We start from the raw sequence: 57,671 nt of genomic DNA, 5'->3' as shown, positions 1-57,671 counted from the left end.
CCCGCAGTGTTCGAGAAATGCGTAACCCACCGCAGTGCTTCCCTCCTGTCGACGATCTGCCACTGCGCCGCCAGGGGCCCTGCTGCCGGGGCGACACAACGGATCCACCCCGCGTCCTCCAGGGCTCGGGAAACTAGGGAAATCTGCGGCACTGTCAGACCGGCCTGCTTCGCCCAGGAGCGGGAGCTGAGCGTGACGACGCGCCTGCCGCGGTGGATCGACACCTGGGCCAAGGACGCCAACGTGCGGTGGAAAACCGCTCCCGTCGCGCCGACCCATCCGGCACCGCGGTAGGCAATCTCCACTGCACTCAGGGCGATCTCGGTGGCCTCCTGGCGGCGCTGCGACGCCCCGGACGAGTCACCGTCGATCGCGCGAAGATGGTGGGCCGGAATGGAGGCGACGGCCTGCTGGAACTGGCGGATGGCGTGCGCTTCGGGACGGGTGCGGGGCCGGCGCTCATCGGAGCGCTTAGAGCGTTCGGTGCGGATGTGCTCGAGGCCGGGGGCCTTGTCGACCAGCGCGGCGTGGATGAACTCATCGACACTGCGGCGGGCGTAGACGAAGGCGCGAGCAATCGTGTGGGAGGTGCGTGAGGCGTCGTCGCCAGGAGCGCGAGCCAGTAGCTCAACTGCGAACGGTTGCAGCGTGCGGCGGGCGCCCAGGCCCGTGACGGGGCCGGCGATATGCGTCGGGGCGTCCGCGGAAAGTTCGGCGGAAATACGGTCGCTGGCGGCGTTGTCGACGACCGCAGGGGCCGTGCCCGGCATGGCGTCCGGCGTGAGCTCCTGGGCCACGAGCTGCTGGTGCGCGAGCCCGGCCAGCGCGTCCGCGAGGGCCTCGATTCGGGCGGCGTCGGAAGGGTTCGCGACTAGCGCTCGCAGAGCGTGCATCCCGGTCGGATGCTCGCCGTGGGGGCGGATTGTGGAGGCTCCACCGAAGCGGTGCGGGGATCCGGGGGCGCGAAGGCAACCGGTGTCGGGGTTGCGTAGCGGCGTCGGATCGAAGGTGCGGCACAGGGTCTTGGTGGCCAAGGCGATGCGGTCGACGATGACGGCAGAAGTGGGTTCGCAGTGCAGCCACACGTGTCGGCCGTCGCCGCTGCCGGAGGCGCATACGAGGTACGGCAGCTCGAGCTCGTCACACACCGAGGTCAGCAACGCCAGGTCGGTGGCGACGTCGGCGCCGCGGTGTCCGTCGTGGTCGTCGAGGTCGAAGCCGAGGAGCCGAAATTGTCGCTGACGGTCGGTCAGGTGAAGCGCCCACGGCGTCTGGGGGAAGTCGGTTGGGAGCGGAGCCGGCGTGTAGTTGTGCGTGCCGTCTCTGTCGAGCATGCAGGTGGTCCGGGGGCTCAGCGACAAGACCGATTTCAGGGTGCGTGGTATCGCGGATTCGCCCCGGGTCCTGTTAAGCTGGGACCCGACGCCGCGGACCTCTACGGCCCGCTGCATAACTCAAACTCCTTTCAACCCGTATTCCGGTCGTGTGGACATTCGGTAAGGAGCTGTGAAGTGTCGGGGTGGTGCCCGAACTTCACGAAGAGACTTCCTGGTCTCGATCGCGTTGGCGCGCGGTCGAGACCACTCTTCATTTGTGCCTTACCGGCATCGGAGGCAAAAAGGGAGAATCGTCCCTACAGTGATGCAGAGCCGTCACGAGGGACTGCCGTGCATGTTGTGCATGGTGTGACCGTGAGGCCGAACACCCTTCCTGTTCCCGATGCTGACGATCATAGTGGCATCGGATCGACATTGTGCGATCCCCCGCACTCGGTGAGTCGCGAAAGTGTGTGACCGGTGGCAGATATGACGTCATAGCGTCGTAGCGCTATAGCGTCATGCCGCCGTCGACGGCGGCCAGCGCCACCCGCGCGAGCTCGCGACCATCATCGTGGCGGCATGCCCTGCATGGACACTAGGTGCGCCCACCAGCCGCCCACCCGAAAGACGAGCCACCGTGGCCGACGACACCGCCTCCCGCCCCAAACAGGGCCAGTCAGCGCTGCTGACCGCAGTCGCGCTCATCCTGGCCGCCGCGGCACTGCCCGGCACCATGCTCGCCGCAGCCGGCGCCGTGATCGGCATCGAGTACCGCCGCGTACGCACCAGTCGGTGGCTCATGTGGGCCGCGGTGGCCCTGGTCATCGGCGTCATCGCCGCTGGGGTCAACACCAGCGTGTGGCTGGCCTGGTCGACCAGCTTCGCCGCCACCACCTGGGCATCCGGCCTGCTGTCGAGCTTCGACACCGGGGTGCTGGGCTGGGCGGCAGCCCACACGACGATGCCGATGTCGCAGGTGATCCTCACGCAGCTGGCGTTCGGCATCCCAACAGGCTTGGCCATCGGAGCGATCTACAGCGCCATCCGCTCCAGGTCCCGGCGCCTCGAGGGCACCGTCGAGGGCGAGGCCTACTCCAACATGCGGCCCGTGGGCTGGCTGGACCGCAGACACGAACGCAAGGTGCGAGAGCAGATCGCCGCTGGCGCTTACCTCCAGGAGGAACGGTCCTGATGTGGCCTTGGCAGAAACCTGACGACGGGCCGGCGGTGGCAATCGGCACCGGCCGATACGGTGACCCGGTACTGGTTCCGTGCTCGCAACTGAAGAAGGCCGTCGCGATCTTTGGCACCTCCCGCTCCGGTAAGACACGGCTGGCCACCTCGATCGCTGACCAGCAGTCCCGCCAGCTCGGCTGCGGACAGATCGTGCTCGACTTCAAGGGTGACCACGACCTGGTGCGACGCAAGGCCGAGCTGGCGCGCGAGCTCGGCCGCACCTTCCTGCACTTCGAGCTCGCACCCAAGGCCCGCACCACCTACCGGCCGGCTCACCCCTATGCACCTCCACGGCCCGCGCACTACGACCCGTTCACCCGAGGCAACGGCAAGTCCAAGGCGTCGATGCTGCTGAACTCGGTGCCCCGCCACGGTGATGCCGCGGTGTATCTGCGGCAGGCCAACGAGGCGGTGTCCCTGGCGTGGGACTTGGCCGCCCTCAAAGGCCTGGACCAGACCAAGAGGGGCGGCCAACCCCAGTCCGGGCTGCAGGTGCTGTCCAACGTCCTGGCCGCCGACTCGATCGTTCAGATCGGCAACTCCCTGACCGTCGACGACGTCATCCGCGCCAGTGGCGGAATCATCGGCGAACGCGACGCCCAGAACAGGGTAGGCGCAATCCAGCAGCGTATGGCCACCTTCTCCGACCAGCTGCGCCGCGCCAGCTCGACGCTGTCCGGGTCGATCTCCGACACCGCGTCGCTCATCGGCACCATCCTCAACGACTCCGCCCTGGACGGCCGCCTCACCCCAGGTGCGGCGCCGGCGATGCGGATCGACCTGGTGCGGGCCATCCTGCGGCGGGAAATCGTCGTGTTCTCGCTGCCGGCACAGGACTACCCCGACACCGCGGCCCTGGTGGGGACCACCGTGCTACTGGACCTGCAGAGCACCGTGGCGACCCTGCGGTCAAAGTACGACACCGTGGCCCGCTACGTCGGAGCCGACGTCGGCACCGTCGATGGAACCCCGTGGGCGCCGCTGGTGCTGCAGATGGAAGAGGTCGGATCGGCGAACACCCCGGAGGCGGCGAACGCGATGATCGGGCTGTTCAACAAGTCCGCCGACATGGGAATCCGGCCCATCCTGTCCTCGCAGTCCATCGCCGACGTCCTGGCGATCGACGACGGACAGGGAGTGGTGTGGAAGCGACTGCGAGCGCAGATGGATCACCTGCTGACCCTGAAACTGTCATCGTCGGAGGACGCGAAGCTGTTCGCCGCGGAATCGTCAGAGGTGCGCAAGATGTACGCCGTCGAAGAAGCGCAGGTCGAACGCAACCGTTTCCGATTCGGGCAGGGCGCTGGGGAAACCTCCAAGATCCGCAAGACCAGCGAGGACTCCACCCGCATCCCCGCTGACGCGGTGATGGGCCTGCGTGTGGACGCCGACAATGACCGGCGGGAGGTGCTGTTCATCAACGGTGCAGATGAGCACACTGCCGTGCACACCTGCGGCCCGGAGGGGCCCAACAACTGGTATGAGACGATCCGCATGGTGCCGGTGCTGGAGAAGCCGTACCGGTGGGACCCCTACGCCGATGACGACGTCGATGCCGACGAATCCCGCGCCCAGCTCGAGAAGGTGATGTCCGAGCAGTTGGCGGAGCTGCGCGACAACCGGCTCCTGGCGCAGATCCTCACCGGGCGTGATGAGGCCTTCGACGTCGACAGCCGGGCAGCCATCGACGTGCCGGACGCCTTGTTCCCTCGAGGCCGTCAGAGCTCCCCCTCCCAGCCGGCAGCGGGGCTCGACGAGTCGGTGCCGTTACCGGATGGCCCGGATCTGCCGGAGGAGGCCTCCATCCCGCACGGGCTGCCGCCGGACGATTCTGAGGGTGGCGACTTCGCTGGGTGGTCCGAGGACGACTTCGTTGAGGACTTCGAGGATCCCTTCGCTGCCCGCTGACCGAGCGCGCCGCCTGGCGGTGGAACCGCAACTGACACCGCTGCGGCGCGCGGGGCGTGCCTGGCGGGCCTGGGGCGTGCTCCGCGTCCCGGACGTGTCCAGATGAGTTGAGGGCCCCGCCCACGTTGGGATTTCGACCAGCACAAACGGCCCAGTTGGGACTTCGGGGCTCGACAAGATGGGACTGCGGGAGCAAGGCAACCCTCGCCTCCTTACTTTCAGCCGGGCATTGACCAGGCGTTTCGCGGGGCAGCCTTAGGCGGTCCCAACCTCTGGCGGCGAAATCGCCCGAAAGTCCCACAATCCCAACCGTCCGCCCGAAAATCCCAGCTTCCGCAGTGCGCGGCACGTCGACCGGCCCGCCCCGGCATGAGTGGGCTTTACGATCACCCCATCGGAGCAAACATTCGCCGGAAGGCGGTCAGGACACCTGGCCGACCTGGCGGAACAAGGAGGGGCTGGATGAGTACTGTGCACTGCGCCGCCTGGCGGGGAGTGGCCCAGTGAGTCGACTCGTCCTGCCCCCCGGCATGTTTCCCGCCCCCACCGGAGATGGGAAAACCGCGGTGTTCCCCAAGTCCGGGATCCCCGCGGACCTGCAGCCCGCCCCCACCGGGGCCGGCGACGATCCCACCGAAGTGATCGAGGCCCTGCGCTGCCTGGCCGGTGTACAAGTGTGGCCCGCCGCGGACACCAGCCCCGCCCCGGCCGCGACCGAGCCGCCCCCGCCAGCCGATCCGGACCCGGCGCCGGTCACCGCTCCCGTCGAGCCGGCACCGCAGCGCACTCCCGAGCCGTACTTCGAGATCGTCGCCGGGACCACCAGGTACCTGTACTCCACCGACGTCGAGGGCGGGACCGTGGCGACCACCGCCGACGGGCAGCTGCTGGCCCGCACGGACGAGCAGGGCAAACCGATCCTGGACGTCGACGGCAACGACGAACTGATCTGGGTCGACGCCGACGGCTACGAAGTCCCGCCCGAAGAGCCGAACGCCACGAAGCCCAAGGGCAAGAGCAAGGGCGAGGGCCGGCTGTCTCGCCTGTTCCACCTGGCCGGAACCCGCGGGCACTCCGACACCGACGACACGCCGGCCATCACCTACTACGACGAGCACGGCGTCCCCATCAGTGACTTCGACGTCACCCCGCCCGGGGCGCCGCCGGTGTCCAACACCAGGCAGCGAGGAAAGCGCCTGGTCTACGCCGCCGGGGCAGTGATGGCTCTGACCACCGTGACCGGTCTGCTGATGGGCATCGTCGTCGGCACCTCACGCATCCCCGCAGAAGGCGCGATCAGCCCCGAAGAGGCGGCTGCCTACAACCTCTCGACGTTCCCCGTCGACTCGGCGTCCGCGTTCGCGACCCGCTACCTGGAGACCTGCTTGACGCACGGCGACAGCGTGCAGCTGCAGCAACGGCAGGCACGACTGGAGTCGATGTCCGCCGGCACCGCGCCACGCGACTGCGGATGGCAGAACGACGGAGCGGAACAGGTCGTCGATTCGGTGATGTTCAACGGCTACGCCGACCCGGTACCCGGCTACGGGACCGGAGAAGCCGCCCACCTCGGCTTCGATGTGGTCCTCGACGGGGAACCGTTCGCGGTGAGCGTCCCAGTCTGGGTCGGCCCCACCGAGGGCGGCGGCATGGCCATGCAGGTGGTCGGAGCCATCGGCATGTCGCCGACCATCCCGGTGGCGCAGGCCCCGCTACCCGAGCAGCCCCGCAACGTTGACCAAGAGCTGGGCAGCGAACTGTCCAGCACCGTCATCGAGCCGTTCCTGACAGCGTGGGCCTCCAGCGACACCCGCCAGATGAACCTACTCATGGCGCGAGACGCCACCACGAACGTCCGCAACGGCCTCGGCGGGGCCCTGACCCAGCCGGACATCCGCACCGTCGTCGCCAAGCCCAACAAGTCGGTCAACACCGGCGAGACGGTGGTCTACGTCGACGGTGACTACGTGTTCGTCGACGTGACGGCCTCCTGGACCGTCACCGCCTCGGAAGCCACTCAGCAGGCCGGCTACCGGATGTCGCTGGTGCGCGAGGCTGACCGGTGGCTGGTGTACGACATCCAAAACGGGGTCATCGACACCTCCGGCAGCAACGTCGGACGCTCCAGCAGCTCGGGCAGACCCAGCGGCGCCAGCGGCAGCTCCGGCAACACCACCCGCAGTGGCGGGAACTCGACTTCCGGCGGCACGACCGGCGGAGACAGCGGCGGACTCGGGTCGGTGGACGACCTGCAGTCCGGCGACGGCACCTCACCCGGGGCGTCGGGAACCAGCTCGCCGGGCACTCCCTGACCGGCTGACTGAACACTCGCGGCTCCACCCAGGAGCCGTCCACCACTGCAAAGGAGCACCCAATGTCCCTCGTAGACATCCTGGCGAACCCCGACATGGCTCAGAACATCACCTACCTCGCCCAGCAGGCGCCGGCCCCCACCGACGGCGGCGGCGGCGGTGGCGGCGGACAGGGAGCGGAGGGCTTCTACGGTGTGCTGCGCCAGATCGGCGAGTTCGTCCGCAACGCCGGCCTGCTCATCCTGGCGATCTGCGTCGTGCTCGTCGGCATTGTCGTCGGCTGGAAGGCCGTGACCAGCAAGGAAGGCGGCGGCATCCGAGAGGCCCTGTCGTCGCTGTCCGGGCTGCTGATCGCCGGCCTGATCATCGGTGGCGGCGCCACGCTCGTCGGCTTCGCCATGCAGTTCGGTGGCGAGCTCGGTTAGTGACCTGGCCGCGGCAGAGCGTCACTATCTGCCGCAGCAATCAGCGCAGGACGCACGACGGAAAGGCCAGGCGAGATGAACGCACCGTACGCCACGGACTACACCGCGATCGTGCATCACCGGCGCCGGATGGCGACCGCCAACGACATTGATATGTCAGGCCTGCCCGGCGGGGGACTGGACTTGCCCGCGGCCGGATGGGGCGTGGCGGCCACCGCGGTAGTTGGGACACCCATCGTGCTCGGGTGGATGGCGCTGGTGCCGGTCTCGGCGTGGTTCTCGGCGCCGATCCTTCTGTGCATATGGGTGGCGGTGTACTGGGTCGCACAGCGTGACACCGAAGGCCGAGAGACCTTCATGCAGCGGATACAGCTGCTGGTCGTGCGGATCGCGAAGCAGCCCAAGCAGATCGCCGGCATGGCGGAGGACCGGGAGCCGACCCACTTCGCCTGGGTGGCGATCGTGGCCCGCCCCGCAGGAGCCAAAGGGCCAGCGCTGCCGGTGCGGCAGTACGAGCACTACGGCTTCACCGCGGACGCCCCGATCGAACCGGTCCAGGGCCGGATGTGGCCGGCCGCCTACGAGTCGATCGAGCAGTGGCAGCGACGGGTGTGGTGGGAATCCGGCGGAGAGCTACTGGACGAGATGTACGGACCTGAGGAGAGATAGTCATGTCGTTCCCCCTGCTCATTCTCGGCTTCGTCGCCGTCTTCGTGATCGGTGTCGTGCTGGTCGTCAAGGTGATCGCGCCGTGGCGGCATAAGCGAGGCAAGACCGTCGCCCCCAAGGGCTCATCCGTAGAGCACGACGGAGAGAGCACCGAGGAGATGATCAACCGCCTGGTCGATCAGCGCAAGACCCGCAAGCAGGAGAAACGCCTCAACTACTCCTACGCCGAGGACGACCCGTTCTTCTTCATCTCCGGCGGCGAGGTCTGGGTCGGGATCGTCCCCGAGTCGACCCAGGACTCCTTCCGCACGGCCAGTGAGCAGGTCGCCATCGTCGGCCACCTCAACGACCTCTACGCCGGCATCTTGCGGTTCATGCAGCAGCTGGGGGAGAAGGGCTTCACCGAGGTTCGCTGCCACGAGACCGTCCGATTCCAGCCGGCGAATGTCGCCCGCTGGGAGAAGCAGTACAGCGAGCAGGCGTGGAACCCGTCAGCCCTGTTCAGCGACCTGGTGAGCAGCGGAGTGGCGCCACACATCGCCGATTCCACCCCGGAGCGGCGACGCATGATCATGGTGCGCATCGGCGTGATCAAGGGACAGACCACGGTCGATCCGCTGTCTGCGCTGATGAACGACGGCATCGCCGACGAGCACTACGAAGCCCACGAACTGGCGTTCATCCGTAACCGCGCCCGGCAGTTCTACGACCGCATGTCCCAGTACGGGGCCCTGCCGATGGACCGGGCCGACCTGTCGTGGCTGGTACGCAAGACCGTGTCGGGGCACTTCCAGCCCGAAGCCGAGATCGGCTACTCGGCAACCCGCCCGTGGCGTGCCTCATGGTTCGACCGGTGGGCCGTACTGACGGGCCGGGTACTGCCCGACGCCGTTGAGGTGCTCGAGCCGGACCCGGCCAACGGGATCCCGCGGCGGTCGTACATCACCACCCTGACGGTGTCGAACGTTCCCGACGCCCACATGGAGTTCGGCGAATCTTCCGCCTGGGGCAAGGTGCTTCGAGACCTGCCCTACCCGGTCGAGGTGTCCTGGCGGTTCGCGCTGATGAGCGAGAAGGCGTGGCAGAAGTTCGCGAAGAAGAAGATCGAGGACCTGCGCGACGAGGCCGCCAACCGCAATCAGGCAGCCAACAACCCTGCCGACGCCCCCACCGGTGACCTTAAGTTCGACCGCACCTGGGATGCCGCCGAAGAGCTGCACGCCAAACTGCAACTCGAGCCCGAGCCGGTGATGATCGGACAGCTGCGTCTGGTCGTGGCCGCACCGACCCTGAACGCACTGTCCGATGCGGTGCGCGAGGTCAAGAACGCAGTCAGCACCATGACCCTGGAGCGCAAGCGCGGCGTTCAGCTGGCGCTGCTCGAGGAGCAGCTCCCCGGCCAGGTCAACGTCGAACGAATCGGCAAGAAGTACCTGTCCAAGCGGGCCGGCGGTCTCGACATCGGTGAACGCTGGTCGAGCCTGCAAGCTCTCGCCCTGCCCCGCCTGGATTCCACCCCGACAGTCGGCGACCGCGCCGAGTTCATCGGCGGCATGACCAAGGGCTGGCTGGGACACATGATCGGCTACAGCGCAGAGAACGGCGCCATCGTGCACTTCGACCCGCACGTGGCCATCGCCCGAAACAACGCCGGCGGTGTCGCCATCATCGGCGCCTCCGGATCCGGTAAGTCGTCGCTGGCCCTGATGCTGTTCTTCTGGCTATCGGAGTCCGGGGTGCAGACAGTCGTGGCAGACCCGAAGAACGACTTCGAGGCGTTCTGCCATTACATCGCCTTCGGCGACCAGGTGTCCGACCCGCAATTTGAGGAAGAGACCCAGGCCGTCGACTCCCCACTCGGCGGCCCGAACTCCAAGTTCACCGTCGTCAACCGCGACTTCTGGGACAACACCGACCTCATCGACCTGTGGCGAGGCAACGCCGGAATGCTCGATCCGTTCGTCCTGTGCGACGACGTGCGGCGGGGAGCGTCCCTGGCCCGAGAGGTTCTGCAGCAGCTGATCGTGGACCCGGCGGAGCGCAAGATCGTCGAGCGAGCACTGCAGCAGCTGCAGTCCGACTACGACCGGGCTGCCGCCGACGGGGTGGACTTCCCCATCGGTATGCGCCGCATCGCCGAGTACATCGGCGATGAGATCGAGAACCTCAACAGCGAGTTCCTCGGGCCTGATCAGGTCAAGGGCATGGCCGCCACCGAGCGACTGTCGATCGGGGACCGCATCAAGGATCTGCAGGCGGTCGCCGACCGGCTCAACCGTGCCGCCGAAGAGGACTACTCGAAACTGCTGTTCAGCACCGGTGACGAGGCCGGTGACGGCCGTCTGCGCACCCTGGATAAGCGGAGAACCGTGATCACCCTGCGCGGTGTCGAGCCGCCCAAGAAGGACGACCCGAACGAGTGGTCACCGCGGGAACGCAACGCCTCCGCGGCACTGTTCACCGCCCTCTACCGGATCTCCGATGTACTGCAGTCGGTGCGGCAGGTGGTCAAGCCGAACGGCCCGGCCGACGCCCCGCCGCAACGCCGCCCCCGCGCTCTGTTCGTGGACGAGGGCTACATGATCACCCGCATCCCCGCCGGCCGCGACCTGATTCAGGTTGCGCTGCGGCAGGGCCGCTCGTTCAACTTCGTGGTGGTGTTCATCTCGCAGCAGGCCTCGGACATCGCGGCGCTGCAGTCCAACACCGGTGAGGGAGACGAGGTGTCCACCAACCAGTTCCCGACGATCTTCGCGTTCTGGCAGGACTCCGACGCCGAAGCGATGGCCGCCCTGCGGCTGCTGCGCGGATCAGTCGCCGACGAAGACCCCGCGGTAGTGCGAGACCTGGCACGGAGACTGACCAAGGCCGAGGGGATCCTCGGCACCGGGCGCTGCGTGATGAAGGACGTCGACGGCCGGGTCGGCCCGATCCACACCGACATGCTCTTCAACGAGCTGTGGGCGGCGGTGGAGACCAACCCGAACGTGCGCTCCACCGTGCAGAACCGCCCCATCAGCCCGCAGGGCAAGGACTGGACCACCGACCCCTCCACCCGCGACATGCTCCGCACCGGCGTCGTCCGGGGCGTCCTCGCAGAGCACCGGGCCACAACCTCGGCCGTGTTCGAGATGGACGACTGGGACGACTACCTGGAAGCAGAACTCGCCTAACCGCATAGTCGCCCGCCGCAGAGTCCGGTGAGCGCTGCGCGGCATGCCCACATGGGACGATCTTCCCTATCGGAACAAACTGAGCCCCAGGGAGCGTCGAGCGTGGACTCCTGCGGGCGACGAGGAGGCACCACGTGGCCCGTACTGCTGCGGCCCTGATCGCCGGACCGGACCGCGCCCTGGCGTGGGTGGACCGGCACGCCCGGGCGATCTACCAGGCAATCCTGGCCGTCGGGGTTGCGGCGGTGCTGCTGTGGCACGCCCACGCTGTCGCCGGCACCGCGGGCCTGGTCGTGTTCGGTGTCGTGGCAGTCGCCATCGCCGGAACCGTCGTCGGCTACCGCACCGCGCCCCAGTTGACCGGCACGATCGCCTCCACCGTTGCGGCGACCAGCTTGGTGATGATCACCGCCACCGCGATGAACCCGGTGTGGATGCTCATCGGCGTCGACGAGCTCGCCCTGGTCTACCCGGCGGTGTTCCTCGCGGTGTCGGCGTGCGCCTGGCTCATGCCGTCCACGGGCGTGCACCGAGGATGGACAGCCACAGTCGGCCACAGCGTCATGCTGGCCACCCTGCCCTCGGCGGTGTGGTCCACCGGAACGAGCTGGCGCGGTGTCGTCGTCCTGGTCGGCATGGTGGCGGCCCTGACGGCGGTGGGGCTGCGGATCCGCAAGGTCGCACCGGAGGCCCGGCCGCGCGGGTGGCGCCGCGCGCTGCGAGCGGCGGCGGTGAGCCTCGTCGTCGGACTCATGGGACTGTCCCTGGCGCTGGTCAACCCCGGCACCGCCAACGGAAACGCGTTCACCAGGGCCGTCGGCGGAATGATGGACGACGTCACCTGTTCAATGTCGGCCCCGAACCTGTCCAACGAGCCGATCGGGACGGGTCCGGAGAACATGATCTCCAACATCAACTTCGGAGGTGCCGAGAAGCCCGGCCTGCCCGCGAATGAGCAACCCCCGCGGTACGCCGACGTGGCCACCAACTTCACCAAAGCGAGCAGCGCGACAAACTTCTCTCTCGAGGACTACACGCTGTACGAGATCGCCGGTCTACGCGGACTCAAATGGGTGAACTGGCAGAAAGACAACATGGGCGACTCCATGTGCAGCTTCCCCCAATGGGTGTCGGTGATGACCGGCAACATGCTGTTCAAGGTCACCGTCTACGGGCTGCAAACCACCCTGGCGTTCAAGGAATGGTCGCAGGTAGCGAACCCTCTAGAGATGCTGTACGACCGGGCCAACCCCCTGGTCGCCGAAGTGTTCTCGATGTTCTTCCTGCCCATGGCCGGCGTCATGTTCATGGTCGCCGGCCTGGCCATCGGCATCAGGGCCACCCGCGGCAACGAGGGACTGCGCCAAGGCCTCGGCGACGTCGCCGGATCACTGCTGGTGTGTGTCCTGGCGGGGTTCACCTACATGGGCGTCGCGGCAGCCAGCTGGGACAACCCCAACAGCAACGGCTTCTACATGACGGCCGAGTTCCTCGACACCACGGCCGGAGGGCTCAACAACGCCTTCGCTGAGGCGGTGTTCTCGATGGTCGACACCAACGAGGTGTCCATGTGCCAGCGGCCCACCTCCGCAGGCTCCGACGTCTCCCCGGTGGCGCCGGGGCAGCGGATCACCTCCTGCATCCTCGCCGAGTCCTTGGCGTACAAGCCATGGGCGATCGGACAGTTCGGGCTGGCCGGAGCAAACCCGATCCCGACCGCTACCGAAGCGACCAGGTTCTCCGACCCCCGAGTCGACGCAGAACCCGCCATGGACCAGGGCAGCGGCGGAAGCGAAGAAGCCGGACTGCCCTGCTACAACAACGTCCCCGACTTCAACGGCATCGGCTGTGGCGACATGCGGTCGTACCTGATCGCCCAGGCGGGAGGCCCCAGCATCGCGGCCAGGATGCAGGCATGCCTGGACGACGCCGGCGTCGACACCGGTGACGACGAGGTTGACTACGAGGTTCTCGCCCGCTGCGAGCCGTACCACGCGGTCGCCTCCGACCTGTACTACCAGGCCGAAAACGGCGGCGGCATGTACCCGAGCGAGGCCACCGACATCGTCGCCGCCTACCGCGGCCAGGGCTCTTTCCCCCACGTGGCGCAGGCCTTCTCGTCGATCATCGGTGTCGTCGTCACCGGAATCGGGCTGGGCAGCATGGGCGTGATCACCCTGATGTGGCACGCCTGGCTGTGGGCCCTGTTCGTCATGGGCCTGTTCCAGCTGCTGTGGGCGGTATACCCCGGCAAGGCGAAGGTCGCGCAGGAGTGGCTCGCGAACGTGCTGTCGACGTTCGCGCAACGGGTCCTGTACGGCTTCGCCATGACGCTGATGATCTGGGTCATCTCCATCGTGTTCGCGATGCAGATCAACACCGGCATCAAGATCCTGTGGACCATCTTGGTGCTGGTCGCCACGTGGATGCTGATCCAGAAGATCCAGAACTCGGCCGCAGACAAGGCCCCCAACGTGGCCCGCTACGGGCGGATCGCTGGCGCGGCGCCCGCGGCAGTGGTGGGCTACGCCGGCTACAAGGCCGGGTCCAAGGCCGGTGGGGCGGCGATGGGTGCCGCCGGATCGGCTGCCAGTTCGGTGGCTCGAAGCGGAGCGCGCGCGGGACGAGCAGCAACCATCGGCGGTGCGAAGGCGACCGGCCGCGCGGGCAGCTGGGCGGCGAGTCAGGGCCGGCAGGGCGCGGAGTGGGCGGCCCGCCCCGCTGTCGACAAGGCGACCGCGAAAACCGAAGCGGCACGCGCACGTATCAGTGACGGCACGGCGAGCGTGGGCGATAAGGCGCGGGTGGCCGCGGCAGGAACGGTCTCCGGCGCTCGAGAAGTCGGCGCAGTAACCGCCTACGGGGCTCGGCGCGCCGGGCATGGCATCACCAAGGTCACCGGCTCCGCTCGTGACGCGATGAGCATGTCGGCCCGCGACCAGATGCGGGGCATGAAGGGCGGCAACGATGCCGCGTTCCAGGCTGGCCGGGCCGACCGCGACGCAGAGAAGGACCTGGAGAAGCAGCGGCGGCAGGCCCGGGCGGCCGCTCGGGAGCAGATCCGCGCCGAGCGGGTCGCACGGCAAGCCCAGCGGGACGGGTTCAAGCATCAGGAGAGAACTGCTCGCCAGTTCGGATTGACCGGCCCAGTCAACAGGCCTCCCAGGGGCAACCAGTGACCATCACCGGCCCGAAGGCCTGGCTGACGCAACGACGTGAGGACCAACGATGACCAGTGACGACATGGTGGACCAGCCGGGCAATCCGACTGCTGGTGGTGAGGCTGGCCCCGGCAACGGTGTGGCCTCGGCGCCGCAGGCGCCCGTGTGGGCCAACGACGCCGCGAGCGTGGACATCCTGCTCGATGAGGACGACCCCCACGCGTCGGTCATGGAGCTGCTCGTCGGAGACCTGGAGGGCCGGCTGGGCACGGTGTACGTCGGGTTGGGCCCGATGGAAGTGCGGGCACTGCTGCGCCAGCTCGAGGACGTGCAGCTGGCGCAGCAGATCGCCGAGTGGGAGGCCGAAGGTAACGACATCGAGGACTTCCCCCTGGACGGGCGCCGAGGCGACTACGACGGATACGACGACGAAGACGACGACGGGAGCAACGCTGTCCCCGTCAACAGGGTGGGGCGCCTGACGGACCCGCTGGCGGTGAAGACCTGGATGGGCCAGGACTACCGCCTGTTCGGGATCCCGGTCCAGTTCCTGCTGGTCGGGATGGCCGTCGTCGTCGGCGTGATCATGGCCATCGCCGGGGTGATCCTGTGAGTGCCCGCTGCGGCGGCACCAGATCGCTGCTCGCCCTACCCGCGGTCCGGTGGCTCATCTGGGGCGCCCTGATCGTCCTGCTCGCCGGGTGGGAACCAGGCACGGAGCAAGTGCGGCACCTGCTGACGGCCGCGTCCCTGGTGATGATCGCGGCCCTGCTGTTGGACGTGGTCATGACGACGGTGATCGCTGCCGGTGGGCGCGCGAAGCACAACCTGGCAGATCGACGGAACCGGACCCATCAACCAGGGGCGACAACGGGAAGGGCGCGGCGATGAGGCGGCAAGCAGCATTGGTGGCCGCGACGGGCGCCGCAGTGATCGCGCTCGCCGGCTGCTCCGGTGGCGGCGCAGGCGATGAGGCCGAGGTCGGGACGACCACGGCGCAGCTGCAGACGTCGACGCAGGCTGCGCAGCCGTCCCCGGGCATGGACGGCACTCCCTTGCCTGAGCCGACACCGGTTCCGGGAGACGACCGCGAGGCCGTCGAGCTGGCGGTGGAGAAGTTCACGATCAACTGGGCGTGCTACCGCACCTTCGCGCAACAGCCGCAGCGGGAGTGGTTCGACTCGTGGTCTGGCTTGGCGACCGAGGAGTTCGTGCAGCAGCAGCGGATCGCGTTCACCGACTCCTGGTCGTGGGCGTGGAACACCGAGACCCAGGCGATCGGGTGCCAGCGGCGCGGAGACATGCAGGTCGCGGAGGTCAACGAGTCGACGTCCATCGCCCGAATCACGGTCGAGCGGCACCTGTATCACGCTGACGCGCGAGCGGACGAGGGCCGGGTGGAGAGCAAGACCTACGACGTAGCTGTCGAAACCGACGGGCGCCGAGTCCCGCTCGTGCTGGGAGCCCGGGAAGCCGACGCCAAGGCGCCGTTCCCTCCTCGTCTTTCTTCACTGTCCCCCTGAGGGGCTGACCGCGAAAGGTAGTAACTGGTGACTCGCCCCGGACGCCCCACACCCGGACCCGACCGTCGCGGTCGAGCGTCGGGTGCGGCGGCGTCGGCCGGGAGGAAGCAGGCGAAGCGGGCAGCGGAGGGTGCCGTCGCGGTATCGACCGGAGGTGTCGGCAAGGCCGCCTTGGCGCTGCTGCCGAGCCCGCTGGACTCCCCGGACGAGAAGGCCAAGAAGAAGCGCCGGCGCCGCATCATCTACGCGGCGATCGCGGCCTTCCTGGTCGCCCTGACCTTCGTGGCGTTCACCATCGTCAACGTCGTGTCCTCGGCCGTGCTCGGCGGAATCATCAGCTCCACCGCCCCGTTCAATGCAGGTCAGTGCGTTGAGGCGAACGCCCGTGGAGGCGGGGCCGACGCGCCGCGCCCCACCCGCGGCAACGGGCAGATGGGTTACCCGGTGGATCCCGACATCCCGGAGACATCACCGTTCGGGCCCCGCTGGGGATCCGTCCACGACGGGCTGGACTTCGGCGGACCCATCGGCACCCCCATCTACGCCGTGGCTGACGGCGTGGTGAAGGAATCCGGCCCGGCCTCGGGATACGGCAACTGGATCATCATCGAGCACGAGATCGACGGGGAGATCGTCGACAGTCTGTACGGGCACATGCAGTCGGATGGGCTGCACGTCCAGGCTGGCGACCAGGTTGAGGCCGGACAGCACATTGCCGACATCGGCAACGAAGGCTTCTCCACCGGGGCCCACCTGCACTTCGGCGTGTACCCGGGAGGGTGGGCCCAGGGGGCGGGAGTGGACCCGAAACCGTGGCTCGACCGGCTACGCGAGCAGGCCCCCGAACCGGAAGACCGGGACGATGAAGACGAGGGCTCCGAGACCAGGTCGCGGCAGGTGGCGAACCGTCAAGACCGTGGCGACGGCCAGCCCGCCGGCACCGTCACGGCCGCGGACTGGGACAAACTCGCGCAGTGCGAGTCGGGAGGCAACTGGTCAATCGACACCGGCAACGGGTACTCAGGCGGGCTACAGTTCGCCCTCGAGACCTGGACGGCGTTCGGTGGCACCGAGTACGCCCCCACGGCCGGTCAGGCGACCCGCGAACAGCAGATGGAGGTCGCCAACAAGGTTCTCGCCGAGCAGGGCTGGTCAGCGTGGCCTGCCTGCACCAGCGGAACCTACCCGGAACTGCGGGAGCTCAAGCCAGCACCGCCGGGCACCTTCGTGAGCGGCAGCGACGACGATAACCGTGGCCGTGAACTGCCCCCAACCCCTGCCGAGGTCGGGTCAGAGGACCAGCTCCAGGTAGACGCGGTACGCGGCATGCGCACGGTGGTCGCGCAGTTCCCAGAGGTCAAGACCATCGGCGGCTGGCGATCGAACGGCGGCGGCAGCACCGACCACCCTTCAGGCCGAGCCATTGACGCCATGGTTCCCATGGACAGCGGAGGCCGTGAGCTCGGTGACCGCATCGCTGACTACTTCATCGAGCACGCCGAGGACCTCAACGTCGTGTCGGTGATCTGGCAGCAGCGCTACTGGGAGGGCGGCCAGTGGTCTGACATGGCAGACGAGGGTGACCCGACGCAGAACCACATGGACCACGTCCACGTGTCGTTCCAAGGCAACGGCGCCCCCAACGCAGACACCAGCTACGAGTCGTTGGGGGACGGCCCAGAACGATCCGAGGACCGGAGTTCGGCGCGGCTCAGCGGCAGCGACGATGAGCTCCTGTCGATGGATCTGACCCCCGAGCAGCAGATCACCATCAAGGCGATCATCGTCAAGGCCAAGGAGTCGGATCTGGACAACCAGGCGCAGGCCGCAGTCCTGGCCGTGATGCTGTCCGGCCACCAGGCCAACTTCATCAACATGGACGCCGACGACAACGTCAACAAGGTCGGCATCTTCGCGCAGGCCCCGTTCGCGGGAACCTCGCAGCAGCAGCTGATGGACCCGATGCGGGCCGCGAAGACGTTCATGGACCGGCTCGAGGAGGTCGCAGCAGATCGGCCGGGATGGGCGGACGAGCCCGGCCAGGACGTCCTGATCGAGATGTACCCGGAGCGGGCCGCTCTGGAGCAGGAGCTCGAGCGGTGGGAGCCGCTGGCCGCGGGCATCGTCGATGAACTGTGGGACGACGAGAACGCGCAGGCCGGGCGCCGCCTGGAGCGACTGCCGAAGGAGCAGGCCGGCTGCGCAGTGGGTGCCGGGCAGGCGCTGAACGACGGGGCGGTGCCGCCCGAGTTCGTGAAGTGGATCGAGCTCGGTGCTCAGGTCTGCGATGCCATCGACGCGCCGTTGCTGGCGGCGCAGCTGGACGCCGAATCCGGTTTTAATCCCAGGGCTGAGAGCTGGGTCGGAGCGCAGGGCCCGGCCCAGTTCATGCCCTACACCTGGCCGCAGTGGGGCAGCCCCCGAGACGAGAACGGCAAGCCGACAGGGCCGGTGGGTACGGGCGACCCGTTCAAGATCAGTGACGCGGTCATGGCCCAAGCGGACTTCATGTGCGCACTCAGTGACCAGATCAGCGGGTGGATCGACGACGGCAGCGTCAAGGGCGACCTGATGGAGCTGACGATCGCTGCCTACAACGCCGGCCCCGGCGCAGTGCAGAACGCGGGAGGCATGCCCTCCGGCGGCGACTACACGACCCAGACCCAGCCGTACGTCGCGAAAATCATGGCCGGCCGGGAGAAGTTCGCGGGCACGGGCCAGGCAGGCTCGGGCAGGTCCAAGAAGCCCTCCGGCAGTCGTGCCGCCAGCCGCGGCGACATCGGGGCGATGGCACTGGAAGCCGCCCGCAAGTACGAGGGGGTGCCGTACGTGTGGGGAGGCAAGACCCCGGCCGGGCTCGATTGCAGCGGCCTCATTTCGATCGCGTTCCGCGACATCGGTTACATCGTTCCCCACGGCACAAAGGCGCAGCTAGAAGTCGGTCAAGAAGTTCCCGTGGACGAGGCCAGACCCGGTGACGTGGTGTTCTCCCGCTTCGAGGGCAACGGCCCCGAACACGTGGCGTTCGTCGCCGAGCCCGGGGTGTCCTACTACGAGGCGCAGATGGACGGAGTCCCCGTCGGAGAGTTCCAACGGTGGGCCGACGACTCCGTCGTGATGCGCTTCACCGCTGACGACCTCGAGCCCGCCCCCGAGGCCGCCTAGCGCACCACGGCGGCAACAACGAGGGAGACGATTGCCCGCATGAACCAGAAGAGCAGAATCAGCCTCCTCGGCGCGGTGGCGGCGGCGCTGGCACTTGCCGGGTGCGGCAGCCCCGACGAGCCCGAGGCGCCCCCATCGGCCCCGATCCTGTCCTCCAGTGGCCCGACGAGCTCACCCCAGCCACAGTGGCCGAGCCGCGAACCTGGCGCCGACCTGCCAGACGCGGCGAGCTCCGACGTGGACGACACCGACCCGGAGCAAGTCGCGTTGGAGACCATCCGCATCATTCACACCCGCGACACCACCGTCGAACCCCGATCTGGGGACTCGTTCGCCCGGGCCGCGGACCTGATGACCGGCAAGCTGCGCGACGCACTGATCGTCGACAGCAGCTCGGCACGTCCGTCCATGCAGTGGTCCGAATGGCTGGAGCGAGACGCGACGATCGCCGCAGAGGCGCACATCATGGTCGAGGAGCACCCGGAGGATGAGCCCGACAGGTGGCGTCGCGCCGTCGAGGTCGACGAATACGTCACCGCCGGGAACGGCTCGAAGATCGGCCAGTTCCGAGTGGTGCACTATCTCGATGTCCGCAAGGTGGACGGTGTGTGGCGCGTTGACGACATCCAGTTCGGTGAGCGACTTCCCGTCCGCCGCTGACACCTCGGCCCCAGGTCACGCCCACACCACACCGGCATAGGCGCCGCTTAAGGTGATCGCCATGACTACACCGGACATCCTCAGCACCCGCGGGGACAGCGCACGCGGGGACAAGCTCGCCGACGTCGCTGGCTCACTGCGCGGGATCCTGAGCGACCGCGATCGCTACGAACGCCTGCAGTCCATCCTCTACGGGGTGCTGTTCGTGGCGATCGCTGCGGTTGTCGCCATGGTGGTTCTGGTCGCGACGGGGCACTCCCTGGCCGCTGCTTGGGTCGGCGGCGGAGCTCTGCTGATCGCGGTAGTCGCTCGGTTCTACACGGCGACCCGGGGCGCGTCGGTCCTGCTCGGATCGGCGGCGGGCGCGGCGATCGCCACTACCGCGGTGGCGTTCCAGATCGACGTCACCTGGCTGGAGGCCCTCATCGCGGTCGCCGCGATTGGGGTGACTCTGACGCCGATCAACCGGCGCCGCACCCGCTTGCCGGTCGTTCCGGTCATGGCTGCCGGCCAGTGGACCACGGTCGCGCTGATGTTCTTGACGCAGTGGATCACGTTCGCGCCCCCGGTCCTGGCGCTGGTGCTGTGCTCTGTGCTGGCGTGGGCCGTCGCTGACCGTGCCGCGGACCAGCGGGTGATGCAAGCGAAGTCCCGGTCGCAGATCCAGACGGCGGCCATGCCCGTCGAGTCGATGTCTCTGGGGGTGCGCATCCCGCCGCCGATGTCGGTGCGCAACATCGAGGTCGGTATCGAAGCGGAGCAGGCGACGGCTGAGGAATTGTCCAAGCTGGGGGCGGAGTACATCGTCCTGCACTCCCGTCGCATCCCCGCCTCGAACGCCGACCTGGACCACATCGTGATCGGCCCACACGGGGTGGCGCTGGTGGACTCCAAGTACAGGACCGGGGAAATGACCTACCGGGAGTTGGATTTCGAGACCGTCGACGATTCCGTGGTGCCGTCGACGGATCCGACTCAGGTGCCTTTGCAGGAGGCGGCGGTGAAGGCGGCGGAGGCGGCTGACGATGCCGCGCCGCCGGACCATCCGGATGAGGCACTGTCTCCTGCGGCCCTGGAGGCCCGTCAGAGGGCCTACGAGGTGTTCCGTGTCTCCGAGTTCGCGGGCAAGCCCACGAGGGTCGGAGAGTGGTATCTCAACGGCTTCCCGGCCAGTGCCGCCCTGGCATCGTCGACGTCGTGGGAGGCGAGCCAGATCGAGAAGGCACTCAAGATGCCGGAGGGGACGACGATTCCGGTGCTGCTGTCGATCTACGGTGCGCGGATGGATCGGGAGTCGGCCACGATCCCGCTGTTCGACAAGGTCGGGCTGCACGAGCGTGACGCGATCGTGTGCCATGTTCGTGCTATCGCGGAGGAGATCCGTCAGCTGCCTCGGATCATCGCCGATCAAACGAAGATCGACGACCTGGCGGTTGTCGTCGACGACCTGTTCCCGCAGGCGTAGGGGCAGAGAATGGTCGAAGGCCCCGCACCAGTCTGGTGCGGGGCCTTCGTTGTGCGCAGATCAGTTCGGTGTCAGCCGAGAGCCCAGTGAGGCGCCGGCTGGGCGGCGACTGCCTGCGGGCTGGTCGTCGCCGCGTTGATCACACGGCCACCGGGCCGGGAGTCGACCGGCGTCGGCAGCTTGGGTATGTCGGAGGCAGCGGCGGCGTTGGCGATCACGGCGACACCGAGGCCAATTAGGAGCGGCCACAGGGTGCTGAGCTCGCCGGCGCCGGCGGGGTGGGCCAGCACTAGGAGGTACGAGGCCGCTGCCGTGATCGCCACCCCGAGGAGGGAGACCGCGGTGTTCTTCCGTCCGACGAGGCCGAGCGCCCCCATCGTGATGACACCGGCGATCACCATCGCGACGATGGTGAGGAGTGAGCTGAACATGGCGCGTCCTTTCTGATCTGCACTTGCTGCACCAGTATGCGCCCTGTGTATGCCGCTGTGAACCGGGTAAGGATAACCCTTACCCGAAACCCCTCTACCAGTGTTGATGCTGCAGAACTACCGGCGTTCGGTAAAGAGCGACAGCAGCATCATCATGCCGGTCGGGTCCGAGATCGCTGCCTTGGATGGGTCCCCGTCCTGACCGGGCGCCGGCCTGATCAACGACTGGAACTGCTGGTCGTCCCCGGCCTTCTCTGCCGAGCGGCGTAGCTCGCGCAAGCGCTGCCTGGCTGCGCCGGAGCGCCGCCGTCGGTTGGCTCGTCGGCTGGCGTACCCCGGCGGGGTCTGCTGCTTGTTGGAGAACGGCTTCGGCTCGGGATTGCCTTCTTCCGCCGCGGCTTGCCTGGCTCGCGCCTCGGCCCAGGAGGGGGAATCGACTTCTGGAGCCGGGGCGTTCGCATCGTCCTGGTTGGCCAGCTCGGGGGAGAGGTGAGGGCGTTCGCCGTTCTGGGCGTCGATGTAGTCGTTGAACACGTCCTCGAGGGGTTGCGGGGCGGTGGGGGTCGTGAAGTCCGCTGTCGCGTTGACGGCGGCACGTGCTTTGCTGCGCTCGGCGTCGGTCATGGCCGCCCAGGCGTTCGGGCCGTTGCTCTCGGCCGCTTGGAAGCGGGCCGCGGCGAGTTCTGCGCGGCGGGCGGCGTCGGCGTGGCGGTCACGCCAGGTGGCCCACACGTCGGGCTGTGAGCCGTTGACGTCCATCCGCACCTTGTAGCGAGCCATGTCCGCGCGGGCCTCGCCGAGTTCAAGCCACGCCTCTCGGGAGGCTGGCGAGCAGGAGGTGAGGTCAACTTCTGGCATGAGCTTCTGCTGCCGCAGTCGCTCGGCGTGAAGGAGTCGGCCGGTGGCCAGATCGCGGGATAGGTGGCGCAGGGCGGGGTCGTTGGGGTCCGCGGCGGCGACGGCGTCGATCTCGGCCTCGAGCTCCTTCTGCCGGGTGGGGGAGCTGTTGAGCTCGTTGTGGGCCAGGAGCAGTTGGTCGTCGTTGGCTTCCCGGTCTTTCACTGCGCGCTCGTAGGCGCGGGTGTTGGGGGAGGCGGCGGCGAGCCTCGCTTCTATACGGCGACGCGTGGCGACCAGGGCGGTGAGCTTTGTGCGCGTGTGCTTGGGGCAGCGCGGGCCGGGTTGGGCGCGGCACATACGTGTGGGGATCCTCTCGCCGACAAGGAGGGTGGCGGCCTCATTGTCGGGCATGCCCGTGCCGGCATTTTGCCGCAAATATGCGTGAGGCCCGAGCGTTGCTCGGGCCTCTCCACTTATCGGAAACAAACTGCCGGGGTTGCCTCGCAGCAACAGTCAGGCAGACGTGACGGTAGGAGTGCGAACCGCCACGATTGCAGGGTTCGGCTGAGCCGAACGTCACCATGGGCGACACAGATGACTATATGCCCTCCACACTGATTTTGCACGGACTGGCAGTGCGAGATTTGCTCACTGCTCGAGTTCGGGAGCGAGCTGAGCAGCGGGAATCCAGTCTGCTCCGAAGACGGCGGCAACCTGAGACAATGCTGACACGTCTCCATCTGTGCTGGTAGTGGACGCAATTAGCCGCGAGAGCATGATCAATCCGGCCTTTTCTTCGATCGTGCCGACCCCCGCGACGAGTGACCATTCGCACACCTGAAAATTGCGGTGACTGCGGCCCATTATTTGCTCTGCACGCAGTCCGCTGTACGACGCCTGGTGCATGAACCCTCGCCGCGGTGTGGACGTCGCGCGTGTGCCGTCCTCGAACTGCTCGCTCGCCTGCAGATTGATCGCCGTCGGAGTGTTGAACACAACCACCTTGGCCTCACCCCGCTGAAACCGCATCCGCTCCGCCTCGGCCTCCGGGTTGGAGCCATAGATGCGGGCCACGGAGACGCCGTGCTCCTCAAGCATCTCGGCGACCGGGTGCGCGGCGGTGGAGACCATTTCGGTAGCCACGAGCACCTGGAAGCCACGCTCCAGTTCGGCACGCACGGCATCGACCGTGTGCTCTACCCGGATCATCGACGCCTTCTGCCGCAATCTCACGATCGCTGCCAGCCCGCGGGCCACGTTGTTGCCTGAACGGGCCAGCTTCATCTCTCGCTGGAAGTCTCCCCACTCGAGCTCGTAGGCACGCCACTGGTCAGGCGTGAGGTCGATCAAGTCCACATCGAACGGCGCCGGCCCCCAGGGGGCCGCCCTGGTGAGCATGAGCGGCGGATCGTGCCGCGTCAGGGTGTCGCGCACCGAGCTGATCGCGTCCTGCTGGACCTGCAGGGATCGCTTCGCCTCCGGTGCCCAAGTCCACCTGCCGTAGGAGAGCTCCAGGGGCACTCCGAGGGAGGCGAGCTTCTTGCCGAACTCGGCCCATTCCGCCGGCGGATCCCCGTGAACCTGCGCATATAACGACGATAGAAATCCGAGCTCACCAGGGTGATGTCCCGGCGTGGCGGTGATTGTCAGAACGAAGGGCGCCTTCTCCGGTGGTGCATCCATCCGGGTCAAGCGACGCATGTAGCCGGTGCGCTTGGAGTCGTGACGAAACTGGTGAGCCTCGTCGATAACGGCCAGGTCAAAAGCCACTTTTGGTCTGCCATTGCGGCCGATGAGCTTGCCGAGACTGTCGGAGGACATGATCACCCACCGCAGGTCGTCGTCGCCCAGGGCCGCGATGGTGCGCCGCCATGACGGGATCGTGATCCGCGCGGGCCGATCCACAGTCACGAGCACCGTCTTGGCTCCCCGCATATGAGCGATCACCTTCATGGCCGCCACCGCGACGAGCGTCTTACCCGTGCCGACCTGGTTGCCAAGATGGCATTGACGCAGCCCGCGCGCCGCGACGTCGGCGATCGCTCGAACGTCGTCTCTCTGCTCGGGCCGCAACTGCATCGGGGACGAAGTCGCCCCAGGGCCCTTCGCGCCGTTGAGCTCGTCCTCCATCCACCGCAGATACGAGTACGGCTTGCTGGCGTAGGGAGCCAGCCTCTCCGGCAGCGACACGCCCACGTAAGCATGCGCGGTCAGCGCTTTGTAGTAGGTGACCCCAGCCGGTTTCCCGCCGTCCAGTCCCCCCCAGGGCAGCTCCAGCAGCCACACGCGCTGACCGGGCGGGATCGTCGGCAGCGCAGGCTTCGTCGTGGTCGACTTCTTCTTCGCCGGGGCGCTGCGCCGAGTCGAGCGGCGTATCCGGGTGGCCATCAGCTGGCGGCGCCCTGCGCCGCTTGGAGGCGAGAGTCGGCCTTGAGCATCATCTGCGTGTTCAGGTGCATGGCCAGGGTGAGTGCGGCATCACGAGCGGGTCGAGACTGGTCGGTGACCGGCTGCTCGGCCACGGCCCGCAAGAGTGCGGCGGTAGCGCGCGGACCGGCAGGGCTGGCGGCCAGGATCAGTCGCGCATTGGACTTCTGGACCGCCCCGCAGATCACGCCGCCAGACTCGTTGGTGATGAAAGTGCGCGGGGACTGGGAGACCTGCCAGCGGCCCTGGGTTCCCCTGTCTGCGCAGGTGTCGAGCATGTCGGCGACGGCGGTGAGGAACGCTGCGATGCTCTCGTCGGTGTAATCGGCGGCGGTGTCCACGATGTGCTCCTGGTCAGGTCCGTTGGTTGGGCCTCACCCTAAGTGCGGGCCGTGCCGCCGCCGCTCACGGGATGGGCGTGCACGCCACGGTGGTCGCCGAGGGTGCGGAGTCATCGACCGCCTGGCAGGCCCACGCGGTGGCGAACCGCTCAGCGAGTGCGGACTGGGTCTTGTCGATGGCATCGGTGTGGGCGTTGTCGCGCTTGGCGGCCAGTTCGTGCGACGTGCCCAGCACCGCGGCCCCGAGGAGGGCGCAGCACACGGCCGCGGCCGGAGCGACGAATACGTCGCGGAGCCGCACTGCTCGCTCCAGGGTGGGAATGGTGCGGTGAGCTGGAGAGCTGAGCACCGCCAGGGCGACGCCGAGGATGAGTGTGAGGACGATTCCGATGCCGGCCAGGATCAACCACAGGGGCGATACGGCGGCTGCGGTGGCCTGGTCGGTGGGGATGGTGGTGACGACAGAGGTGGGGTGGGTTCGCATGATGGCCTCGCTTTACGGGCCCGCCGAAGCGGACGTCGGGCAAGACGGAATAGGTGGGGTGGGTTCCGTGTGCGACGACCCTAACGCGCACCTACGACAAGTGGGGGAACCCGTTTGACCTGCGAAAAGTGCCTAGCTGTCGGGCGGGATTGCCGCGTAAATCGGGTTGGATCGGGCGGCCTCACGGGTGGCCACCCCGGACGCTTCCAGGTACTTCTGGGTGCTGGCCATGGAGCTGTGCCCGAGCAGCGCCATCAGCGCGTGCACCGGGACACCACTTTCCGCGAGCTGGATGGCGAAGGTGTGGCGCAGGCGGTGGGTGTTGGCCCCAGGCGTGGGCGTGATGCCGGCGCGGGCGTAGGCCCGCTTGACGCGGTATTGGATCGTGCCGCGGGTGATGCGCTGTCCGTCTGAGCCGACGAACAGGGGCTGTTCCGGGTCGAACCGTCGCCACGGGTTGCGCTTCTTGCGCCTCCCGTCCGGGACCGTGTCGGGGAGCCTCTTGGCCCTGCTGATGAGGTACTTCTCCAGGATTCGAGTCAGCTCCGGTTCGGCCGTGACGTGCCGGTACTTGGACCCCTTACCGAGCAGTTGGACCGTCATGGCGCCGGGCTCGTCGTGGCGGGGAGTGAAATCTCCGATGTTCAGGCTGATCATGTCGCCCGTACGTAGGCCCATCAGCAGGCCGGACAGGACGAGCGCGAGGTCGCGTTCGCGCCAAGTGTGGGGGTCGTCCTCGTTGGGCATCGCCAGCTGCGTGAGCAAGCGGAAGACATCCGGGCCCTCGATCGACTTCGGAGGAGGGGGAGGGGCGCCAGAGCTGCGCTTACGCACGGCCCGCATCGGGTTGGCCGGCAGGTAATCCTGGTTGACCATGAACTCGCACAATCCATTCCACGTCGACCAGGCTCGCTGGCGTGAGGACGCGGGCCGGTCCTTGAACTGGGAGCCGAACGCCGCCCACAGCACCGTCTTGTCGCGGAGGTGCTCGACGGTCAGATCGCCAGGTTCAATACCGAGATTGCGGGCGATGAGTCCGCGCAGATTCACGTAGTCGTTGCGGTAGGCCTTCGCGGTGGCCTCTGAGACGTCCGACTTGTAGGCCATGTATTCGTCGAACGCCGAATCAAGCGGAAGCGGTGCATCGTCGACGCGAGTCGAGTCCACGTCGGTATCCGGCGTGCGTGACATGCGGCTCCTCGAGGCGACCTACGGATTCTCAGATAACCGTAACCGGTGGACCCGCCGAGTGGCCCGGGCGTCGGGGCTCAGGCGACGGCGGCGTGGAAGCCGGCAACGCGGAGCGGCAACCGCGGCGGCGCGTAGTGCTCACGGACCCGAACCGCATACCCCCGGGGGGTATACGGTGTGTCGGTTCTCAAGCAGCTTGTCAGTGGGCTTCCAGTCCACCAGTACTTTGTCACCTGCCTGTCAGGCGTCAATTGTCACGAGATTGGCAGAATCCTAGCCACTGACAGCCGGTGACAATGAGGGGTGACGCAGAGTGGCCGCGTCTTTGCGACGGTCGCCCTTGTCGAAGCCGCCACCTGGACCGGGTTGCTCGTCGGCATGTTTCCTCAAATATGTCACTAGGACGACCGAGGTCGGCGTGAAGATCTTCGGGACGCTTCATGGCGTCGCCTTCCTCGCCGTGACGATCGTCGCCGCGGTCGTTCTGCGCTGGAAGTGTTGGATCGCTCTCCAGGCCGTCCTCGCGGCGATCCCGCCGCTGGTGTCCATCCCGCTAGAGCGCTGGCTCGCCCGCCACGACCACCTCGCCCGTTACCAACCGTGAGCGGCCGGCAATTGCCGCCGGTCCCACGGCGGCCTGAACTGCTCGCCGATCATCATCGATACGCTTGACGATCCACACGCGGCCGCCGGCATGGCCGGACACCGCGTCACACGTATCTTCCGCGAGCTGGGTCATGTCGTGCGCGAAGGCTTCCGCTGCGCCGAGACACCATTCGGCTGGATGCGGCAGAACACGGCAGGGCTAACCCGAATGGTCGGGCGCCGATCGGCGCTACGGAAACTGGCCGTTTGCGTGCGCTTATCGGCTGTGATGCCTATCACTCCGGCTCCTATGGTCTTTGTACGGCTACTGAGCAGGTCCGATTCAGATCGTGATCGTCGTTTGTCGCCGGGCCAATCGTCTAGATCCCGCGGTGTTCGCTGGGAACGACAAGGAGTATTTCATGACCAAGATCCCTACTGCTCGCGGTGACGAGATCGACTCCAGTGACCTAGGTTTCACGCTCGTCACTGAGTGTGTGATTGGGCCTCGAACGGCTGAGGTCGAGGCCAATTGGCCGCAGATGGGCTTCGCTTCCATTGCACGGGAGGAGCGCATCTCCGAAGCCGCGAAGCAGCTCGAGCACGCCAAATCTGCTGGCATCGACACGATCAGTGACCGCGTGATCCCCGGCGCCGGGCGTGATGTTCGATTGCTCAAGGAGATCGCGCAGAGGACCAGCGTCAATATCATCGTGCCTACCGGGTGGTACACGTGGACCGATGCCCCGCATCCATTCATGCTCATGGACATGCTGCCCGAGACAGCAGCAACGACATGGCCGTCCCTGGCTGACTTGTTCGTGAAAGACATCGAGGAAGGGATTCTCGACACTGGTGTGCGGGCAGGCACCATCAAGATCACCAGTGATCACCATGGCTTGATGGACGGTGTGAAGTTGGTGATGCGCCATGCTGCAGAAGCCCACCGTCGCACTGGCGTGCCCATCGTGACCCACACTGGTATCGGGCTGGGAATCCGCGTGGCCCAGGACCAGCAGGACTACCTCGAACAGCTCGACGTCGATGTCAGTCGTGTGAAATTCGGTCACGTCGACTGGACGGATCCGTCGGTTGAACTCGAGGAGTTCGAGGCCGTCGCGAAGAAGGGCTCGTTCCTGTCGTTCGACACTTCCGCGCTCGATTACCAATGGCCCGAGGACTACCGCAATGCGATCCAGAAGACGCGCGTCGAGCGCATTACTGGACTGATCGATCGTGGCTATCTCGAACAGATCCTCATTTCGCAGGATGACTCCACGTTCCATGATCTGGGCCCCATGCCGGAGCGGCAGCACCCGACGTACACAACCGTGCTGCGCCGCATCATTCCCCAGCTGCAGGAGGCCGGGGTGACCGATGACCAGATCCACCAGATTACGGTCGCGAATCCCCGCCGACTGTTCGAGACGCGGGACCGCGGTACGTACTGACTCCCAGCCTGCGGGCTTACCACCAGCCCGCTGTGCTCCACCCCACTCGACCGACCTGCAGGGTGCGGGTGAGCTGACGCTGGTCGTTCCCTGAGCGAGCGACTCGGCTCCGGCCCACCCGTACCCTGCCGGATTCGCCGAATTTGCAGGAGAAACCAGATGTATTCAGATCCACGCTCGCACACGGTCGACGGGTTGCTGCGCCGGACTGCATCGCGAAGCCCGGACGGCGAGGCGATCGAGTTCGAGGGTCAGGTGTGGACCTACCAGGAGTTTGACCGCGCCGTTGATGTTGTCACCTCACGCCTGCATCGGCTCGGTCTGAACCGGGGCGACCGAGTCGCGGCGTTCGGCGGCAACTCCGCGTTCTACGTCATGCTGTATCTGGCGTGCTCGCGGGCGGGAGTGGTGCATGTCCCTATCAACAACGCACTGACCGGCAGGGAACTCGAGTACTTGATCACCGATTCCGGTGCGGCAGCCATTGTCGCCGATCCGGATCTCACACCGCTCGTACGCTCTGTCATCGCCGATCGCGCCCTACAGGTGTTGGAATTCTCAGATCGCGAAAACGGGATACTGGACACCGAGGAACTTCAGCGCGGCTCAGCACCGCAGTGGCAGAGCCCCGCCTCCCCCGGTGATCTGGTCCAGCTGCTGTACACCTCGGGAACGACCTCACGTCCAAAAGGGGCGATGATGTCCCACCAGGCGCTGATCAGCGAGTACATCTCCACGATCACTGCGCTGGACTTCACCGAGCAGGATCGCCCGCTGGTGTGCATGCCGTTGTATCACTCGGCCGGGATGCATATCTTCACGGTCCCGTACCTGATGCTCGGAACGACAATCCGACTCCTCCGGAAGCCGGATATCGAGCTGATCCTCCGTCGCATCGAAGAGGATCAGATCACCTCCCTGTTCCTGGCGCCGACCGTGTGGGTGCCGCTCTCCCAGCACCCTGATCTTTCGCGCCGGGATCTCGGCGCACTGCGAAAGGCGCAGTACGGCGCATCGATCATGCCCACACCAGTGCTAGCGAAACTGCGGCGGGCACTGCCGAACGCTGGCTTCTACAACTGCTTCGGCCAAAGCGAGATCGGCCCGCTGGCCTCCGTGCTGCGTCCTGAGGAACACGACGCCCGGCCAGCATCGTGCGGACGATCGGTCCTGTTCGTCACCACTCGGGTCGTCGACGACTCCGGGAACGACGTCCAACCCGGGGAGCCCGGGGAGGTGCTCTACCAGTCGCCGCAGTTGTGCTTGGGCTACTGGAACAACCCTGAAGCCACCGAGCGAGCTTTCCGCGACGGATGGTTCCACTCCGGCGACCTGGTCACCAAAGATGCCGACGGGTACATCACTGTCGTCGATCGCCTCTCGGACGTCATCAACTCCGGCGGCGTGATGATTGCACCCCGCGAGGTCGAGGAGGCCCTCTACGAGCACCCCGCGGTCGCCGAGGTTGCGGTCGTTGGAATACCCGATGACCGCTGGATCGAAGCGGTCACCGCCTTCGTCGTGGTCCGGGACGACCAGCAGGTCAGCGACACCGAACTCACCGGGCACGCGAAGACCCTGCTGGCGCCGTTCAAGGTGCCCAAGTCGATCCACTTCGTCAATGCCCTACCCAGGAACCAGAGCGGGAAACTCCTCAAACGAGAACTCCGCGACCCCGTCTCTCCCACTACCTGAAGCGACCCACCGCCACACCTCTACTCGACTGCGCGCTACGAGGCGCAGTCGGGTGAGGCGTCCTGCGAAAAGGAAGAACGCCGTGACCACAGTAGCCATCGCCGGAGCCGGCCCCGTCGGGCTCATGCTCGCCCGGGAACTGCAGATGCAGGGAGTGCGCACAGTCGTGCTGGAAGCAGCAGCTGAACGCTCTCCCTATTCCAAGGCCCTCGGCATCCACGCCCGGACGATCGAGATCCTCACCATGCGCGGATTGGCCGACGACATGCTCGCTGGCGGCATCAGGCTGCCCCGGCACCACTACGCCATGCTGCCGAACAGCATCGACTACTCCAAACTGCCGAGCCCATACGCATTCGTGCTGGCCTACCCGCAGGTCGGCACCGAGAACACGCTCGAATCCGCAGCCCTTTCGGCCGGCGCGGAACTGCGTCGTGAGCACCGAGTCATCTCAGCCAGTCAGTCCGCCGATGAGGTGACGCTGGAGGTCGATGGCCCCGACGGGCACTACACCGAACAGGTCGAGTACCTGGTCGGCTGTGATGGCGGCCGAAGTGTGGTCCGCGAATCGGCCGGCATCGACTTTCCCGGCTCAGAGGTCACCTTTTGGTCCTTCCTCGGCGAGGTCTACCTCGACTCTCCGCCCGAGCGCGGCTTCGTTCGCCACGGTGAACACGGCGCCATCTTCGTCGCACCGGTTCCCGGTGGCTTCTATCGAGTGTCAGGCATCGACCTTGCCCGCCAAGATCCACAGGGCCCGCTCGAATTCGACGAGTTCCGAGAGACGGTGATCCGGACGGCCGGAGACGATTTCGGCATGCGTGACCCCGTCTGGTTGACCCGGTTCGGGGACGCGTCGCGGCTCGCGTCGCAGTACCGAAACGGGCGGGTTTTCGTGGCCGGCGACTCAGCGCACATTCACTACCCCGCTGGCGGAGTCGGACTCAACATCGGCCTGCAGGACGCGCTGAACCTTGGCTGGCGGCTCGGTCACGTCATCAACGGAACGGCCGACGAAGACCTCCTCGAGGGCTATCACGCAGATCGCCACCCTGTCGGGCAAGCACTGATGACCACCAGTCAGGCTCAGACCGCAGTAATCAAAGCCTTCGCCCCGGGCGATCAAGGTCTACGCACACTGACTAACGACCTCATTGGCTCGGTGACAGAGATGAACTACGAACTCGCCCTACGCTTGTCGGGGCTGGCAGTGCGCTACCTGGCGCCCGAGGGTTCTCTTCCCATCGTTGGCACCCGCGCTCCCGACGTGCAGCTCACCAGTCCTGCCGGACAGAGCCTCTTCGATCAGCTCGATCGTCCCCGCTTTGTGCTGCTTCATCGCGACGACCTCACACTCGAAGGTCTCGAGGATGTGCACACGGTAGCCGCTGATGCAGACGCAATCGATACAGCCGGCTGGACGGCAGTCACCGCGGCGCTCGTCCGCCCCGACGGCTACGTCGCCTGGGCCACTCACACCCAAGACTCCACCTGTGCGGGCGCCGAAGCAGCCGACGCGCTTTCTCATACACTGCGGCCGTCGGCGGCGCACGCGATAACGGCACCGGTCACGTGACCACGGGCCGGAAAAAGCGGCCGGCCCTCTAACCGAACTAAGCACACTCATCCACTACACGCGGTTCGCATTCTGCGGACCAATCCGTGGCAAGCCGCCACGGCAACGAAAGGAATCCCATGATCGGGGTTATCGGTTCCACAGGTCAGGTCGGCGCACCATTGATGGAGGTATTGACCGCGGCTAATGTCCCGGTGAAGGCCCTCGCGCACAGTCCCGAATCGGCACAGAAACTGAGCGGCGACAACGTGCAGGTCGTAATTGGCGACGTTCGTAACGACGAGGACGTCCGTGACTTCATGCAGGGAGTCACCAGCTTGTTCATGTTGACCCCGCCGGCCGAAGATCAGGTCGAAGTTCAGAACAAACTCGTCGACGCAGCCGTAGAGTCCGGTGTCGACAGCATTGTGAAGCTGTCGGTCTACACGGCCGCAGACGACTCGCCCTGCGGATTCAGCCGCTGGCACGTCGTCAACGACCGCTACATCGCCGCCAGCGGGCTGGACTACACCATCCTGCACCCACATTCGTTCATGCAGAGCATGGCCGTGCAGTTCGCCGGTCGCATCCGAGCGAACGGGATCATGGAGGCCGCCGTGCGGCCTGACGCCGGAATCACCATGATTGATGTTCGCGACGTCGGCGCAGTTGCCGCCCAGGTCCTGCTCGAGAACAACCACCAGAACGAGACCATCCTCATCACCGGTCCCGAGGAAGTCACCTACTCGGGGTGCGCCGCCCAGGTGGCCGAGGCGCTCGACACAAGCATTGAGTATCGCAAGGTCTCAGTTGATGAAGCGCGCGCCAATTTCGTTGCTGACGGCGTTCCCGGATGGGTCGCCGACTCATTGGTCGGACTGCATTTCATGTACGACACCGGCCTGTTGAACCCTCGCATTGATACGGTGCGACGCTTCACCGGACGACCGGCGCGAACCTTCTCCGACTACCTCGCCGACAATCTCGCCGACTGGCGTTGATACCAGCCTCTGGCGTGGCTGCCCCAGCGCAGCCACGCCAGAGCACCCAGTACATTCACCACCGTCGACCGCCCTGCGGTCACCAGCGCAGAACAGAGACATCTTGATGCCCACAACCGACGTCGTCGTCATCGGTGCAGGCCACCAGGGCCTTGTCGCTGCCATCACGCTCGCCGATGCGGGTTTGAAGGTCGTTGTGGTGGAGGCGGCTGACGAGATCGGCGGCGCGGTCCGCAGCAGTGAACTAGTGCGCCCCGGTCTCGTGCACGACCGCTACGCCATGAACATGAACCTCTTCCTCGGTTCACCGTTTTATGCCACTTACGGTGATGAGCTGTCCTCGGCCGGTCTCGAGTTCTCACACTGTCGCCACGCGTATGCCTCGGCGTTTCCCAACGCACCCAGTATCCGGATCTCCGACGACGCCGACGAGAACCAGCGCATGTGGGAGGAGCACGATCCAGGGGATGCCAAGGGCTGGCGTCGCCTGAGCGAGGTATTCGCCGACGTTGCCAGCAGTTACGGCCCGCTATCCAGCAACGTCTTCCCGTCGCGCAGCACCGCGTCAGTGATCCGTTCGGTGCTCTTCAAACGGCAGCACACCAGCGTGTCCGAACTCCTGCAGGTCATGACCTCCACTACCCGCTCGCTGGGCGAGAGATACTTCGCATCTCCAGAGGCCCGATCAATGGCCGCAGCATGGGGCATGCACGTCGATTTCGCTCCCGATGTCGCGGCCGGGGCGATCTTCCCACTGCTGGAGATGTACGCCGATGCCGAACACGGAATGAATGTAGTCAAAGGAGGGGCTTCCAACCTTCCCCGTGCGCTGGCCGCAATGCTCTCCACCCGCGGTGTGCCTATCCACACCGGCAAGGCCGTGGAGTCGATCCAAGTGGCAAGCGGGCGTGTCCAGGGTGTTCGACTCGCAGACGGGGAACACATCACCGCCCGTCACGGCATCCTGTCCACTGCCACGCTGCCGGCCGTGGTCCACCGCCTGCTCCGCAACCAGCCGGTGCCTTCCTCGATGGCTCTCGCCGCCGACAACTTCCGCTTTGGGCCCGGGACCTTCATGCTTCACCTTGCACTCTCGGGTCCGATTCCATGGCAAGACAGTCGTCTCGCGGACTCGGCCTACGTGCATCTTGGGCCCTACGTCGACGACATGGCCCGCACCTACCAACAGGCCCTCGCCGGGGTTCTTCCTGACGAACCGCTGTTAGTGGTCGGACAAACAAGTACCGTCGACCCGAGCCGCAACACCAGCGAGGACGATCGGCTTCACGCGGTGTGGATTCAAGTCCGGATGGTCCCCGCTGAGATCACCGGTGACGCGAATCCGCACGGCGCCGGTGGCGACCTCACCGGCCGGTCGTGGGACGAAGCGACCGAGCCGTTCGTCCAGCGAATCCTGGAGAAACTCGAACGTTACGCTCCCGGAGTCACTGAGTCAGTCATCGGACATGCGGCGGAGAGCCCTAGCGACCTGCAATCCGGCAACGCCAACCTCCACGGCGGGGACTCGGTCTCGGGCAGCCATCACCTCGACCAGTTCATCGGCATGCGGCCCTCGATGTCACTGTCGCGCTACCGCACGCCAATAGACGGGCTCTACCTCGCCGGCGCATCGACGTGGCCAGGTGCAGGGGTCAACGCGGTATCTGGCCAGCGCTCGGCGGAACAACTAGTCCGAGGCACTACCCTCCCCCGCCGGAAACGGCTGCCGCGGTGACACCCCGGGCAGTCCCGCGGCCTGCCCGTTTAACAAAGGGAGGCCAGTCACCTGATGGCGGCGACACCCGCGACTACACTGATGCGTGATACTCATCACTCCAATCAAGGGTGACGCGCACCATGAATGCCCATCTGACCTCGACGGCCGACAACACCCCCACACCGACCGAAGTGACAGTCACCACAAGCGATCCTGCGGAGTTGTCCACCCGGCTCAGCCAGGTCTACCCAGACGCGCGGGTCGACTCACCGCCGCTGAACAGGGTCGTTGATGTCCGGTTCCAAGAGCATCAGCTTCCTGGACTGTGGTTCGCTAACTTCTCCATCTCGACCGCGTCCATGCTCCTGCCAGAGAACCCCTTCTACAGCGTCTTAATCTCCACGACCGGCCAGGTTGTCTCGCGACTCGGCGGCCGGGAGATCGCCACCGAGGGCCACCAGTGCGTGGTCGTCTCTGCGGGGGAAGACGCGGCCGTCGACTACTTCAGTGACACTAGTGCGACGTCCCTGCGGTTTGCCCCACAGCTGGTCCATGACGAGATCGCACAAACCCTCGGGCGGACAGTGCTCAAACCGATTCGGTTCGACCCCCACCCCCCAGTCGGCACCTTTCGCGCGTTGGAATCGATAATGACCCTGCTCCGCATGGAACTTGGACAGGCCAGCGTCCTGGAGCGCGCGCGAACTGCACACCACCTCAGTCGAATGGCCGTCAGCAGTCTGATCCATTCCATCCCGAGCAACTACACAGAAGCGCTCGCTGCGCCATCTGGCTTCACCGGCCCCCGACCGATCCGCGCGGCCGTCGAGGCACTGGAGGAGAATCCGCTCGAGTACGCATCCGTCTCCGATCTCGCCCGCGAAGTGGCGTTGAGCGTCCGTGCACTCCAAGACGGGTTCACCCGCCATGTCGGCACAACGCCAATGCGATACCGACACCGGGTCCGCCTGGAGCGAGCCCGCCACGAACTCATCCAGTCCTCCCCACATGACACAACCGCTACGGCCGTCGCCGCTCGCTGGGGGTTCTACAACTACGGGAGATTCTCTGCGGACTACCGCCGCCAGTTCGGCGCCACCCCACACGAGAACCTCCGCGCCGGGGAGACTCACAACGGCACCTGAGTCGGCTCATTGTCGGATCGCGTTTCTGTCCACGAGCAGAGGATCGCTGTCGCGTTGGACGATCCTCAACAGCGACTCCGACCCGGCTATCTGGAGCCCACGACGGTCGAAGCTCTCTGACCTACCATATGGTCGGTAGGGTGGTGGCATGGCCACGAAACCGGAGATTCTTGATGATGCGATCGAAGTGCTGCGCCGTGGTGAGCCGTTCGCGATCGATGCTGTTGCGCGCGAGGCTGGCCTGACGAAGCCAGGGGTAGTGCACCACTTTGAAACTAAGGAGGCATTGGTGCTGGCGGTGGTGGACCGGATCGCAGATCGGTGGTTGACAGTGCTGCGCAAGCAGGCAGGAGAGGACAGCAGCCCAGCCGAAAGATTGCGAGCCTACGTGGAGCACGCGGTGACGGGAGAGTTCGACCAGAGCGACCTTGCGCTGCTGGTCGACGTCCGACTGAGGGAAATGCTGGCAGCCCAGTGGACGCAACGCATGGACCCGTGGTTCGGGACCGAGATCACAGGGACACCCCGGCAGCGTGGTGCGCTGCGGGCCGCCAGGCTCCTGGCTGACGGGGCGTGGTTCAACAAAGGACTTGGCATTCAGGCGGTTCGCGGGGATGAGGAAGACGCAGTGTATTCGGCTGCGATGAGATTGCTGGACGAAGGTGGGGCAAAGTGAGCCGACAAGCGAAGGGGTGGCTGTTGCTGGTCGGCGCGATCCTATTGGAGGTCGCGGGATCGCTGTCACTGAAGGCCGCGCTTAATGCGCCTGCTCTCTATGCGGTCGTCGTGATCGGCTATGTGGGGGCGTTCGTGTTCCTGGCTCTGGTACTGCGCACAGGAATGGCCCTTGGTGTCGCCTACGGTATTTGGGGCGCATCCGGGGTCGCGTTGACGGCATTGTTGTCGATGGTGTTTTTCAATGAGCCGCTGACCACGCTGATGAGTATCGGCACCGTCGTCGTAATCGGTGGAGTGCTGTGTGTGGAACTCGGCGCCCAGATGGGACACAAGAACAAGAAGGGCGAGGTGGCCCGATGACCTGGCTCTTTCTCATCGCCGCCATCGCATTTGAGGTGTTCGGCACTATCTCACTGCGCATCGCTGTGGACAAAAAGCTCTGGTACGCGGGCGTGGCCGTCGGGTACTTACTGGCGTTCACGATGCTGTCGTTGGCGTTGGCCGCCGGCATGGCTCTCGGTGTCGCCTACGGAATTTGGGCCGCCTCTGGGGTGGCGTTGACGGCGATCATCAGCCGTTTCCTGTTCAGGGAGCCCCTTACCTGGTTGATGGGGCTCGGCGTCATCCTCATTGTCGGCGGCGTACTCCTAATTGAGCTCGGCGCCGCTTACTGAGCACCCAGGCACACAGCGGACGGTCCACCAAGTGGTCCGCGACCGCGACGCCGCGAGCGACTGCCGTTCCTCGGTGCCAGAGAGCGATGATCACTGCGTGCGGTAGGCACTTTTGCCATGGCCAATTCCTCCTATGCGGTGTTTCACCGTCTGCATAATCAGGAATAGCTTCTTCTGACCGAACTCGGCTCCTCTTAAACCCGCAGGCCAGTGCGCTGCATCTCACGTTAGGATCCCTGGAGATGCGCGTCACAGCCAAATTCCGCGGCGCTCCGGCCACTTTCCGCCGAAGACCGACCCGATGCACGAAATCGACCGCGGGAACGCCGCCGGTGCCCGATCATTGAACACAGAACTCCTGCACTTGACGATCAGCAATCGAACACGCGTCGGGCACGAGCGGTTGAACGGTACCCATCACATGTCGAGTGCTCAGCCCGCCTGATTCAACAGGCGCTCCGACGTCGCCAAGGAGAGTCAGCCCGAGGTTGCAACACGCAGCCTGGAGCCAGCGGAACGAGTGGAAGCGAGAGCACAGATCATGGAACCTTTTGACGCAGTTGTGATCGGATCTGGCGTAAATGGCCTCGTCGCGGCCGCCGAGCTCGGTTTGGCTGGCTGGCGTGTAGCGATCATTGAACGCAATGAGAATCTAGGTGGATTCATTGCCTCAGGCGAACGAACGCTGCCCGGATATGAACATGACATCTATTCTTCTTGGCATCCGCTTTTCGTCTCCGGCGGCGCCTACGCCGCAATCGGCGACAAACTCCATGCGCACGGACTCGAGTATCGAAACACCGACGCTGCCCTCACTGGGAGCGTCGCCCGCGACCTTACCTCGGTCGCTTATCGAGACCCCCAGCGCACGGCCGAAGGGTTCGCCGAAGCCCACGACCAAGATGCGTACGTGGCGATGCTGGATGAGATGGGGGCACGCTCAGGCACAGTGTTCGGGGCCCTCGGGTCAGACCTGCGATCGAAGAAGACCCTTGCGAAGCTGGGTTTCGATGCACTGCGCAAGCAGAAACTCGACGGTGTTGAAATGCTCGCCCGCGACGCACTGACCAGCGGGCGGTCATTCACAAGGGCACGGTTCAACGGTACCGAAGCGGACCAAATCTGGGCGCCATGGCTACTGCACGCCGGGATGTCGCCCGACAACGCTTCCGGCGGGATGATGATCCCGGTCCTCGCCGCCACGATGCACGGATTTGGTCTGCCCATCGTGGCTGGCGGCGCAGGAAACTTCGTGGCCGCCTTCGAGAGCCTGTTCGCCGAGCTCGGAGTAACGGTGATGACCGGCAGAACTGCTGAATCCATCACCGTGGCCGACCAGCAGGCTACCGGAGTCGTTACCGACAAAGGGCTAGTTGTACTGTCCACGCAGGTTGTGTACGCGGTCTGCGGGTGAGGCGCCTCTTAGCGCGGTGTGGCCGCGGTGGAAATTGTAGTGGTGCAGGAAGGCCGGTAGACGTGCCGCGCGGTCGGCTTCGCAGGAATAGGGTTCGGCGTAGGCCCATTCCTCGAGCATCGTGCGGTTGTAGCGCTCGACTTTGCCGTTGGTCTGCGGCCGGTACGGGCGAGTGCGCTTGTGCGTGACCTCGGTTCCGAGGGCGTCGGCGAAGGCATGGGAGCGGTAGCAGCTGCCGTTGTCGGTCAGGACCCGGCGCACGGTGATACCGGCATCGGCGAAGAAGGCCTCGGCCCGCTTCCAGAACTCGGCCGCGGTCTCCTTGCGCTCATCTTCCAGCAGCTCGCTATAAGCCAGCCTCGAGTGGTCATCGACAGCGTTGTGGATGTACCAGTAGCCCATTCGACGCTTGCTGTTGCGCTTTCCCTTGGCTCTGCCGAGGACCTTGTGACCACCGCCATCGGGGATGCGGCCGAGCTTCTTGATGTCCACGTGCACCAGATCGCCCGGTGCCTCGTGCTCGTAGCGGCGCACCTGCCGCTTGCCGGCACGCACCGGGGCGCCGGTGGCCGGGTCGGTGAACGACAGGCGCAGACAGCCGTAGCGGGACAGGATCTTGTGCACGGTCGAGGGCTGCATGCCCAGGTGGTAGGCAATCCGGGCCGGCCCCCACCGGCGGGACACGCGCAGGCCGATCACCCGCCGCTCCCGCCGCCGCGGTGTCCGGCCCGGGCTGTGGTGGGGCCGGCTGGAGCGATCGACCATGCCGTCCTTGCCGTACTCGCGATACCGGTTGACCCACTTGCGCACGGTGCCCACCGAGACGTTGAACCGCTCGGCAGCACGGACACGGGTCCAGCCGTCCTCGACGACACACCGGGCCAGACGCAGCCTGCCCGTCGGAGTCAGCGGGGCGTTACCGTGGGACATGAAGACCTCCGTTGTGAGTGTGGTTGCTTTGTCGCTTTCACACCTCACACGGAGGTCTTCCTTATGTCAGCCCGCCATGCCGACCAGTGACACAACGTCCGTGGTCAGTACAGCTAGTGAGCGCACGTCACGCTGTACTCGCCAGCGTCACACCGCAAGCACTGTACGGGACGCTGCTCAGTGACGTCCCACCGAGAATCCAGCGAGAAGCACAGCAGTACCGGTACGGTCGGGCGGCCATCCAAATTCATGTCGCCCTGGACCGGCCCCTGAAGTTCGCGGACGAACGACTTTCCGACGTTCCACTCGTTCACGTCAGCGATGGCTCGGCGAGCACCGGAATCGCATGCGCGCAAGCTGACGCCGGCCTCCTTCCCACCGAACCGACAATCGTTGTCGGCCGCCAGCAGATCCTGGATCCGGACCGTGTGCCCGAAGGCAAAGGTGCCCTCTGGCTTCAACTGCAGGAAGCACCCTGGCAACCGCGTGGCGACGCCGGAGGAACCATCGATGTCGACGGCACCTGGTCACAAGAAACGACCGCAGCCTATGTTGACCGCGTCCTGAACAGGCTCGAGGAGCACGCGCCAGGCTTGACCTCTACCATCCTCAAAATCGACACCATCACTCCACCGGAGCTGGCCGCAGCTAACCCCAATGCCGTCAAGGGCGACCCGTACAGCGGTTCGTCGGAGCTGGACCAGAACCTCCTATGGCGACCACTGCCGCACGCCTCGCACCAGACGCACGTGCCCCGAGTCTGGCACGTCGGTGCCTCCACGCACCCCGGCGCCGGACTCAACGGCGGGTCTGGACACCTTGTAGCCCAGATTCTCATCAAGAAGAACCTCAGCGGCGTCAAGAAATAGCCAGGGCCGCCGTGCCCTTTCTCCGTAGGCGCGGCGCGTATCCGTCTACCGATCCTGAAAAGGGAATGGATTGGCGGCTCGTCAAGAAGATTGAGGGCATCGCGCGGTCAGGGGAAGACAGATCCGACTCTTGCGTCGAACTCAACAGGTCGCTAGCTCGATCGGGGACGCTACATCCGCGCCGTATTGCTTGCCAGACTTGCAGCCACCACTGACAAACTCGTGGCACGCTGCTGACACCGGTTTGGCAAACTGACAAACTGTTTGGCAACCGACACGGTGGCGGCCCGACGGCATCTCGGGAAGGGTCAGCAGCGTGATGGATAATAAACATTATCCATCAAAGGGGCAGGACTAGCAGCGGCAACGTCGCTTCGGTGTGCCATCCTGGCTGCCGACAAGATTGTCAGCGTGCCCGTCCGGTGTCAGTGCCGTGCCGTCATTCTGGCAGGCTTCCAGCGTAGCTGGCGGTGTCGGTGGCTGCCGCCGACTCGCGCCGGGCGCTCGCGCGAGGTGAACCGCTGGGCTCCCCATCGCGTACGAGTACTATTTCTTTATGGGAAGATCCGCTCAGGACATCGGTAGAGGCATGGGAAAGACGGCGCGCGAGATGAATGCGCTTCTTTTCGAGCACGGATACCTGGACGGAGGGCCCGGCGACTACGGCTTGACCGACAAGGGCAAGCAGTTCGGTTCAGAGACCTACTACGAGCGTGGAACCGGCGGCTACCAGTCTTACAACCGCGCCTGGACCGTCCGAACGTGGGACGAGAGCATCGCCGAGGCCCTCAACGCCGACATCGCAGCTTCCGCCTCCGATGCCGGTTCAAGTGGCGAACCTGTCGAGCTGATCGACGTCGAGGGTGAGTTCGAGGGTCAGGCGGAGATGCCGCCGCACTCCCGCTCCTGGGCCCCGGTCGCGCTCGGGGTGACGGCGCTAGTCCTCGTCGGTGGAGCCGCCGTTGCGACCAGGCCGCGCGTGCGCCGCTGGGCAGAAGAAGAAGCTAAGCCCCGTGCCCAGCGGGCCTGGCGAGTACTGACTCGACGCGGCGAGATCGAAGCCCCCACTGCCGACTCCGACCCTGTCTCTGACGGGGTTGTTGAACCGGTCGACACGCTGATGAGCGACGTGCCGGCCTCCGAACTGGAGTAGTGCGAGAGCGGCGACGAGCCCCCAGCAGAAGCGGCAGCACGTCCAGTCCCCACGCTGACCTGCCCTAACGTCACGGTGACGGAACGGGCGTGCTGCCCGCGTGTGTCACTGGTCCCGCAGGCACGAGTTCACTATCTGCGCCTCATCGTCGACCGGGGTCATCCGCAGCGTCTCTCGACCGTCTGGCAACCGCGACATCTGCCGCGCATCCGATGACAGGGAGAACAGCTTGCCGGTGTGGTCGGCTGCGAAGATCGCTGCGACCGCCTGGATCGCGCGATCGTCCCGCTGAATCGTCACCCCGATCGCCTGCACCCCATCGTCACGCTCGTGCGAGTACGCGCGCGCCACCCGCATGCGTGGATCCCGCAGCTCCTGCTCGATAGCGGCCATCACGGTGTCACTGACTTCGCCGCAGCCGCGGGGCGCGGGGAGCTCAAACGACGGGGTCACCATCGGGCGCTGCTCGGGCTCCTCAGTGATGGAGTGAACGGTGTCGACAGCGCACCGGCCCAGGGTGAACAGCAGAATGAAACTGAGCACGACGATCACGAACAGAGGCATCACAAACGGTGCCAGCTGCCGCTGACCGTCCTCATTGACCGTGGTCACTCGGTCCAGCAGGGACGACCCAGCATTCCGGCCGGCGCTCATCACTCCTCCGCGCTGGCGCCGGCGAGCGACTCCTCGAGCCTGGTGAGACGATTGCGTGGCCGCATCGGATCACGCTCTGCTCGCCATTGGTGCAACGCAGTCTTGTAGAGCTCCTGGTCCTCGTTGTCTCCCAACACCGCGCGGGCGGCGTCGATGCCGGCAATGCGGGTGGCCTGCTGGTCGCTGGTCTGGACGATGGTCACGGCGCTGCGCCGGGAGTGCACAGCGATGGCCACTGCGATCGCGGCGCACGCTGCTGCGGCGATCCACCCGGCGATCGTGGGGATGCTTCCAGCGCTGGTGGTGGTCGCGATGCTCAGGGCCATCACGGTCAGCAGGATGGTGAAGGTGGGGATGGAGTCGCGGCGGGTGGACCAGCGGGACGCGGCCACAGCGTGGGCGGCCCGCCAGGTGCCTTCGTCGGTGCCGGCGAGGCTCTTGACGTACTTCTGGGGGACCTTGAGATTGCGGGGCCGGCGCTTTTCCGTCCGCGGTGAACCGTCGACCACGACATCACCGTCGGGTGCGATCAGCACAGCGGCGGGGCGCCGGGCGTCGGCGATGGTCAGCGCGGCACGGCCAGCGGTGTCGAGCCACCACTCGGCCGCGGCTTTGCGGCTGGTCAGCAGCGACGGCTGGTCAGCGGAGGCAGTAGGCATTTCTCTCCCAGGTCGTGGTGGTCACGGCAGGTGGCGTCGGACTGGATCATGCACGGCCAGAACCGGACTGCGGTCTAGGGCGGCCTGCAGGGTCTCGTCGCGGGTAGGGCGCACTCCCCTGCGGTGTAGGTCAGCGCGTCGTTCCTCAGCCAGGGCGCCGCGGCGCCACGCGCGCTGCTGGGTGGACAGCCACGCGCCGAGACGGTTTCCAGACGGGGTGACGTACTTGGCGGGGACGATGACATCGCCGTGTTCGGCGAGGTACGCGTCCAGCTCTCCCAGCATCTCGGACCAGCGGTGCGCCGAGCGTAGGTTTCGTCCGAGTCTGCGGTCCTCGTCGCCGCTCCAGGTGAAGCCGAGCTCGTCGAGCTCGTGCACCCTGCCGGCGGTTAGTGTTCCGGCCCGGCGGGCGGCGCGCATCCTGCGGACCCAGGTCCCCAGTGCGAACCCGCTGTCGGTGACGAACCCCGCGGGCACACCGCGGCCGGGGTTGGCCGCCCGCCAGCTCGCGTACTGCAGTACCGCGTACGCGTGCTCGAGCGGGGGCTGCTCGTCGTCGCTCATGCGCTTATCGTCTCAGCGGGTCATGCCGGGCGGCTTCGGTCAGAAGCCGGGGGGCGTGTGGAACAGCCGGCGCATGAACCCGTGCAGGGCCCGGCTGGTCATGTCGGCGTCAGCAGCCGCGTTGTGGCCGTTGACGTAGTCGACGCCGTTGGCTTGGCAGAAGTCAGCGTTGGTGGAGCCGACGGTGCCGTGGTCGAACCGCTGCCGCAGGCGCATCGTGTCGATGATGCGAGGGGTGGGGATGCCGTGGGAGCGGATCCACGACTTCTCGAAGCTCGCGTTGTGCGCCACCAGCGTGGTCTTGGGGTCGGCCAGCAGTGTCGCGAGCCGCTTGCGCTGCACGGACTGGTCGAACGGGGTGTGGCCATCGACCATGGCCGGGGTGATGCCGTGGACGCTGGTGGCGCCGGTGCCCTGGCTGTCTCGGATGCGGGGGTCGATGCCGTGCAGGGAGTCGATCCGCTCGACGACTTTGCCGCGGCCGTCGGTGACGACCACACCAGTCTGGATGATCTGCCCCTTGCTGGCGGAGCGCGAGTTGGTTTCGAAGTCGACGGTGACGTAGCGGCGGTCGGGATCGGTGGCCGGGTCGTAGCTCGCGTACAGGTCCCGCACCGCATGATCGGGGTTCTTGCCCGCGTAGACGGCGTCCTGGATCAGGGATGCGGCCTTCTCCTGGCTGATGCCGCGGTAGGCGGCCAGGTCGCGTGCGGTGGTCGCGTTCTTTTCCATAGACGAGGCGGTGCCGGGGTTCTTCACCCAGGAGAAGGTGCCCTTGTTGGGGCGCGGCCCGGGCGGGTCCTGGCGTTCGGCTTCCCACCGCTTCCAGGTGGAGGCCAGCTTCTCCTGGTGCTCGGCGATTGGCTTGCCGCCCTCGACGATCGGTTCGTCCACGCTGATCCGGTAGTAGCGGGTCTCGCGGTCGTCGATGCGCGCAGCGATCACCCCGTACTTGAGGCCGGTGGTGTGCAGGTACTGAGCCAGCTGGGCCCGGTATCCGGGGGGCGGCCCGTCTGCCCACTGGGCGGCGTCGGAGCCGGTCTTGCTCTCGAAGATCCCGTCGACGGTGTCACCGCCGTCGCTGGACAGCACCGCGTCGACGTTGACGACGGAGTACGGCACGTCGTCGTTGCGCCAGGTGGCCTTGGCGCTCATCACCGTCAGGTCCGGGTGGTCGTCGGCGAATTGCCGAACGATGACCGGTTCCCAGGCGTGCCCGCGGCCCAGCGGGCCACTGGCGGACTGCAGCGAGATCGCCTGCGCCTCGAGTTCGGCGTCGCTGATCTCGGTCAGCTTGGAGTTCTTGATGTCGGTGGTGCTGCGCCCGTGGTGGTCGATGCCCAGGATCGGCCCGACATCTGATCCGCCGATCCCTGACTGACGAGCCTCGAGCCACTCCCGCGTTCCGGGTTCGTAGTGGCCTTGCTTGTAGCAGTTCCCCAGCTGCTCGCCTTCCCATTCGGGGACCGGGTTGCGGCGACCGAGCTCGGCTGCCGCCTGGGCGGTGACGTCCTTGTACTCCTCGACCGGGGCGTTGGCTTCCAGGTAGGCGCAGTGCGCGTCGTAGGCGTCGGTTCGGGCCTGCGCCAGCTTGTGCAGGGCGTCGGGGTCGTCGTCGCCGGCGGCGGACATGGCGTCCGCGTAGGCCTTCGCGGTGGCATCCCGATGCTCACGGGCGGCATCGCGGACGGCGAGGAGTTCGGTGTACTCGTCAGCGCTGACGCGGTCGTCGATGTGTTGGCGTAGCTCGTCGTCGCTCAGGTGCGCCAGTGCGCTGCCAGGGGCGGCGTTGTGGGCGGCGACGGCGTCAGCGGCAGCGTGTGCCTCGCGCAGGGCGATGTCAGCGGCGGTGACGTCTTCGATCGTCGCGGCCAGCTTCTGGGTGGCCTGGGTGTGGTCGCCGTCGAGGAGGCCACTGTTGATCAGTGCGAGTTCGGCTTCGAGCTCGAGTTTGCGGTCGATGAGCTGTTGGACGCGCTGGGTTGCCATGACGACGGTGTCGCCGGGCTCTTTCGGGCAGGAGCGTGGCCCGCCGGGTTCGTGCTGGGATCGACACATGGGGTGCCTCGATTGGTCGCGTGCAGTCAGATTCCGATGTGCAGAACCCTAAGGGGTGAACGTGCCGGGGAACCTCGGATGGGGCTCGAAATCGCTCGTCGTGGACCGCTTCCGGTGACTGTTGCTACTTGGCCAGGGAGGCGCGAACCGAGGCCAGCAGGTCGGCGCCGAAGAAGCGGGCGAGCTGCTCGGTGCCCTTGGCGTCGTCCAGGCGGCAGGCCAGGACATCGCGCAGCGTCAGATCGTTGCCTTGCCGCAGTTCCACCGGGACACGAAGCCGGGACCGCAGCCTCACCATCTGCATTTCGCCGTCTGCGTTGACATCGCCCGTAGGTACAGGCCGTGACAACGCCACTGTGAAGAACGACGGCTTCTCGAGGTCTTCGGGAGGAACTCGGTATGTGCCCAGTACGTCGGCGGAGACCATCAGTCGGTTCAACCGCGGTACGTCCCCGAGCGGACAGGCGAACAGGTGCCCGTCCCCGCTGCGGTGCCCCCACCGTTTCGTGCGTTCGGAGTACTCCTTGGCCGCGGCGGTCTCCGCGCGGGCGTGCAGACGCAGGAGCTGCTTGAGCTCCTTGGGCGGGGTGTTCGGATTGATGGAGGCACGCTCGATGGCCCTCCAGGACATCGCCAACCCGTCGGTGGTCGACCGGTAGATGGCCTGGCTCTGCTCGAGGTGCTCCTCGGCGCGTTCCAGCTCGACGGTGTTGGCAGCGAGTTGGGCCATCAGTTCAGCGCGCCTCGTCATGAGCTTTTCGCGATCCATCCGGTCCCCCTTTCGTAGTGCCGTCGACAGGCTGCACTGAGCCTAAGGGCTGGTCGTGTCGGCGTCGGGATAGCCGGACCGGTAGGCCAACGCGCGGTCACGAGCTGCGGCGACCCGCCCGGTCAGCGCATCCAGGTCGTCTGCGGCCGTGCGGGGAGAGTCGTCAGCTGCAGCCAACTGCTTGCCGTGGTCCCTGGCATGCGGGGTGTCGAGGAACCGGTCGAGGTCTGCGACCGACCGGACCAGATCCCGGTGGGCATCCACCAAGGGCAGTAGCTGTTCGGACCACACATGATTCATGCGGTCTGCCAGTGTGGCGAGATCGCGGCGCGTGCGCTCATCGCACGCCCGCTCCTCCATGCGCGCCATGTCGCGCACTTCCCGCTCGTAGGTGCGCAGCTTGTGCAGCAGCGACCAGGTGGCGTCGAGAATCTCGTCGTAGACAAAGCTGGTCTCTCCCAGCGCCCCGCACCGGTAAGCGGTGGACTGCAGGATCTGCACCGTCCCGATGACGAGCTGGTCGGCGGCGTCGGCACACGCCCCGGGAAGGAACTCGCCCCGCACGATCCGTCGTGGCCCCAGGCCTTCGGCGTTGGCAGCCAGCGTGGACTCGAACGCTGCCGCCCGAGAGCGCAGTCGCCGGAACGTCAGCAGCCAGGCCACCGGCAATGCCACCAGTCCGCACACGACCGCCAGCAATGCCGGCAGGCCAACCAGGACGGCGAGCAGCCCGACCGCGACGCCGACGATGACGCCCACAGCGCCGGATCGAGCCGACACCTGGGAGGTGTCGTACTTGGCTTGCGCCTGGGCCAGCCCGGCGATCGTGTCGTGGCGCAGTGGGTTGGCCACCGACACCCACGACCGACCGTTGGTGGTCAGGGTGATCCCGTTGTCCATGGGGCTCCTTGGCTCGTGCGCTGCTCGAAGGCGAGATTATCGCCGCGGTCGTCCCGTTGTGGCGTGGCCGCGGGCGCGGGCGCGTGGCGCCCCGTTGACGACCTGGTCTTCCCGCAGTGCCTGGGACCGGGCTTCGGAACGCAGCATCGGGTACTGCGCTGCGATCAAACGCAGCACTCTGCCCTTGACGATGGCGCCGACGAACTCGTGGTCGTCCCCGTGGGCGTGCTGGCGCAGGAACGTGCGCAGGGAGTCGTACTCCGAACACTGGTGCCTGAGGAAGTTGACCATCAGACGGCACAAGAAGTCCGTCTCGGAATCGAGGCTCGCGGGCCGCGAGGTCGGGTTCCGTCGGTTGTAGTGGGCGATCGACCGCCGGATCAGCGTGGTGGTCGACAGCGCGGGAACGGTGATGTCGATCTGTTCGACTAGCGCGATCAGCGTCTCTCGCCGGTATCGGCGCCCCTTGGTGGTCACGACCGTGCCCGCTGGGCGGGGACGGCCGAGCGGGAGCGCCCGAACCGGAACCTGGACGGCTTCTGATCGGCGGGAACCCACGCCGGGGCGTGGGCCAGGACCGCCCCAAATGCGGCAGCTGAGGCCGGCTCGGGCACCAGGTCGGCCCTGCCAGCCTCGGCTTTGACCGCCGACAGCACCGACGGGTCCTGCCCGAACCCGCCCGTGACCTCCACCAGCGGCTGCGTGGTGGTGGAGGTGCGGTCGTCGGACCAGGCGGACTGAACGTCCTCATGGGCGATCAGCCCGGCCACCACCTTCTGCATGTGCGTGGTGGTGAGCTGCCGCAGTCGGGGGCCGCGGAGTTGACGGGCGCCCAGCGGTGCGGGGAACTCGATGTCGATGGCGGCCGGCCAGGAGCCGGTCTCGGTGCACAGACGGCGCCGACTGGCCGCGACCTGAGAAGCGGCCTCCTCCCACCAGTGCTGGTCCTGCCCGGACAGGTCGATGCCGGCCTCGGCTGCTGCGTCGGCGACGATCACCCGGTCCACACCGCGTGACCCGCCAGCCCGGTCGGTGTGGGTGAACCGCACCCGCGGCACTCCTCGGCGGGAGAAGGAGACCACCGTGATGGTGGCAGTTGATGCCCCGAAGTCCATGACGGTCACGTGGGAGGCCGTCGCGGGTGGCACGGTCTGCGCGGCGATAGCCTCTGGCCAGGGGATGAGAGCGGTGTGGGGAGTCAGGCGGGCTAGTGCCCGTTCGTAGTCGGCGATCTTGCCCGCCGGCCACCAGTGCGGATGCACCCCGATCAGCACAGTCGGTTCGGTCCCGAAGTGGTCTGCGGCAGCCGCCAGCGCTGGTCCGATGGCGACACCGACCAGGGTCGCTCCCGAGAGGGGGACGTCGCCGATGATCTGCGGCGGCAGGTCCAGGAGCAGGTCGGGGCGCGGTGTGTGGTCGACTGCTGACCCCGACCACGTCGACGGGTGCGGCACCCCCTCGATGTCGACGCAAGTCGCCGGCGAGTAGGTGGATCGGCCGTCAACGGTCAGCACTGCCGGGTCCGGTTCCGTTGACGGCTGCGCTGCTGCAGCACTGATCGTGGCCGACCCGAGGTCGACGGCCATCACAGGGGGCATCGGTGTACTGACCTTTCGTTGGCGGTGCGGCTACCAGCATGGGCCATGGGCGTGCCGCCGCCCGTGCGAGCCGATCGCGGCGGCATGAGCCGGTGGGACGATGGCGCCGATTCCGGATATGGACTGCGCGAGAAGGGCCCCGTGGGTGTGAAGAGCAACAAGGCGATGACGGCAGTGCGGAAGTCGGCCGGCGGTGTCCGCGACTGGTTCGCGGGCCAGTCCAGCAGCACCAAGACCGCGATGGGCGCCGGGGCGATGGTGGTCATCATCGGCCTGCTGCTCACCACGACGATGTTCATGTGGGGGCGAGAGCCGAAAACCGACACCACCGCCTACCAGGACTACCTGGTCGATACCGGCGGCCAGGATCTGCCCGCACCGACGTTCACCGGCTGGGTGGGTGAACTGCGCGAGGCCCCGACTGGCATCGCTGAGCCGGACGAGACGATCACGGCGGCCTCCCCTGCCGAGTGCGTGCCCGGTGGGGAGCTGCACCAGAAGGCGCAGGAAGTCTCGCGGGACTGGTCGTCGAGCTGGTCCGGGGAGACGCTGACGTTGGTGGCCTACAACGCGCAGATGACCATCGACATCGCCAACCCCGAGCTCCGCCCGTTGTCGACGATCGACGAGTGGACAGCCGTGTGCCCCCGCACCACTTTCGACAAGGACGGTGTCCACCACGTGCAGAAGGTGCAGGTCCTGCCCGTGGAGAAGGACTACTGGGGCATGGACGACAACCGCGTCTACGTGGTCACGCTGACCCGGCTGCAGGACGGCCGGAACCTGGGCACCACCAGCACCCTGTACGCGGTGTCCCGCTACCGGGACCTGACGATGGAGGGCGCGTTGACGATCCGGGGGTCGGTCACCGACAACGCGATCTCGACTCTGAACCTGCTGTGGGAGCGGCAGATGATGAAGGCCAAAGACATGCGCGACGCCTAGCCGGCGGTGGGGCGCCCCTACGGCGGGGGCTCCGGCATGGCCCGTCGGGCCGGTTCCATCGTCTGCGCCAGCTCGCCGACGAACGCCCGCTCGAAGACGTGCCCGGCAGCGCCGTGGCGCACCTTGATCATCACGACCTGCAGTTCATCAGCGGTGTGGCCGGACTCCTGACCGCCCGTGGCGTAGGGCCGGTGAAGCCCGATGATGACGTCAGAGTCCTGCTCGAGGGACCCTGACCCGCGCAGATCGTCGGCGCGCGGCAGCCGATCGACCTCCACGCTGGACCGGTTGAGCTGAGCCGCCACCACCGCGGCGATGTCGAGTTCCTTGGCCATGTCTTTCCAGCCCTTGGAGAAGTCGCCCAACTCCTCGTGCTGCGCCTTACTGCCCCGGCCTCCCGGGGTGCTCATCCGCTGAATGAAGTCCTGGAACGCGATGTCCAGGTCCACGCCCTCGGCCCGGAACTTCATGCGCGCGGCGGCCAGGACGCGCCGCTGGTCGGCCAGCGTGGATGCCTGGTCGTCGATGATCAGGTGCCAGTTCTGGGTGATGTCGGCCTGCACCTCGGCGATCCGGTCCCACCCGCTGGGCGGGATGTCCTCGGGGAACTTGTAGCGGTCCCGCTTGTAGAGCGCCACCTCCGCGCACACGATGAGCTCGATGATTTCCTGCGCCGGCATCTCGTTGGAGAAGAACACCACCCCCTTGCCGGATTTGCAGGCCGACCGCAGGAAGTCGATGATCACCGACGTCTTGCCGACGCCGGGGCGGGCCGCCACCATCACCAGGTGCTTGCGCTCGAACCCGCCAGGCAGGCGCCCGATTCGTCGTTTGTCCGGATCCGGCGAGTAGATGCCGTCCAGTTCTCGCCACCCGGTCGGCACACCCACCAGCGGAGTGTCCATCGACCGGCGACGCTGCAGCTCCCGCTGGTAGGCGTCGAGCTGGTCCGCGAGGTCGGGCAGCGTGACCGACACATCGGCGCCCACGTCCCGGATCGCATCGAGCTCGTCGAACACCCTGTCCGGTGTCGCCCGCGCGGCCAACAGCCGCGACATCGTCTCGTGAACCTGCCGCAGCTGGGTCGCCTCAATCACCCGCTGCAGATGCACCCTCGGGACGGCCGCGGCCAGTGAGTCAGTGACCAGGCGGGTCACCGCCGCCGGGCCGCCGACGCCGGCGAGTTGCCCTACCTCGTCCAGGGCTTGCATGACGCTGGGGACGTCGATGGCATCGCCGACCCGGTCCAGCGTCGCCACCGCGTGAAAGATCGCCTTGAAGTCGGGTCTGGTGAACGACTCGGTAGACAGTGCCGGCATCGCCGAGCGCAGAAACTCACTGTCGCCGTCGAGCAGGGTGCCGAGCACAACCCGCTCAGACAGGCTGGAGGCGTCCCCGCCCGCACTGTTGGCGGGCTGGACGTGCCCGGGGTGGGTTTCGGTCATGGTGGCGCAGCCTAACGACGGGGAGAGAAGGTGTGCGGACTAGCGGATTTGCCGGGCCAAGGACCGGTGCAGCCGCAGTGCAGGGTCCGGCAGCCCGCCGGGGTCGGACAGAGATGAACCGGGCATCGGCGCGACATCCGCCCCCAGAATCGACACCCGCAGCACCAGGCCCGGAGTGTCCAGCGCCCACGGGTGAGTGTGCTCCGGGGCGGGGAAAGTCTTGCTGACCTGCGAGTCGATGACCCGGGCATCGTCTTCGAGGAGGTGGAACCTGTTGGCCCCGCGCGGCGACAGTGCGTCTTGGACCGCCCTCAGCAGTTTGTCGCCATCTGGGGTGCCCATGGGGGCGAGCCTGGCCGGGGTGTCGCCGACCGCGTCGATGGCCTCGCAGAAACCGCTGAACGGCATGCGGGCCGGCCACGGCACGGTCAGGCATGCGGCGACCTGCACAGGCCCGTTGATCGGCGTCCAGCCACTTCCGGCCTGCAGCCGTGCCCGGCGGGTGATCTCGTCGCGCCAGGCCACCAGCTCGGGGCCGTTGTCGCGGCGGATCTTCCCGGCGGCCACGGCCACCATGGACCCCTGGGTGACGGGGACACCGTGTGCGACCAGCCAGAACACTCCGCCGGTCGCTGCGTCCAGTCCCCCTCGGAAATCGGGGGCAACGGTGCCGGCGCCGGTGCGGGACCCATCTCCCAGGTGCCGGACAGTGGCGGCGACTTTCCGGCCCCCGCCGCGCGCCATAGTGCGCCGACGACTCGGGGGTGCGCTCAAGGGCGCCGCGAGGCCGGCAGCGCATTGCGAGCAGGAGCGTGCCGAGATCGGGATGATGCGGAACTGGCAGTCGGGGCACTGTTTGTGGGTGCCGGACTCCAACAGTTGGCCCAGGTCGATGCTGGTCATGGCCGGACCCTATCGGCGGGTCATGCCGCCGCCACGGCCCCGAACACCGACCGCGCGGTGCGGAGAAATGGCGAGGCGCCCGCCGCGCTGATCAGCCACGATTTCGTCGTGCTGCAGTGTCAGTGCGGCGTGATTTGATGTGGGCAACACGGACCCACCCCGAACGCCGAAGGAACAGTAATGACGACCTTCACCCGCCAGACCCACCCGACCAGCTGGATCGGTTACGCCAGCGCACCGACCAAGCCCGTCGCGGTCAAGCTCACCGCTGACGGCGACGTCACGCAGCGGCCCGTGCGTCCCGAGGTGTACGTCCGCGAGTTCACGTCCGTTCTGGTCAAGGAGATCAAGGTCTCCGACAGGGAGGGCCGCGGCGGGGTGCGCTCGGTGTCGGTGACGTTCGATGCCGCATCCTCGGAGACCGGCAGCGACAAGAAGCTCAGGCACGACTTCTCCGGTTCCACCGTTGAGAGCTCGGAGGTGCACCGAGCGCTGCATTGGGCTCATGAGCATGGCGAACCGGTCTACGTGGCCATCGAGACCCGCCGCCGCTACAAGAACAAGTCCGGCGAGGTCATCCCGTACACCGTGCCGATGTGCGTGCTGCGCGGCTCAGCGCCAGACGGCAGCGGCGCCAACTCGAACATCACGGGCGAGAACTGCGCCAACGTGATCGCCGTCGTGGGTCCCGCCGGCGACCCTTCCCGCAACGTCATCAGTGCGGAAGCCTCCACCAACCCCGAAGAGTGGGACCTGTTCCGGCACAACCGCGACGGCTCCACACCGCCCGAGGGTTGGGTCCGCATCTTCACCGAGGCAGGCGAGACCGGCGGCGCGATCGTCCGCTCCGACAACGCCTCCCCCGCAGCCGCGCCCGGCGCACCGACCGGCGGCGCAGTCGATGCCCGCCAGATCGCCGAGCAGGTCGTCAGCATCATGCGGGGCGACGACACTGACCGGCCCGTACAGCGCCTGCGGTCAGTCGAAAGCAAGCCGTGGGAGCTGGTCAACCTCGACGGTCGACTCAACCCGGCCTCGTACATCGTGCAGTCCGTCCGCTGGGCCCGTAAGGACGCCCTCGACCTGGTGCAGAGCGCCGCCTACGCCGACCCGGAGAAGGCGGCACAGCTGGGCGATGAGCGCCTGAGCCGCGCGGCGACCGAGCTGATCAAGCCGCTCATGTGGGCCGCGAGCCGGGTCCAGCAGACCGCACTGGGCTACCAGCGCCAGACCGAGCCGTCGTGGCGCGAGGCCGCCAAGTGGGTGGCCCAGGTCGCCCTGGCGGAGCAGCCCTTCGTCCTCGAGTACGTCGAGGATCGACACGAGAGCTCCGAATGGATCAAGCGGGTCGCCGCGGCGGCCGGCGACCTGTACGCGCTGGCCCTGGAAGTGGCATCCGACATCGTCGGCGCGCCCTCCAGCGGCGGCCCCGACGGTGGCGGCCACAACGTCCCCGAGCAGGAGTCGGCACAGCAGGCGCCGCCCGAGCAGTCGGCACCGCAGGAGCCCGCGCAGGAGCAGGCACCGGCCCCTGCTCCCGCCGTGGAGAACTCTGCGCTGGCGGTGCCGGAGGGGCAGACCTTGGCCGACCGCCACGACCTGCAGGGCCTGTGGGACGAGCTGATCGAGACCATCGGCATGGCCCAGCACCTTGATCAGCTGAACCCGATCCTGCGGAAGAACTTCGGTACCCACCTGTCGAGCAGGATCCCGGCCGACCGGTTCGAGCGCATGGTGCGCGCGGGTCTGGCCGACCCCAAGGCGTTCACCAAGGCAGCGCACGACGCCTACAAGGAGTACCCCGAGCAGATTCCCGCCTGACAGGCACCCGACTATGTGGTCACATCCGCCCGCATAGTCGGGGCCCGGGCCGCGCCGTAGCCGCCGGAGAGGGCGGCCGTCCCCACGGAGGGTGGGGACGTTAATGCACGTGGAGGCCCCGTGCCCGAACCGCTATCAGGCGGGAACGGCGCGGGACCGGCGAAGCGTGAAGGCCACCGCGGTGGTCACCGTTCGGGAGCAATCCCGAACCCATCCCCAACCACGCGTACACGGAGAAAACCCGCAGCGTAGCGAGTGTGCTCTCCACGCGAGCGTGGACGGTCCGGAGATAGCTGGTGTCTGCATCAGGTGAGGCAAGTGCTCTCCACGCGAGCGGGGATGGTCCTGGGGCCAGCTCCAGCCCGACGCACTGTACGGGGGTCCTCCCCACGCGAGCGGTGATGGTCCCATGCAACGGCGCATCCTCCAGGCCGGCGCCGCGTGCTCCCCACGCGAGCGGCGATGGTCCTCCCCTTCCCTTGCCTTTGACCAGCGAGACTCTGCCGGCGATTCCCGTCAACGTGCAGGTCGCGGAGACGCCACACCGGCAAATCGTCGTGCGATGCTCCTGCCCGAGACCGGCACACCGGCTCACCGCCTGAACCCACGACCTAGGAGACACCATGAGTCAGGGCGACACCCCCATCACCGTCATCGGCAACATCGTCGCCGACCCGGAACTGCGGTTCACCCCGTCGGGCGCCGCGGTCGCCAACTTCCGCATCGCCTCCACCCCGCGCCGCTTCAACTCCCAGACGAACCAGTGGGAAGACGGCGACGGCCTGTTCCTCACCTGCAACGTCTGGCGGCAGGCGGCGGAGAATGTCGCCGAGTCGCTGCAGAAGGGCATGCGCGTCATCGTCAACGGCCGGCTGCGGCAGCGCTCCTACGAGACCCGCGAGGGCGAGAAGCGCACCGTCTACGAGGTCGAGGTCGACGAGGTCGGCCCGTCCCTCAAGTACGCCACCGCCAAGGTCACCCGCACCAGCCGCGGCAACCAGGGCGGCGGCCAGCAGGGTGGCGGCTTCGGCGGCGGCCAGCCCCAGGGAGGTGGCCAGGGCGGCTTCGGTGGTGGTCAGCCCGAGGGAGGCTTCGGCGGCGGCCAGCAGAGTGGCGGCTTCGGAGGTGGTCAGGGATCTGACCAGATCGACGACCCGTGGGGCGCTGCCGCCAGTGCCAACGCGGGCGGAGGCTTCGGCGGCCAGGACGACGAACCCCCGTTCTGATGTAAGCGAGTGTGGCCGGGGCAGCCGGGTAACGCCGGAGGGGACCGCGTTGGGCTGATCGGACGCGTACCGGATGAGGTCCCTCCGGGGCCGCGCTCTCCTCGGGCGGTCATTCCGCCCGAGGAGAGCGAATTGGAACGGGAGAATGAGCGCATGAGCTGGACCAGAGAAGACCTGCCCGACGCGGGGTTAATGTTCGACGTGTACTTCGAGGCGATGGACACAGACGGCGTGGGCGCGATGGGCGCAGTCCTCGACGCGGTCGCGACATGGCTCGACGAGCACCAGCCGAAGCCCGAGTCGCACGAGCAGCGAACGAATCGGACAGACGGCCCCGACGTCGCCAACAGGGCCGAACCGGCCGGCGAGCTGGTGTCAGCAGCAGTCACCACCCGACACCCCGAGCACTACCGGCTCGTCAACGAAGCCGACGGCAGCGAGTGGCGCCTGACCCGCGACGGCTCGTGGACCCGGCTGGAGACAGCCGACCGGCTGCACGCCGAGACCAAGCGCGAGGGGCGAGCCGAAGGATGGGTAGAGGCCGTCTACCACCTCGAGCCGACCATCGGCAGCGCGACGCGGCGTCAAGCGATGGCAGACAACCCGTATCGAGAGGCCGACCAATGATGAGCCCGGACCGCGCAACCGAGCAGGTTGCGGACGCCATCTACCGGGCCCTGCACCGCGATACAGACCCGTACTCCGTGCCGCTCGAGCGAATGGCCCAGAAAGCCGCCCGCGACCTGCAAGAGAAAGGCCTGATCGCGGTCGCCCCGCTCGAGGTGTCGGCGGCATGGGCAGACGGCTACGCGGCCGGCTACCGCGCCCGTCGAGCCGGACAGCAGTACTCCACCGGCGCCGGACCTCGACCAGGCGCACAATCGACGAGAAAAGGTGAGTCATGACCAAGAGCGCAGGGCCCGCTCGGCCGAGCCTTCAAGGCCAGGTATGGGAACGGAAATCGGACAATGCCGAAGTGCTGGTCGTAGAGGACTCCAGTGCCGAATCAGGGGCAGGCAATCGCTCACTACGCCTGCGAAACCTCCGGACCGGCCGGCAGTTCTGGGGAACCCCGGAGGGGCTGGCCCGCAAGTACACGCCGCAGCCGACGGATGAAGCTAGTCCGCCCGGCCAGTCGAGCTCACGAACTCGCCAACCAGATCGGCGACCTGACTAGCTAGCGGCCCGCCGGGCAGGTCGTGCTCTCCCCCAGCGAGCGTGATGAGCCGGGTGCCCTGCGGGAACTTCGCCAGTACACGCCCGGCAGCATCGGGGCCGACCACCTCGTCGGCCCCGCCGGCGACCAGCAGCGTCGGAGCCGGCGCAGTCAGCTCCAGGTCGCGGGCTGCGGCCTTGAACGCGAGATTCTGCGCCAACGCCGCCACCGGCAACGGTTCGCCCTCGTCCTCGGTGTCATCGTCGCGGGTGCCCACGAGGCTTCGCGGGATCGTCGGCACCCGCAGAGTCGACAGGACACCGACCGCAGCCCGCTGCACCGGTGAGACGTCCACGCTCGGGGAGATCAACACCGCGGCGTCGACCAGGTGCTCGGCGAGCGCGAACAGGCCAGTGGTGGCGCCCAGCGAATAGCCGACCAGCACCACCCGGTCGGCGCGGTCGCGGAGCTGCGCGACCGCGGAACGCATGTCCTCGACCCACGCGGTCCACGGCGTAGTCGCCAGCGCTGCCGCGTCGGAGCCGTGCCCGGACAGCGACAGTCGCTCCACGATCAGGCCGGCGTCGCCCAGCTGCGGGGCGATGGTGTCCCAGGTGTCGGTGTCGCCACCAAACCCATGCACGAGCAGTACCGCGATTGTCATGGGCTCCAGTGTGCAGGCAGCCGTAGTCGGCGCCAGCAGCGGAGCCTCTCCGGGCCGCCTCTCCCCCGCCGCGAGCCGAGAAAATGCGGGCTGACGTCGATGAATGGCGACCTGCTGCAGTTGAAAACGGTCGAGGTTTAGTTGAGTCATCGCAAACCCCACCCCTGGAGGAGGAACGATGAGCACTCCGCTCAAGGTCACCAACCGAGTCCCGTTCGAGCACCAGCTCGGGACCGACATCAGCGCCGCCCGCACCGTCGACGAAGCGCTGACCATCGCCGGCCTGAACTGGGGCCTGCGCGACATCCCCGGCGACTCCGTCACCCTCATGGCCGCTGACGGCATCACCATCGGCAGCATGCCCGGCCGACGGTTCATCGTCCGCGACGACGACAACACCATCCTGGCCGCCGTCGGCTCCCGCTACACCACCATCGACAACGCGGCAGCCTTCGAGGTCGCCGACCACGCCCACATGCTCGGCGCCCAGTTCGACGCCGCTGGCGAGGTCGACCACGGCCGCACCACGTATATGTCGATGTCGATTCCCGAGGCGACCACCGCGATCGGCGGTAACGATCCCGTGGAGTTCAAGGTCGTGATGTCGACCTCCCACGCTGGAGAGGGGGCTGCGGTGCAGTCCGTGACCGCCCGGCGGCTGGTCTGCACCAATGGCCTGACAATCGGCGTCAACAACGGCTCAACGCCCCGT

At 66.9% G+C, this 57,671-nt stretch carries 50 protein-coding genes and 1 pseudogene (2 of these 51 cut by a window edge); 32 read left to right on the top strand and 19 right to left on the bottom strand.

Annotated elements, in window-relative coordinates; translation table 11 throughout:
• A protein-coding gene (locus tag C3V38_RS17050; protein ID WP_129591250.1) for a hypothetical protein crosses the window boundary here: on the bottom strand, window positions 1–1,334 show its 5' portion. 673 nt of this gene lie to the left of the window's left edge; 1,334 of the gene's 2,007 nt are visible here — the first part of the coding sequence; the start codon lies at window positions 1,332–1,334; the stop codon falls past the left edge of the window.
• 622 nt (window positions 1,335–1,956) lie between these two features.
• Here C3V38_RS17050 and C3V38_RS17045 point away from each other — a divergent pair.
• The 13 genes from C3V38_RS17045 (at window position 1,957) to C3V38_RS16985 (ending at window position 21,016) form a co-directional block, all read left to right on the top strand.
• On the top strand, window positions 1,957–2,511 hold the full coding sequence (locus C3V38_RS17045) for a hypothetical protein (protein ID WP_106386882.1): 555 nt from the start codon (window positions 1,957–1,959) through the stop codon (window positions 2,509–2,511).
• A 35-nt stretch (window positions 2,512–2,546) separates the two neighbouring features.
• Window positions 2,547–4,463, top strand: a complete 1,917-nt coding sequence (locus C3V38_RS17040; protein ID WP_129591249.1) for a hypothetical protein — start codon at window positions 2,547–2,549, stop codon at window positions 4,461–4,463.
• Window positions 4,464–4,966: 503 nt separating this feature from the next.
• Complete coding sequence (locus C3V38_RS17035) at window positions 4,967–6,775, top strand: conjugal transfer protein (protein ID WP_129591248.1); 1,809 nt, start codon at window positions 4,967–4,969, stop codon at window positions 6,773–6,775.
• A gap of 62 nt (window positions 6,776–6,837) precedes the next feature.
• The gene (locus C3V38_RS17030; protein WP_106386879.1) at window positions 6,838–7,200 is read left to right on the top strand and encodes a hypothetical protein; all 363 of its coding nucleotides are present in this window, start codon (window positions 6,838–6,840) and stop codon (window positions 7,198–7,200) included.
• Window positions 7,201–7,275: 75 nt separating this feature from the next.
• Complete coding sequence (locus C3V38_RS17025; RefSeq protein WP_106386878.1) at window positions 7,276–7,869, top strand: hypothetical protein; 594 nt, start codon at window positions 7,276–7,278, stop codon at window positions 7,867–7,869.
• Window positions 7,870–7,871: 2 nt separating this feature from the next.
• Window positions 7,872–11,042, top strand: coding sequence for an ATP-binding protein (locus tag C3V38_RS17020; RefSeq protein WP_106386877.1), 3,171 nt, complete (start codon window positions 7,872–7,874; stop codon window positions 11,040–11,042).
• A 134-nt stretch (window positions 11,043–11,176) separates the two neighbouring features.
• Window positions 11,177–14,221, top strand: a complete 3,045-nt coding sequence (locus C3V38_RS17015; RefSeq protein ID WP_106386876.1) for a hypothetical protein — start codon at window positions 11,177–11,179, stop codon at window positions 14,219–14,221.
• Between the two features lie 49 nt (window positions 14,222–14,270).
• Complete coding sequence (locus C3V38_RS17460; protein WP_129591247.1) at window positions 14,271–14,816, top strand: hypothetical protein; 546 nt, start codon at window positions 14,271–14,273, stop codon at window positions 14,814–14,816.
• Window positions 14,813–15,094: a hypothetical protein gene (locus tag C3V38_RS17005; RefSeq protein WP_106386874.1), complete on the top strand. Its 282-nt coding sequence runs from the start codon at window positions 14,813–14,815 to the stop codon at window positions 15,092–15,094. Before C3V38_RS17460 ends, C3V38_RS17005 begins: the two co-directional genes overlap by 4 nt.
• On the top strand, window positions 15,091–15,726 hold the full coding sequence (locus tag C3V38_RS17000; RefSeq protein ID WP_129591246.1) for a hypothetical protein: 636 nt from the start codon (window positions 15,091–15,093) through the stop codon (window positions 15,724–15,726). The genes C3V38_RS17005 and C3V38_RS17000 overlap by 4 nt, the downstream gene beginning before the upstream one ends.
• A 27-nt stretch (window positions 15,727–15,753) precedes the next feature.
• Window positions 15,754–18,891 (top strand): transglycosylase family protein, encoded by a 3,138-nt coding sequence (locus C3V38_RS18250; RefSeq protein WP_129591245.1) that lies wholly within the window; start codon window positions 15,754–15,756, stop codon window positions 18,889–18,891.
• Between the two features lie 39 nt (window positions 18,892–18,930).
• Entirely contained in the window at window positions 18,931–19,551 is a 621-nt protein-coding gene (locus C3V38_RS16990) for a hypothetical protein (protein ID WP_106386871.1), read from the top strand.
• Window positions 19,552–19,612: 61 nt separating this feature from the next.
• Window positions 19,613–21,016: a nuclease-related domain-containing protein gene (locus C3V38_RS16985; RefSeq protein WP_106386870.1), complete on the top strand. Its 1,404-nt coding sequence runs from the start codon at window positions 19,613–19,615 to the stop codon at window positions 21,014–21,016.
• Between the two features lie 71 nt (window positions 21,017–21,087).
• Here the strand turns inward: C3V38_RS16985 and C3V38_RS16980 are convergent, their stop codons facing one another.
• The 6 genes from C3V38_RS16980 to C3V38_RS16955 form a co-directional block, all read right to left on the bottom strand.
• Window positions 21,088–21,447 carry a hypothetical protein gene (locus tag C3V38_RS16980; protein WP_106386869.1) on the bottom strand — a complete coding sequence of 120 codons (360 nt, stop codon included), beginning with the start codon at window positions 21,445–21,447 and terminating at the stop codon, window positions 21,088–21,090.
• A gap of 117 nt (window positions 21,448–21,564) precedes the next feature.
• Complete coding sequence (locus tag C3V38_RS16975; protein WP_129591244.1) at window positions 21,565–22,698, bottom strand: hypothetical protein; 1,134 nt, start codon at window positions 22,696–22,698, stop codon at window positions 21,565–21,567.
• A 237-nt stretch (window positions 22,699–22,935) separates the two neighbouring features.
• The gene (locus tag C3V38_RS16970; protein ID WP_106386867.1) at window positions 22,936–24,675 is read right to left on the bottom strand and encodes a DEAD/DEAH box helicase; all 1,740 of its coding nucleotides are present in this window, start codon (window positions 24,673–24,675) and stop codon (window positions 22,936–22,938) included.
• A complete protein-coding gene (locus C3V38_RS16965) occupies window positions 24,675–25,055 on the bottom strand; it encodes a hypothetical protein (protein WP_106386866.1) in 381 nt (126 codons plus the stop codon). Before C3V38_RS16965 ends, C3V38_RS16970 begins: the two co-directional genes overlap by 1 nt.
• 64 nt (window positions 25,056–25,119) lie before the next feature.
• Window positions 25,120–25,539 carry a hypothetical protein gene (locus C3V38_RS16960; RefSeq protein WP_106386865.1) on the bottom strand — a complete coding sequence of 140 codons (420 nt, stop codon included), beginning with the start codon at window positions 25,537–25,539 and terminating at the stop codon, window positions 25,120–25,122.
• 132 nt (window positions 25,540–25,671) lie between these two features.
• Window positions 25,672–26,730 (bottom strand): tyrosine-type recombinase/integrase, encoded by a 1,059-nt coding sequence (locus C3V38_RS16955; protein WP_106386864.1) that lies wholly within the window; start codon window positions 26,728–26,730, stop codon window positions 25,672–25,674.
• Window positions 26,731–27,033: 303 nt separating this feature from the next.
• Between C3V38_RS16955 and C3V38_RS16950 the strand changes: the two are divergent.
• The 11 genes and pseudogenes from C3V38_RS16950 to C3V38_RS16900 all read left to right on the top strand — a co-directional run bounded on the left by C3V38_RS16950 (window position 27,034) and on the right by C3V38_RS16900 (window position 38,645).
• Window positions 27,034–27,334 (top strand): annotated as a pseudogene (locus tag C3V38_RS16950) (DUF3817 domain-containing protein).
• Between the two features lie 403 nt (window positions 27,335–27,737).
• Window positions 27,738–28,766, top strand: coding sequence for a phosphotriesterase (locus C3V38_RS16945; protein WP_017836053.1), 1,029 nt, complete (start codon window positions 27,738–27,740; stop codon window positions 28,764–28,766).
• A gap of 159 nt (window positions 28,767–28,925) precedes the next feature.
• Entirely contained in the window at window positions 28,926–30,461 is a 1,536-nt protein-coding gene (locus C3V38_RS16940; RefSeq protein WP_061917310.1) for a fatty acyl-CoA synthetase, read from the top strand.
• Window positions 30,462–30,543: 82 nt separating this feature from the next.
• Entirely contained in the window at window positions 30,544–32,037 is a 1,494-nt protein-coding gene (locus tag C3V38_RS16935) for an FAD-dependent monooxygenase (protein WP_017835255.1), read from the top strand.
• An 86-nt stretch (window positions 32,038–32,123) separates the two neighbouring features.
• Complete coding sequence (locus C3V38_RS16930; RefSeq protein WP_129591243.1) at window positions 32,124–33,017, top strand: NmrA family NAD(P)-binding protein; 894 nt, start codon at window positions 32,124–32,126, stop codon at window positions 33,015–33,017.
• A gap of 106 nt (window positions 33,018–33,123) precedes the next feature.
• On the top strand, window positions 33,124–34,752 hold the full coding sequence (locus C3V38_RS16925; protein ID WP_017835253.1) for an NAD(P)/FAD-dependent oxidoreductase: 1,629 nt from the start codon (window positions 33,124–33,126) through the stop codon (window positions 34,750–34,752).
• A gap of 122 nt (window positions 34,753–34,874) precedes the next feature.
• The gene (locus tag C3V38_RS16920; RefSeq protein WP_017835252.1) at window positions 34,875–35,879 is read left to right on the top strand and encodes an AraC family transcriptional regulator; all 1,005 of its coding nucleotides are present in this window, start codon (window positions 34,875–34,877) and stop codon (window positions 35,877–35,879) included.
• Between the two features lie 148 nt (window positions 35,880–36,027).
• The gene (locus tag C3V38_RS16915; protein ID WP_061917301.1) at window positions 36,028–36,555 is read left to right on the top strand and encodes a TetR/AcrR family transcriptional regulator; all 528 of its coding nucleotides are present in this window, start codon (window positions 36,028–36,030) and stop codon (window positions 36,553–36,555) included.
• The gene (locus C3V38_RS16910) at window positions 36,552–36,917 is read left to right on the top strand and encodes a multidrug efflux SMR transporter (protein ID WP_017835250.1); all 366 of its coding nucleotides are present in this window, start codon (window positions 36,552–36,554) and stop codon (window positions 36,915–36,917) included. Before C3V38_RS16915 ends, C3V38_RS16910 begins: the two co-directional genes overlap by 4 nt.
• Entirely contained in the window at window positions 36,914–37,231 is a 318-nt protein-coding gene (locus tag C3V38_RS16905; RefSeq protein WP_017835249.1) for a multidrug efflux SMR transporter, read from the top strand. Before C3V38_RS16910 ends, C3V38_RS16905 begins: the two co-directional genes overlap by 4 nt.
• 541 nt (window positions 37,232–37,772) lie before the next feature.
• A complete protein-coding gene (locus C3V38_RS16900) occupies window positions 37,773–38,645 on the top strand; it encodes an NAD(P)/FAD-dependent oxidoreductase (protein ID WP_106386863.1) in 873 nt (290 codons plus the stop codon).
• Here the strand turns inward: C3V38_RS16900 and C3V38_RS16895 are convergent.
• Window positions 38,601–39,575, bottom strand: coding sequence for an IS481 family transposase (locus C3V38_RS16895; RefSeq protein ID WP_106386862.1), 975 nt, complete (start codon window positions 39,573–39,575; stop codon window positions 38,601–38,603). The two genes, C3V38_RS16900 and C3V38_RS16895, sit on opposite strands and share 45 nt — an antisense overlap.
• Before the next feature lie 116 nt (window positions 39,576–39,691).
• Between C3V38_RS16895 and C3V38_RS17455 the strand changes: the two genes are divergently transcribed.
• Window positions 39,692–40,444: an NAD(P)/FAD-dependent oxidoreductase gene (locus C3V38_RS17455; RefSeq protein ID WP_129591242.1), complete on the top strand. Its 753-nt coding sequence runs from the start codon at window positions 39,692–39,694 to the stop codon at window positions 40,442–40,444.
• Between the two features lie 556 nt (window positions 40,445–41,000).
• A complete protein-coding gene (locus tag C3V38_RS16885; protein WP_129591241.1) occupies window positions 41,001–41,597 on the top strand; it encodes a hypothetical protein in 597 nt (198 codons plus the stop codon).
• Between the two features lie 105 nt (window positions 41,598–41,702).
• Here C3V38_RS16885 and C3V38_RS16880 read toward each other — a convergent pair whose 3' ends face one another.
• The 8 genes from C3V38_RS16880 to C3V38_RS16845 form a co-directional block, all read right to left on the bottom strand.
• Entirely contained in the window at window positions 41,703–42,209 is a 507-nt protein-coding gene (locus tag C3V38_RS16880; RefSeq protein ID WP_129591240.1) for a hypothetical protein, read from the bottom strand.
• A gap of 41 nt (window positions 42,210–42,250) precedes the next feature.
• On the bottom strand, window positions 42,251–42,910 hold the full coding sequence (locus tag C3V38_RS16875) for a hypothetical protein (RefSeq protein ID WP_106386858.1): 660 nt from the start codon (window positions 42,908–42,910) through the stop codon (window positions 42,251–42,253).
• A 21-nt stretch (window positions 42,911–42,931) separates the two neighbouring features.
• Window positions 42,932–43,474 (bottom strand): helicase associated domain-containing protein, encoded by a 543-nt coding sequence (locus C3V38_RS16870; protein ID WP_106386857.1) that lies wholly within the window; start codon window positions 43,472–43,474, stop codon window positions 42,932–42,934.
• 39 nt (window positions 43,475–43,513) lie between these two features.
• Window positions 43,514–45,463 carry a YqaJ viral recombinase family protein gene (locus C3V38_RS16865; protein WP_106386856.1) on the bottom strand — a complete coding sequence of 650 codons (1,950 nt, stop codon included), beginning with the start codon at window positions 45,461–45,463 and terminating at the stop codon, window positions 43,514–43,516.
• A gap of 193 nt (window positions 45,464–45,656) precedes the next feature.
• Window positions 45,657–46,301 carry a hypothetical protein gene (locus C3V38_RS16860; protein WP_106386855.1) on the bottom strand — a complete coding sequence of 215 codons (645 nt, stop codon included), beginning with the start codon at window positions 46,299–46,301 and terminating at the stop codon, window positions 45,657–45,659.
• A 42-nt stretch (window positions 46,302–46,343) separates the two neighbouring features.
• Window positions 46,344–47,201 (bottom strand): hypothetical protein, encoded by an 858-nt coding sequence (locus C3V38_RS16855; RefSeq protein ID WP_106386854.1) that lies wholly within the window; start codon window positions 47,199–47,201, stop codon window positions 46,344–46,346.
• A 36-nt stretch (window positions 47,202–47,237) separates the two neighbouring features.
• Entirely contained in the window at window positions 47,238–47,678 is a 441-nt protein-coding gene (locus C3V38_RS16850) for a hypothetical protein (protein WP_106386853.1), read from the bottom strand.
• The gene (locus C3V38_RS16845) at window positions 47,675–48,799 is read right to left on the bottom strand and encodes an Hsp70 family protein (protein WP_129591239.1); all 1,125 of its coding nucleotides are present in this window, start codon (window positions 48,797–48,799) and stop codon (window positions 47,675–47,677) included. Before C3V38_RS16845 ends, C3V38_RS16850 begins: the two co-directional genes overlap by 4 nt.
• A gap of 45 nt (window positions 48,800–48,844) precedes the next feature.
• On the opposite strand from C3V38_RS16845, the gene C3V38_RS16840 reads away from it, so the two are divergent.
• Window positions 48,845–49,744 carry a hypothetical protein gene (locus tag C3V38_RS16840; protein ID WP_106386851.1) on the top strand — a complete coding sequence of 300 codons (900 nt, stop codon included), beginning with the start codon at window positions 48,845–48,847 and terminating at the stop codon, window positions 49,742–49,744.
• A 17-nt stretch (window positions 49,745–49,761) separates the two neighbouring features.
• On the opposite strand, the gene C3V38_RS16835 is transcribed toward C3V38_RS16840, so the two are convergent.
• Both C3V38_RS16835 and C3V38_RS16830 read right to left on the bottom strand, forming a co-directional pair.
• Window positions 49,762–51,189 carry a replicative DNA helicase gene (locus C3V38_RS16835; RefSeq protein WP_106386850.1) on the bottom strand — a complete coding sequence of 476 codons (1,428 nt, stop codon included), beginning with the start codon at window positions 51,187–51,189 and terminating at the stop codon, window positions 49,762–49,764.
• A 39-nt stretch (window positions 51,190–51,228) separates the two neighbouring features.
• The gene (locus C3V38_RS16830) at window positions 51,229–52,092 is read right to left on the bottom strand and encodes a RusA family crossover junction endodeoxyribonuclease (RefSeq protein WP_129591237.1); all 864 of its coding nucleotides are present in this window, start codon (window positions 52,090–52,092) and stop codon (window positions 51,229–51,231) included.
• A gap of 180 nt (window positions 52,093–52,272) precedes the next feature.
• Here C3V38_RS16830 and C3V38_RS16825 point away from each other — a divergent pair, with 180 nt between their 5' ends.
• From C3V38_RS16825 to C3V38_RS17450, 4 genes are all read left to right on the top strand, one after another.
• Complete coding sequence (locus C3V38_RS16825; RefSeq protein WP_106386848.1) at window positions 52,273–53,913, top strand: hypothetical protein; 1,641 nt, start codon at window positions 52,273–52,275, stop codon at window positions 53,911–53,913.
• A 623-nt stretch (window positions 53,914–54,536) separates the two neighbouring features.
• Complete coding sequence (locus tag C3V38_RS16820; RefSeq protein WP_106386847.1) at window positions 54,537–55,139, top strand: single-stranded DNA-binding protein; 603 nt, start codon at window positions 54,537–54,539, stop codon at window positions 55,137–55,139.
• A 153-nt stretch (window positions 55,140–55,292) separates the two neighbouring features.
• Entirely contained in the window at window positions 55,293–55,766 is a 474-nt protein-coding gene (locus tag C3V38_RS16815) for a hypothetical protein (RefSeq protein WP_129591236.1), read from the top strand.
• The gene (locus C3V38_RS17450; protein ID WP_129591235.1) at window positions 55,763–56,044 is read left to right on the top strand and encodes a hypothetical protein; all 282 of its coding nucleotides are present in this window, start codon (window positions 55,763–55,765) and stop codon (window positions 56,042–56,044) included. The genes C3V38_RS16815 and C3V38_RS17450 overlap by 4 nt, the downstream gene beginning before the upstream one ends.
• A gap of 213 nt (window positions 56,045–56,257) precedes the next feature.
• On the opposite strand, the gene C3V38_RS16810 is transcribed toward C3V38_RS17450, so the two are convergent.
• Window positions 56,258–56,959 (bottom strand): carboxylesterase, encoded by a 702-nt coding sequence (locus tag C3V38_RS16810; RefSeq protein WP_165001196.1) that lies wholly within the window; start codon window positions 56,957–56,959, stop codon window positions 56,258–56,260.
• 178 nt (window positions 56,960–57,137) lie between these two features.
• On the opposite strand from C3V38_RS16810, the gene C3V38_RS16805 reads away from it, so the two are divergent.
• A protein-coding gene (locus C3V38_RS16805) for a DUF932 domain-containing protein (protein WP_106386844.1) crosses the window boundary here: on the top strand, window positions 57,138–57,671 show its 5' portion. 426 nt of this gene lie beyond the right edge of the window; only the first 534 of its 960 coding nucleotides appear in the window; its start codon is at window positions 57,138–57,140; its stop codon lies off the right edge, out of view.

The organism is Dietzia sp. oral taxon 368 (assembly GCF_002999155.1).
GTDB classification, from domain to species: domain Bacteria; phylum Actinomycetota; class Actinomycetes; order Mycobacteriales; family Mycobacteriaceae; genus Dietzia; species Dietzia cinnamea.
This window is presented reverse-complemented; position numbering and strand designations above follow the sequence as displayed.

Bases quoted from the DNA above. Each gene is read 5' to 3' on its own strand.
- C3V38_RS17030 (WP_106386879.1), top strand. From the start codon at position 6,838: ATGTCCCTCGTAGACATCCTGGCGAACCCCGACATGGCTCAGAACATC.
- C3V38_RS17025 (WP_106386878.1), top strand. From the start codon at position 7,276: ATGAACGCACCGTACGCCACGGACTACACCGCGATCGTGCATCACCGG.
- C3V38_RS17020 (WP_106386877.1), top strand. From the start codon at position 7,872: ATGTCGTTCCCCCTGCTCATTCTCGGCTTCGTCGCCGTCTTCGTGATC.
- C3V38_RS17460 (WP_129591247.1), top strand. From the start codon at position 14,271: ATGACCAGTGACGACATGGTGGACCAGCCGGGCAATCCGACTGCTGGT.
- C3V38_RS17000 (WP_129591246.1), top strand. From the start codon at position 15,091: ATGAGGCGGCAAGCAGCATTGGTGGCCGCGACGGGCGCCGCAGTGATC.
- C3V38_RS16990 (WP_106386871.1), top strand. From the start codon at position 18,931: ATGAACCAGAAGAGCAGAATCAGCCTCCTCGGCGCGGTGGCGGCGGCG.
- C3V38_RS16985 (WP_106386870.1), top strand. From the start codon at position 19,613: ATGACTACACCGGACATCCTCAGCACCCGCGGGGACAGCGCACGCGGG.
- C3V38_RS16980 (WP_106386869.1), bottom strand. From the start codon at position 21,447: ATGTTCAGCTCACTCCTCACCATCGTCGCGATGGTGATCGCCGGTGTC.
- C3V38_RS16975 (WP_129591244.1), bottom strand. From the start codon at position 22,698: ATGCCCGACAATGAGGCCGCCACCCTCCTTGTCGGCGAGAGGATCCCC.
- C3V38_RS16970 (WP_106386867.1), bottom strand. From the start codon at position 24,675: ATGGCCACCCGGATACGCCGCTCGACTCGGCGCAGCGCCCCGGCGAAG.
- C3V38_RS16960 (WP_106386865.1), bottom strand. From the start codon at position 25,539: ATGCGAACCCACCCCACCTCTGTCGTCACCACCATCCCCACCGACCAG.
- C3V38_RS16955 (WP_106386864.1), bottom strand. From the start codon at position 26,730: ATGTCACGCACGCCGGATACCGACGTGGACTCGACTCGCGTCGACGAT.
- C3V38_RS16945 (WP_017836053.1), top strand. From the start codon at position 27,738: ATGACCAAGATCCCTACTGCTCGCGGTGACGAGATCGACTCCAGTGAC.
- C3V38_RS16940 (WP_061917310.1), top strand. From the start codon at position 28,926: ATGTATTCAGATCCACGCTCGCACACGGTCGACGGGTTGCTGCGCCGG.
- C3V38_RS16925 (WP_017835253.1), top strand. From the start codon at position 33,124: ATGCCCACAACCGACGTCGTCGTCATCGGTGCAGGCCACCAGGGCCTT.
- C3V38_RS16920 (WP_017835252.1), top strand. From the start codon at position 34,875: ATGAATGCCCATCTGACCTCGACGGCCGACAACACCCCCACACCGACC.
- C3V38_RS16915 (WP_061917301.1), top strand. From the start codon at position 36,028: ATGGCCACGAAACCGGAGATTCTTGATGATGCGATCGAAGTGCTGCGC.
- C3V38_RS16905 (WP_017835249.1), top strand. From the start codon at position 36,914: ATGACCTGGCTCTTTCTCATCGCCGCCATCGCATTTGAGGTGTTCGGC.
- C3V38_RS16900 (WP_106386863.1), top strand. From the start codon at position 37,773: ATGGAACCTTTTGACGCAGTTGTGATCGGATCTGGCGTAAATGGCCTC.
- C3V38_RS16895 (WP_106386862.1), bottom strand. From the start codon at position 39,575: ATGTCCCACGGTAACGCCCCGCTGACTCCGACGGGCAGGCTGCGTCTG.
- C3V38_RS16885 (WP_129591241.1), top strand. From the start codon at position 41,001: ATGGGAAGATCCGCTCAGGACATCGGTAGAGGCATGGGAAAGACGGCG.
- C3V38_RS16875 (WP_106386858.1), bottom strand. From the start codon at position 42,910: ATGCCTACTGCCTCCGCTGACCAGCCGTCGCTGCTGACCAGCCGCAAA.
- C3V38_RS16870 (WP_106386857.1), bottom strand. From the start codon at position 43,474: ATGAGCGACGACGAGCAGCCCCCGCTCGAGCACGCGTACGCGGTACTG.
- C3V38_RS16865 (WP_106386856.1), bottom strand. From the start codon at position 45,463: ATGGCAACCCAGCGCGTCCAACAGCTCATCGACCGCAAACTCGAGCTC.
- C3V38_RS16860 (WP_106386855.1), bottom strand. From the start codon at position 46,301: ATGGATCGCGAAAAGCTCATGACGAGGCGCGCTGAACTGATGGCCCAA.
- C3V38_RS16855 (WP_106386854.1), bottom strand. From the start codon at position 47,201: ATGGACAACGGGATCACCCTGACCACCAACGGTCGGTCGTGGGTGTCG.
- C3V38_RS16845 (WP_129591239.1), bottom strand. From the start codon at position 48,799: ATGCCCCCTGTGATGGCCGTCGACCTCGGGTCGGCCACGATCAGTGCT.
- C3V38_RS16840 (WP_106386851.1), top strand. From the start codon at position 48,845: ATGGGCGTGCCGCCGCCCGTGCGAGCCGATCGCGGCGGCATGAGCCGG.
- C3V38_RS16835 (WP_106386850.1), bottom strand. From the start codon at position 51,189: ATGACCGAAACCCACCCCGGGCACGTCCAGCCCGCCAACAGTGCGGGC.
- C3V38_RS16830 (WP_129591237.1), bottom strand. From the start codon at position 52,092: ATGACCAGCATCGACCTGGGCCAACTGTTGGAGTCCGGCACCCACAAA.
- C3V38_RS16825 (WP_106386848.1), top strand. From the start codon at position 52,273: ATGACGACCTTCACCCGCCAGACCCACCCGACCAGCTGGATCGGTTAC.
- C3V38_RS16820 (WP_106386847.1), top strand. From the start codon at position 54,537: ATGAGTCAGGGCGACACCCCCATCACCGTCATCGGCAACATCGTCGCC.
- C3V38_RS16815 (WP_129591236.1), top strand. From the start codon at position 55,293: ATGAGCTGGACCAGAGAAGACCTGCCCGACGCGGGGTTAATGTTCGAC.
- C3V38_RS17450 (WP_129591235.1), top strand. From the start codon at position 55,763: ATGATGAGCCCGGACCGCGCAACCGAGCAGGTTGCGGACGCCATCTAC.
- C3V38_RS16810 (WP_165001196.1), bottom strand. From the start codon at position 56,959: ATGACAATCGCGGTACTGCTCGTGCATGGGTTTGGTGGCGACACCGAC.